This is a genomic window from Sinorhizobium sp. GQ132, from assembly GCF_059758575.1.
In genome coordinates this window covers 112,131-168,050 of the sequence record NZ_JCAXDX010000003.1, presented here as the reverse complement: position 1 = coordinate 168,050, position 55,920 = coordinate 112,131, and the positions used below count along the sequence as shown (strand labels likewise).

54 protein-coding genes (2 of these 54 running past the window's edge) are annotated in these 55,920 nt (G+C 63.4%); 24 read left to right on the top strand and 30 right to left on the bottom strand.

Going from position 1 to position 55,920, the window contains the following annotated elements:
- A protein-coding gene (locus tag AC6CIG_RS09105; protein WP_437408305.1) for a response regulator crosses the window boundary here: on the bottom strand, positions 1–1,255 show its 5' portion. The gene continues 611 nt to the left of window position 1, outside the view; 1,255 of the gene's 1,866 nt are visible here — the first part of the coding sequence; its start codon is at positions 1,253–1,255; the stop codon falls past the left edge of the window.
- A gap of 239 nt (positions 1,256–1,494) precedes the next feature.
- On the opposite strand from AC6CIG_RS09105, the gene mutL reads away from it, so the two are divergent.
- Complete coding sequence (mutL, locus tag AC6CIG_RS09100; protein WP_437408304.1) at positions 1,495–3,306, top strand: DNA mismatch repair endonuclease MutL; 1,812 nt, start codon at positions 1,495–1,497, stop codon at positions 3,304–3,306.
- Positions 3,307–3,399: 93 nt separating this feature from the next.
- Positions 3,400–3,630, top strand: a complete 231-nt coding sequence (locus AC6CIG_RS09095; protein ID WP_018094360.1) for a DUF2093 domain-containing protein — start codon at positions 3,400–3,402, stop codon at positions 3,628–3,630.
- Here AC6CIG_RS09095 and lpxK read toward each other — a convergent pair whose 3' ends face one another.
- The 6 genes from lpxK to AC6CIG_RS09065 all read right to left on the bottom strand — a co-directional run bounded on the left by lpxK (position 3,631) and on the right by AC6CIG_RS09065 (position 9,409).
- Entirely contained in the window at positions 3,631–4,671 is a 1,041-nt protein-coding gene (gene lpxK / locus AC6CIG_RS09090; RefSeq protein WP_437408303.1) for a tetraacyldisaccharide 4'-kinase, read from the bottom strand. It lies immediately after the preceding gene.
- 141 nt (positions 4,672–4,812) lie between these two features.
- A complete protein-coding gene (locus AC6CIG_RS09085) occupies positions 4,813–5,523 on the bottom strand; it encodes an HAD family hydrolase (RefSeq protein ID WP_018094358.1) in 711 nt (236 codons plus the stop codon).
- Between the two features lie 27 nt (positions 5,524–5,550).
- A complete protein-coding gene (gene waaA, locus AC6CIG_RS09080; RefSeq protein ID WP_018094357.1) occupies positions 5,551–6,864 on the bottom strand; it encodes a lipid IV(A) 3-deoxy-D-manno-octulosonic acid transferase in 1,314 nt (437 codons plus the stop codon).
- A 37-nt stretch (positions 6,865–6,901) separates the two neighbouring features.
- Complete coding sequence (locus AC6CIG_RS09075; protein ID WP_275596682.1) at positions 6,902–7,138, bottom strand: DUF4170 domain-containing protein; 237 nt, start codon at positions 7,136–7,138, stop codon at positions 6,902–6,904.
- A 60-nt stretch (positions 7,139–7,198) separates the two neighbouring features.
- On the bottom strand, positions 7,199–8,017 hold the full coding sequence (locus AC6CIG_RS09070; protein ID WP_100669295.1) for a 3'(2'),5'-bisphosphate nucleotidase CysQ: 819 nt from the start codon (positions 8,015–8,017) through the stop codon (positions 7,199–7,201).
- Between the two features lie 45 nt (positions 8,018–8,062).
- Positions 8,063–9,409 carry a TldD/PmbA family protein gene (locus tag AC6CIG_RS09065; protein WP_100669297.1) on the bottom strand — a complete coding sequence of 449 codons (1,347 nt, stop codon included), beginning with the start codon at positions 9,407–9,409 and terminating at the stop codon, positions 8,063–8,065.
- A gap of 151 nt (positions 9,410–9,560) precedes the next feature.
- On the opposite strand from AC6CIG_RS09065, the gene AC6CIG_RS09060 reads away from it, so the two are divergent.
- The 4 genes from AC6CIG_RS09060 (at position 9,561) to AC6CIG_RS09045 (ending at position 12,655) form a co-directional block, all read left to right on the top strand.
- A complete protein-coding gene (locus AC6CIG_RS09060; protein ID WP_018094353.1) occupies positions 9,561–11,387 on the top strand; it encodes a monovalent cation:proton antiporter-2 (CPA2) family protein in 1,827 nt (608 codons plus the stop codon).
- A gap of 189 nt (positions 11,388–11,576) precedes the next feature.
- Positions 11,577–11,831 carry a type II toxin-antitoxin system VapB family antitoxin gene (locus AC6CIG_RS09055; protein ID WP_100669301.1) on the top strand — a complete coding sequence of 85 codons (255 nt, stop codon included), beginning with the start codon at positions 11,577–11,579 and terminating at the stop codon, positions 11,829–11,831.
- Positions 11,831–12,217: a type II toxin-antitoxin system VapC family toxin gene (locus AC6CIG_RS09050; RefSeq protein ID WP_437408302.1), complete on the top strand. Its 387-nt coding sequence runs from the start codon at positions 11,831–11,833 to the stop codon at positions 12,215–12,217. Before AC6CIG_RS09055 ends, AC6CIG_RS09050 begins: the two co-directional genes overlap by 1 nt.
- Before the next feature lie 246 nt (positions 12,218–12,463).
- A complete protein-coding gene (locus AC6CIG_RS09045; protein ID WP_437408301.1) occupies positions 12,464–12,655 on the top strand; it encodes a hypothetical protein in 192 nt (63 codons plus the stop codon).
- A 98-nt stretch (positions 12,656–12,753) separates the two neighbouring features.
- Here the strand turns inward: AC6CIG_RS09045 and AC6CIG_RS09040 are convergent, their stop codons facing one another.
- From AC6CIG_RS09040 to AC6CIG_RS09030, 3 genes are all read right to left on the bottom strand, one after another.
- Positions 12,754–13,653, bottom strand: coding sequence for a patatin-like phospholipase family protein (locus AC6CIG_RS09040; RefSeq protein ID WP_100669305.1), 900 nt, complete (start codon positions 13,651–13,653; stop codon positions 12,754–12,756).
- A 72-nt stretch (positions 13,654–13,725) separates the two neighbouring features.
- Positions 13,726–14,286, bottom strand: coding sequence for a 16S rRNA (guanine(966)-N(2))-methyltransferase RsmD (rsmD, locus tag AC6CIG_RS09035; RefSeq protein WP_018094348.1), 561 nt, complete (start codon positions 14,284–14,286; stop codon positions 13,726–13,728).
- A 6-nt stretch (positions 14,287–14,292) separates the two neighbouring features.
- Entirely contained in the window at positions 14,293–15,987 is a 1,695-nt protein-coding gene (locus AC6CIG_RS09030; protein ID WP_018094347.1) for a pseudouridine synthase, read from the bottom strand.
- Positions 15,988–16,061: 74 nt separating this feature from the next.
- Here AC6CIG_RS09030 and AC6CIG_RS09025 point away from each other — a divergent pair, with 74 nt between their 5' ends.
- Positions 16,062–16,511 (top strand): nucleoside deaminase, encoded by a 450-nt coding sequence (locus tag AC6CIG_RS09025; protein WP_102761386.1) that lies wholly within the window; start codon positions 16,062–16,064, stop codon positions 16,509–16,511.
- A 52-nt stretch (positions 16,512–16,563) separates the two neighbouring features.
- On the opposite strand, the gene AC6CIG_RS09020 is transcribed toward AC6CIG_RS09025, so the two are convergent.
- The 5 genes from AC6CIG_RS09020 to AC6CIG_RS09000 form a co-directional block, all read right to left on the bottom strand.
- The gene (locus AC6CIG_RS09020) at positions 16,564–17,043 is read right to left on the bottom strand and encodes a GNAT family N-acetyltransferase (RefSeq protein WP_018094345.1); all 480 of its coding nucleotides are present in this window, start codon (positions 17,041–17,043) and stop codon (positions 16,564–16,566) included.
- A 62-nt stretch (positions 17,044–17,105) separates the two neighbouring features.
- Entirely contained in the window at positions 17,106–17,726 is a 621-nt protein-coding gene (locus AC6CIG_RS09015; RefSeq protein ID WP_018094344.1) for a hypothetical protein, read from the bottom strand.
- A gap of 132 nt (positions 17,727–17,858) precedes the next feature.
- Positions 17,859–20,768, bottom strand: a complete 2,910-nt coding sequence (gene ileS / locus AC6CIG_RS09010; protein WP_437408298.1) for an isoleucine--tRNA ligase — start codon at positions 20,766–20,768, stop codon at positions 17,859–17,861.
- Positions 20,769–21,050: 282 nt separating this feature from the next.
- Positions 21,051–22,034: a bifunctional riboflavin kinase/FAD synthetase gene (locus AC6CIG_RS09005; RefSeq protein WP_018094342.1), complete on the bottom strand. Its 984-nt coding sequence runs from the start codon at positions 22,032–22,034 to the stop codon at positions 21,051–21,053.
- Between the two features lie 13 nt (positions 22,035–22,047).
- Positions 22,048–22,896, bottom strand: coding sequence for a TIGR01459 family HAD-type hydrolase (locus tag AC6CIG_RS09000; protein ID WP_411921929.1), 849 nt, complete (start codon positions 22,894–22,896; stop codon positions 22,048–22,050).
- Between AC6CIG_RS09000 and AC6CIG_RS08995 the strand changes: the two genes are divergently transcribed.
- From AC6CIG_RS08995 to groL, 3 genes are all read left to right on the top strand, one after another.
- Entirely contained in the window at positions 22,880–23,149 is a 270-nt protein-coding gene (locus AC6CIG_RS08995) for a hypothetical protein (RefSeq protein WP_437408297.1), read from the top strand. The two genes, AC6CIG_RS09000 and AC6CIG_RS08995, sit on opposite strands and share 17 nt — an antisense overlap.
- 196 nt (positions 23,150–23,345) lie before the next feature.
- A complete protein-coding gene (gene groES, locus AC6CIG_RS08990) occupies positions 23,346–23,642 on the top strand; it encodes a co-chaperone GroES (protein ID WP_011970827.1) in 297 nt (98 codons plus the stop codon).
- Between the two features lie 75 nt (positions 23,643–23,717).
- Positions 23,718–25,355, top strand: coding sequence for a chaperonin GroEL (gene groL / locus AC6CIG_RS08985; RefSeq protein WP_010968823.1), 1,638 nt, complete (start codon positions 23,718–23,720; stop codon positions 25,353–25,355).
- 197 nt (positions 25,356–25,552) lie between these two features.
- Here groL and AC6CIG_RS08980 read toward each other — a convergent pair whose 3' ends face one another.
- From AC6CIG_RS08980 to hisS, 5 genes are all read right to left on the bottom strand, one after another.
- Positions 25,553–26,779 (bottom strand): NAD(P)/FAD-dependent oxidoreductase, encoded by a 1,227-nt coding sequence (locus AC6CIG_RS08980; protein WP_437408296.1) that lies wholly within the window; start codon positions 26,777–26,779, stop codon positions 25,553–25,555.
- A 78-nt stretch (positions 26,780–26,857) separates the two neighbouring features.
- Positions 26,858–27,565: a glutathione binding-like protein gene (locus AC6CIG_RS08975; protein WP_324763000.1), complete on the bottom strand. Its 708-nt coding sequence runs from the start codon at positions 27,563–27,565 to the stop codon at positions 26,858–26,860.
- Positions 27,566–27,685: 120 nt separating this feature from the next.
- Complete coding sequence (gene hisG / locus AC6CIG_RS08970; protein ID WP_437408294.1) at positions 27,686–28,381, bottom strand: ATP phosphoribosyltransferase; 696 nt, start codon at positions 28,379–28,381, stop codon at positions 27,686–27,688.
- Positions 28,378–29,517: an ATP phosphoribosyltransferase regulatory subunit gene (locus AC6CIG_RS08965; RefSeq protein ID WP_018094336.1), complete on the bottom strand. Its 1,140-nt coding sequence runs from the start codon at positions 29,515–29,517 to the stop codon at positions 28,378–28,380. The genes hisG and AC6CIG_RS08965 overlap by 4 nt, the downstream gene beginning before the upstream one ends.
- Before the next feature lie 5 nt (positions 29,518–29,522).
- The gene (hisS, locus tag AC6CIG_RS08960; RefSeq protein ID WP_026168541.1) at positions 29,523–31,037 is read right to left on the bottom strand and encodes a histidine--tRNA ligase; all 1,515 of its coding nucleotides are present in this window, start codon (positions 31,035–31,037) and stop codon (positions 29,523–29,525) included.
- Positions 31,038–31,268: 231 nt separating this feature from the next.
- Between hisS and AC6CIG_RS08955 the strand changes: the two genes are divergently transcribed.
- The 3 genes from AC6CIG_RS08955 (at position 31,269) to AC6CIG_RS08945 (ending at position 34,020) form a co-directional block, all read left to right on the top strand.
- A complete protein-coding gene (locus AC6CIG_RS08955; protein ID WP_437408293.1) occupies positions 31,269–31,694 on the top strand; it encodes a hypothetical protein in 426 nt (141 codons plus the stop codon).
- A gap of 75 nt (positions 31,695–31,769) precedes the next feature.
- On the top strand, positions 31,770–32,156 hold the full coding sequence (gene copM, locus AC6CIG_RS08950) for a CopM family metallochaperone (protein WP_018094333.1): 387 nt from the start codon (positions 31,770–31,772) through the stop codon (positions 32,154–32,156).
- A gap of 406 nt (positions 32,157–32,562) precedes the next feature.
- Positions 32,563–34,020, top strand: a complete 1,458-nt coding sequence (locus AC6CIG_RS08945; protein WP_018094332.1) for an NCS1 family nucleobase:cation symporter-1 — start codon at positions 32,563–32,565, stop codon at positions 34,018–34,020.
- A gap of 73 nt (positions 34,021–34,093) precedes the next feature.
- Here AC6CIG_RS08945 and AC6CIG_RS08940 read toward each other — a convergent pair whose 3' ends face one another.
- Positions 34,094–34,729, bottom strand: a complete 636-nt coding sequence (locus AC6CIG_RS08940) for a DNA-3-methyladenine glycosylase I (protein WP_018094331.1) — start codon at positions 34,727–34,729, stop codon at positions 34,094–34,096.
- Between the two features lie 288 nt (positions 34,730–35,017).
- Between AC6CIG_RS08940 and AC6CIG_RS08935 the strand changes: the two genes are divergently transcribed.
- A complete protein-coding gene (locus AC6CIG_RS08935; protein ID WP_018094329.1) occupies positions 35,018–35,758 on the top strand; it encodes a L,D-transpeptidase in 741 nt (246 codons plus the stop codon).
- A gap of 188 nt (positions 35,759–35,946) precedes the next feature.
- On the top strand, positions 35,947–36,642 hold the full coding sequence (locus AC6CIG_RS08930) for a L,D-transpeptidase (protein ID WP_018094328.1): 696 nt from the start codon (positions 35,947–35,949) through the stop codon (positions 36,640–36,642).
- Positions 36,643–36,793: 151 nt separating this feature from the next.
- On the opposite strand, the gene glcF is transcribed toward AC6CIG_RS08930, so the two are convergent.
- The 3 genes from glcF to AC6CIG_RS08915 all read right to left on the bottom strand — a co-directional run bounded on the left by glcF (position 36,794) and on the right by AC6CIG_RS08915 (position 40,873).
- A complete protein-coding gene (gene glcF, locus AC6CIG_RS08925; protein WP_437408291.1) occupies positions 36,794–38,086 on the bottom strand; it encodes a glycolate oxidase subunit GlcF in 1,293 nt (430 codons plus the stop codon).
- Between the two features lie 133 nt (positions 38,087–38,219).
- Positions 38,220–39,437 carry a glycolate oxidase subunit GlcE gene (gene glcE / locus AC6CIG_RS08920; protein ID WP_437408290.1) on the bottom strand — a complete coding sequence of 406 codons (1,218 nt, stop codon included), beginning with the start codon at positions 39,435–39,437 and terminating at the stop codon, positions 38,220–38,222.
- The gene (locus AC6CIG_RS08915; RefSeq protein WP_437408289.1) at positions 39,434–40,873 is read right to left on the bottom strand and encodes an FAD-binding oxidoreductase; all 1,440 of its coding nucleotides are present in this window, start codon (positions 40,871–40,873) and stop codon (positions 39,434–39,436) included. Before AC6CIG_RS08915 ends, glcE begins: the two co-directional genes overlap by 4 nt.
- Positions 40,874–41,072: 199 nt before the next feature.
- On the opposite strand from AC6CIG_RS08915, the gene AC6CIG_RS08910 reads away from it, so the two are divergent.
- The gene (locus AC6CIG_RS08910; protein ID WP_437408288.1) at positions 41,073–41,969 is read left to right on the top strand and encodes a LysR family transcriptional regulator; all 897 of its coding nucleotides are present in this window, start codon (positions 41,073–41,075) and stop codon (positions 41,967–41,969) included.
- A gap of 1 nt (position 41,970) precedes the next feature.
- On the opposite strand, the gene AC6CIG_RS08905 is transcribed toward AC6CIG_RS08910, so the two are convergent.
- Positions 41,971–43,239: a DUF3422 family protein gene (locus tag AC6CIG_RS08905; protein WP_018094324.1), complete on the bottom strand. Its 1,269-nt coding sequence runs from the start codon at positions 43,237–43,239 to the stop codon at positions 41,971–41,973.
- Positions 43,240–43,453: 214 nt separating this feature from the next.
- Here AC6CIG_RS08905 and AC6CIG_RS08900 point away from each other — a divergent pair, with 214 nt between their 5' ends.
- From AC6CIG_RS08900 to AC6CIG_RS08875, 6 genes are all read left to right on the top strand, one after another.
- The gene (locus AC6CIG_RS08900; protein WP_437408287.1) at positions 43,454–44,245 is read left to right on the top strand and encodes a FadR/GntR family transcriptional regulator; all 792 of its coding nucleotides are present in this window, start codon (positions 43,454–43,456) and stop codon (positions 44,243–44,245) included.
- Positions 44,246–44,520: 275 nt separating this feature from the next.
- Positions 44,521–45,000, top strand: coding sequence for an NUDIX hydrolase (locus AC6CIG_RS08895; protein ID WP_437408286.1), 480 nt, complete (start codon positions 44,521–44,523; stop codon positions 44,998–45,000).
- 207 nt (positions 45,001–45,207) lie between these two features.
- Positions 45,208–46,713: an inorganic phosphate transporter gene (locus AC6CIG_RS08890; RefSeq protein WP_018094321.1), complete on the top strand. Its 1,506-nt coding sequence runs from the start codon at positions 45,208–45,210 to the stop codon at positions 46,711–46,713.
- Positions 46,714–46,729: 16 nt separating this feature from the next.
- Positions 46,730–47,467: a 16S rRNA (uracil(1498)-N(3))-methyltransferase gene (locus tag AC6CIG_RS08885; protein WP_437408285.1), complete on the top strand. Its 738-nt coding sequence runs from the start codon at positions 46,730–46,732 to the stop codon at positions 47,465–47,467.
- Between the two features lie 136 nt (positions 47,468–47,603).
- A complete protein-coding gene (locus AC6CIG_RS08880; protein ID WP_379938735.1) occupies positions 47,604–48,977 on the top strand; it encodes a glutamate--cysteine ligase in 1,374 nt (457 codons plus the stop codon).
- Positions 48,978–49,117: 140 nt separating this feature from the next.
- Positions 49,118–49,951, top strand: a complete 834-nt coding sequence (locus tag AC6CIG_RS08875; protein WP_437408284.1) for a DUF937 domain-containing protein — start codon at positions 49,118–49,120, stop codon at positions 49,949–49,951.
- A gap of 330 nt (positions 49,952–50,281) precedes the next feature.
- On the opposite strand, the gene AC6CIG_RS08870 is transcribed toward AC6CIG_RS08875, so the two are convergent.
- Positions 50,282–50,578 carry a DUF1127 domain-containing protein gene (locus tag AC6CIG_RS08870; protein WP_018094318.1) on the bottom strand — a complete coding sequence of 99 codons (297 nt, stop codon included), beginning with the start codon at positions 50,576–50,578 and terminating at the stop codon, positions 50,282–50,284.
- Positions 50,579–50,788: 210 nt separating this feature from the next.
- Here AC6CIG_RS08870 and AC6CIG_RS08865 point away from each other — a divergent pair, with 210 nt between their 5' ends.
- A complete protein-coding gene (locus tag AC6CIG_RS08865) occupies positions 50,789–51,739 on the top strand; it encodes a LysR substrate-binding domain-containing protein (protein WP_018094317.1) in 951 nt (316 codons plus the stop codon).
- Between the two features lie 81 nt (positions 51,740–51,820).
- Here the strand turns inward: AC6CIG_RS08865 and katA are convergent, their stop codons facing one another.
- The gene (gene katA / locus AC6CIG_RS08860; protein ID WP_437408283.1) at positions 51,821–53,305 is read right to left on the bottom strand and encodes a catalase KatA; all 1,485 of its coding nucleotides are present in this window, start codon (positions 53,303–53,305) and stop codon (positions 51,821–51,823) included.
- Between the two features lie 174 nt (positions 53,306–53,479).
- On the opposite strand from katA, the gene oxyR reads away from it, so the two are divergent.
- A complete protein-coding gene (gene oxyR, locus AC6CIG_RS08855) occupies positions 53,480–54,433 on the top strand; it encodes a hydrogen peroxide-inducible genes activator OxyR (protein ID WP_437408282.1) in 954 nt (317 codons plus the stop codon).
- Here oxyR and AC6CIG_RS08850 read toward each other — a convergent pair whose 3' ends face one another.
- The 3 genes from AC6CIG_RS08850 to guaB all read right to left on the bottom strand — a co-directional run.
- Positions 54,434–55,309 (bottom strand): dienelactone hydrolase family protein, encoded by an 876-nt coding sequence (locus AC6CIG_RS08850; protein ID WP_324762985.1) that lies wholly within the window; start codon positions 55,307–55,309, stop codon positions 54,434–54,436.
- A gap of 114 nt (positions 55,310–55,423) precedes the next feature.
- The gene (locus AC6CIG_RS08845; RefSeq protein WP_437408281.1) at positions 55,424–55,840 is read right to left on the bottom strand and encodes an MAPEG family protein; all 417 of its coding nucleotides are present in this window, start codon (positions 55,838–55,840) and stop codon (positions 55,424–55,426) included.
- Between the two features lie 59 nt (positions 55,841–55,899).
- On the bottom strand, positions 55,900–55,920 hold the final stretch of the coding sequence (gene guaB, locus AC6CIG_RS08840) for an IMP dehydrogenase (protein ID WP_018094312.1). Its footprint extends 1,482 nt past the window's final position; 21 of the gene's 1,503 nt are visible here — the last part of the coding sequence; its start codon lies beyond the right edge, outside the window; it ends in the stop codon at positions 55,900–55,902.

Here is a 55,920-nt window from a genome sequence, read left to right as displayed (position 1 = left end):
TGTCGAGCAGAAGAAGGTCGATCTCCAATCCGCGGGCCCCGGCGGTCATCGCGAAGGCGTCGAGTTCCTCGCCATTGCGGACCGCACAGGCGTCGAGCCCGAAGCCGCGCAGCCGCGCCACGAATCGCTCTTCCATGACCCGGTCGGCGGTCGCCAGAAGCACGCGCAATTCCCGCGCCGGCAGCATGTCGATCTTCGATCCGGCGTGGGCGAGTTGCTGCAAGTCGAGCGACCGGAAGGGATCGTAGAAATTCTGCGCAGGCGTGAAGATGCTATAGTCCCGGATCTGCAGACCGGTGTCGCCGCCTTTTTCCGAGCCGTCATACCAGACGGCGATATCGGTGACGTCGGTCATGCAGGTGACGACGAAATGGCGGCCGGGCAGGCCGATACGATATTTGCGCGTCACGACCCAAAGGTCGCTGCCGTCGGCGCGAACGATATGCTCCGCCTCCGAATGCGACATGCCTGTCTCCAGGACGTGGCGGTCCGACCGTTCGAAGTGCTCCGCAAGCTCCGTTTCTACGAGGTCCGAGGCGGAACGTCCGAGCATGGCGTCCGGCGCGAGATCGTGGATGACGCAGAAGGCCTTGTTTACGGCGATGTAGCGGAGGTTGCTGTCCTTGACGCAGATGGGATTGGGCTGAGCGTTGAGGATCTCTTCCGTCAGGGCGATCCGCTGGAGATCGGTCCGGGCCTGCTCGTCGCGCTTCTTCTGTTCGGAGACGTCGCTGACGGCGAGAAGGCCGATACCGCTCGACAGCCGCCGCTGACGCAGAGAGAGCCAGCGCGTACGGCCGGCCCTTTCGACGTTCTCGTAGCGTTCCCGCCAGTGGAGCGCCATCTGCTCGGCGATCCAGTCTTCGCGGTTCGGCCTGTGCCGGCTGGACTCCGGCAAGGTTCCGGGGCGCACGCCGGTATCGTATACCGCCCCCAGAAAATCGCGCAGCCGCGTCCCGGGAACCAGCATGCCGGCGGGCACGGGGAAAAATTGCAGTATCGAGGCGCTCGCGAAGGTGATGGTGTCGTCCCGGCCGAAAACGAGCAAGGCGGCGCCAAGCGTTTCGCCGCTTGCCTCCAGAATGATCCTGCTGATGTCTGCGCCGCCCGACGCCACATCATTCATCGCGCTGCCCTCGTTCCCGCTACAGCGCCAGCCGTCCTTGGACGCATAACGGGTGCTGTAGCACTCTGTCCGCTGAACGGCCTTCCCGGCCCGGCTACGGTCCGGCCAACCGATCAGCAGCGGTTTCATTTCGGGACATGCTGGCCGCCTTTGAGGCATCCTTTTGAAGGGATGCGGGCGGCGTCCAGCAACGCCGCGGTGCTCCAGAGGCAAAAACCCGACGATCATTCAGGTTGCTGTGGAAAATTGCAGCAGAACGTTAAAGCCCGATTAAGTCGCAATACCGCTTTTTGCAGGTCCGGCCGGAAGCCTTGGAGAAGTGTGAGCGCGGGGCTTTCCCTCCCTCTCCGAATCCTGGAAAATAGGGCATGGCCATCAAGCAACTTTCCGAAACGCTCATCAATCAGATCGCCGCCGGCGAAGTCATCGAACGACCGGCGAGCGCCGCGAAGGAATTGATCGAGAACGCGCTCGATGCGGGCGCGACGAGGATCGAGATCGCGACCGCCTGTGGCGGCAAGACGCTCCTCAGGGTCACCGACAACGGCATCGGCATGTCGCCGGCCGATCTCGAACTGGCGATCCGCCGCCATTGCACCTCCAAGCTCGACGACAGCCTCGCCGATATCCGGACGCTCGGTTTCCGCGGCGAAGCCCTGCCCTCGATCGGATCGGTGGCGCGCCTGTCGATCACCACGAGGACGGCGGAGGCCCGGGAAGGCGCGGCGATCACGGTCACCGGCGGCAGGAGCGAGCCCGCCCGGCCGTCGGCCGCTATCGTAGGCACCGTGGTCGAGGTGCGCGACCTCTTCTTCGCGACCCCGGCGCGGCTGAAATTCATGAAGTCGGAAAAGGCCGAGGCGGCGGCGATCTCGGAAGTCGTCCGGCGTATGGCGATCGCCTTTCCGAGAGTGCGTTTCGTGCTTTCCGGCTCCGATCGCACGACGCTCGAATTCCCCGCAACAGGCGACGACCGGCTGGCGCGGATGGCGCAAGTGCTCGGCCGCGATTTCCGCGACAATGCCATCGAGATCGACGCCGAGCGCGAGGATGCGCGGCTGACTGGCTTTGCCGGCGTGCCGACTTTCAACCGCGGCAATTCGCTTCAGCAATATGCCTTCGTCAACGGCCGGCCGGTCCAGGACAAGCTGATCATGTCCGCGATCCGCGCCGCCTATGCCGAGACCATTCCGCAGGGGCGCTACCCGATCGCGGTGCTGTCGATCACGCTCGACCCGGCTCTCGTCGACGTCAATGTCCATCCGGCAAAATCCGACGTGCGCTTCCGCGATCCCGGACTGATCCGCGGCTTGATTATCGGCGCCATCCGCGAGGCGCTGGCGCGTGAGGGAGACCGGGCGGCGACGACCGGGGCGCATGGGCTGATGCGCGCCTTCCGTCCCGAGTTCCACCGGGCAGACAGGCCGCAGGAGCCCTGGACGGCCGCCGCCTCGCCCTATCGGCCGCTGCGCTTCGACGAGACCGCGCGGGGTTTTGCAGAAGCACCCCAGGCGGCCTTCTCCGATTTCGCCCAGCCATCGGCGCGCAGCGCTGCCGCCGCCGTCGAGGCGACGCGGGCCGCCGATGGGCGGGCGGTTTCCTTCCCGCTTGGTGCCGCCCGCGCCCAGCTTCATGAAAACTATATCGTCGCCCAGACCGACGACGGGCTCGTGATCGTCGACCAGCACGCCGCCCATGAGCGTCTCGTCTTCGAGACGATGCGGACGGCGCTCCACGCCCGCCCGGTACCGGCGCAGGCGCTGCTGATCCCCGAGATCGTCGACCTGCCGGAAGACGATTGCGACCGGCTGATTGCGCATGCGCAGGAGTTCACGCGCCTGGGACTGGCCATCGAGCGTTTCGGCCCCGCGGCGATCGCCGTCCGCGAAACGCCGGCGATGCTCGGAGAAATGGACGCCGCCGGACTGGTTCGCCAGCTTGCCGACGAGCTTGCGGAATGGGATACGGCCGGTGGGCTCGCCGGCCGGCTCGAATATCTCGCCGCCACCATGGCCTGCCACGGCTCGGTTCGCTCGGGCCGCCGGTTGCGCACCGAAGAGATGAACGCTCTGCTTCGCCAGATGGAGGCCACGCCCGGCTCCGGGCAATGCAATCACGGCCGGCCGACCTATATCGAGCTGAAGCTGACCGACATCGAGCGGCTTTTCGGGCGGAGCTGAGACCCTGCTGGAACCATCTTCCGAAACCGCTGGTTTTTTGCAGAGCGCCGCGATAGATCAGGACGTCCACGATTAGACGAGGCCCGTTCAGGCATGATGAACCGTTTTGAAGGAAGCTCCTCCCGGGAGGCGAAGATCCGCTATCTCGACGGAGACTTCCAAGTCGTACTTGCCGGCTCGCACGTGATCTGTGCCGTTACGGGCAAGCCCGTTCCGGTCGATGAACTCAGGTACTGGAGCGTCGCGCGCCAGGAGGCTTACGCCGACGCGGATGCCTCGCTCGAAGCGGAACGACGCGCCGGCGGCCTGGCGGGTCAGGCTTGACTAACCCGTCTTGCGCTCGCGCAATCGGCGGGCGCGGGCGGAGGCAAGTGTCGCGTCGATGATTGCACCCGGCGCTGCCGGATCGTCGAAGCGCACCTCGATCTCGATCACGCGGCTTTTCGCCGCCAGTTCCCCTGCCCGCCCGTGTCCGGGCTCCAGGCGAACCATGTCCTTGGCGGTGGTCACCAGCGTATAGCCCCGGCTTGCGGCACGGTCGATCAGATCGGCAATCTCGTCTTCGGAGAAATGGTGGTGATCCGGGAAGGTCCGGGTCTCTTCGATCACCGCGCCGGTCTCGCGAACGGTCTTGAAGAACTTTTCCGGATCCGCGATTCCGGCCCAGGCAAGGACCTTGACGCCGTCGAGCGGCCCTGTATCCGTGCGCACCGTTTCGGCCACATAGACGGGCTTGCCGGCCCGTGCCGCCTGGCGGACGAGAGTATCGGCGGCGGAGCCGTGGCCGAGTTTGAGGAGAGCGTTGGCATGGCGCAGCTGATTGCCGATCGGCGCCCGAACAGGGCCGGAAGGCACGAGATGGCCATTGCCGATACCGCGGCCGGAATCGACCACCAGAAGGGCGAAATCGAAGACGAGCCGGGCACTCTGGAAGCCATCATCCATGATGATGATATCGGCGCCTTCCGCAGCAAGCTTGCGTGCGCCATCCACCCTGCGTCGGCAGATCACGGTGAGGGCCTCGCGGGCAAGCAGCAGCGGCTCGTCGCCGACGTCGCGCGCGCGATGGTGCTCGGGGTCGACCACCGTCGTGACGTCCAGCGACCCGCCATAGCCGCGGCTCAGGAAAGCGGGCTTCAGGCCCCGTGCCCTGGCGGCACGTGCAATCGCGATCGCCGTCGGGGTCTTTCCGGCTCCGCCGACGGTGAAGTTGCCTATGCAGATCAGCGGCACGGCGGAGGTCGCCCGGCGCGCCCGGTCCATGCGCATCCCGGCGATCCGGCCGTAAACCCAGGAAAAGGGCCAAAGAGCATAGGCGCGCCAGTCGGCCTTGGTCCACCAGAACGGGGGCGCTTCTGAAACCATCTTTACCCGTAAATATCCGTGCGGCCGCTCCTGCACCTGGAGGGCAGGAAGGGCAAATCCAGAACTTTCCGCCGCGGGCATCGGCCGTGAGCGGTGTGACCGGCGACAAAGAACGTCAGAACGGAGAAAAAGGCAAGCCGATCAGTTCGTGAGCACCGCTTCCAGCTCGGTAATATCGGCGAGGCAGTGGTCGCAAGACGCGGCAAGCGACTGGCGCGATCCGGTGCCGGTCAAAACGGCAACCGTCATGCCGACGCCCGCACTGCGGCCCATATGCATGTCGTGATTGTTGTCGCCGACTACGGCCACCTCGTCGGGTGCAAGCCCCGTTGCGGCGCAAAACCCGAGCACCATGCCGGGCTCCGGCTTTGTGCCATAGCCGCTATCGTAGCCGGCGACGTAATGGAGGTAGTCCTCGAAACCGAAGCGTTTGGCGGTTTCCCGGATCGATCGCTCGTTGTCGCTGGAGGCGACGCCGAGCCGGTAGCCTTTCGCGTGCAGCCCGGCAAAAAAGGACGCGAGATCGGTCACCGGCACGGCATAATGCGCGGATTGTGCAAAGAGCCCGTCGAACAGCGCCGTCAATTCTTCCACTGTAAACGGCGCGCCGGCGCCGACCATGCCGGTGGCAATCTCCACGGTATTCCCGGCCGCAAGCAGGCTATCGGGAACGACATATCCGGTCTCCGGATCCATCCCGCCCGCCTGGAGGAGGACACGCGCAAGGCTCTCATTGCCCTTGGCGGCGATCCGCGCCAGCTCGTAATTCACCGGCACCCAGCTCTTCACGTAGTCGAGAAGGGTGCCGTCCTTGTCGAACAATATGCCGGCGATCGGTTTCGTTGCGGGCATGGTCCCTTCCAATCGAGACTTCACGTTTCAGGCTTCAGGGCGCGGCTCCAGCCGCGCCTTCACCACCAGCGGGTTGATGTAGGGGTCGAGCCCCTTCATCGTCGCCGTCAGCGCGCCCCGCATCTGTTGCACGGTTTCGAGTCCGGCATCGATCATCGAGCGACGCATGTCGTCGTTGGCGAGCAGGTAGTTGACCCCCTTGGCGAGCATCTCCGTGTCGCGCACGATCTTGGCGCTGCCGTTCTTTGCGAGCATCTGGTAGGTCTCGCGAAAATTCTGCACATTCCCGCCGGAGAGCACCGCGCAGCCGAGCATGGCCGGCTCGAGCGGGTTCTGGCCGCCCTCGGCGAAAAGCGAACGTCCGACGAAAGCGACCTCCGTCAGCCTCAGATAGAGCCCCATTTCGCCGATCGTATCGCCGAGTAGAATGTCGACTTCCGGTGTGACCGGATCGCCGCGCGTGCGGCGCGCGACGGTCAACCCCTTCGCGACCAGGGCAGCCTCGATCGCGTCGCAACGCTCCGGATGGCGAGGAACGATGATCGTCAGCAGGCCGGTTCTCTCCTTCAGCGCCTGGTGAACGGTCCCGGCCGCATTCTCCTCCCCCTCGAAGGTCGAGATCGCAGCCCAGGTCTTTCGTGCACCGATCTGCTGGCGGTATTCGCGCAGGTCCCTGGGATCGTGCGGCGGCGCGTCGTTGTCCACCTTGAGGTTGCCGGAGACCGTAACCGGGAGCGCACCCAGAGTGCGGAAACGCTCCGCATCGACATCGGACTGAGCGATGACGAGCGCAAGATTTTCGAAGAGGGCATCGGCAAGCGACGGCCGGCGCCTCCATCGGGCGAAGGTGCGGTCGGAAAGACGGCCATTGACCAGAACCTGCGGAATATGGCGCCTGCCGAGCTCCATGATCGTCATCGGCCAGATCTCCGATTCGGCGATGATCGCCAGATCAGGCTGCCAATATTCCAGAAAACGGCTCACCGCCGGCTTGAAATCGAGCGGCACATACTGGTGCACGACGGCCGAGCCCAATCGCTCTGCGGCGACCCGCGCCGAGGTCGTCGTACCGGTGGTCAGCACCACGGCGATGCCCCGGCGGCGGATTTCCTTGATCAGCGGAGTGACTGCATTCGTCTCTCCGACACTGGCGGCGTGGAACCAGACGAGAGGGCCCTGCGGCCGCGGCGCACTAGCATAGCCATAGCGTTCGCGCCGGCGTGCCGGGTCCTCCTTGCCCTTCGCCGCGCGGAGCGCAAGATAGGACCAGAAGAAGGGATAGACGGCCGTTCCGAGCCAGCGATAGCCGGAAAGTGCCAGCCTTGCGCGCAGGCTGCTCATGAACGCTTGCCCTCCGCCGCGTCCGACGCCGACGGCATTACTTCGCTTCCGGATCGAGCAGGCGATGCATGTGGACGATGAAATAGCGCATATGCGCATTGTCGACGGTCATCTGAGCCTTGGCTTTCCAGGCGACATGCGCGCTCTCGTAGTCCGGGAAGATGCCGACGATATCCAGATTTTCCAGATCGCGAAACTGCACGTCGGTGAGCGTTGCCAATTCGCCGCCGAAGACGAGGTGCAGCCGTTGTTTTTTCTCGGAGTCGTGAGCCATCGAAATTCCATCTGTGTTCTTATTGGTGTTGGGGTGGTTTGCGGCATTCGCCCCTAAAGGTCAATGGGGCTCAAGCGGCCTGGAGGCGGCGAGCAACGCCGGCAGCGCGGTTCCCGAGGCCGCTCCCAGAACGCCGTGGGTGACAGTCGGGCGGTTGTAGGACAAGGGCTCGCCATCGAGACTGCAAAGCGCGCCCCCGGCGCGCGAAAGGATGAGGTCGGCGGCCGCCAAATCCCAGTCGTGCGAATTCCGCTTGACGATCGTTCCATCGATGCGTCCATCCGCGATCATCGCAAGGCGATAGGCGAGCGACGGCACGTGCGACACACGCATCATCCTGTTGCGATAGGGCAATGCCAGCCTGCCCATGACATCCTCGGCCGCCGCCACCTTCAGCACCGCGCCGGATGCCGCCTCCCGCACGGCAATCGCCTTGCCGTTCTTCCGCGCTTCGCCATCGCGGGTCGCCTGGAATATCTCGTCGAGGGCGGGCGCATAGAGAACGCCGGCCACAGGCTGGCCACGGTGGACGACGGCGACGCTGACGCACCAGAGATCCTTGCCGGCGATGAAGGCCCGGGTGCCGTCGATGGGATCGACGACAAAGACGGTCTCGCGGACGAGACGGCTTTCGTCGTCGTCGGTCTCCTCCGAAAGCCAGCCATAGTCCGGCCGTGCGGCGAGCAGCCGCCCCTTGAGGATGTCGTTGGCGGCGAGGTCGGCCTCGCTTACGGGGGAGCGGCCCTCATTTTTCCAGCGGACGTCCAGCGTCTTGCGGAAATAGCCGAGCGCAGTGTCGCCCGCCGCGACTGCAGCGGTAAGAATGAGTTCGAGGTCCTCGTCCCAGGCCGGGCGGATCGAAAGGGCTGTTTCTGACATGCAAATCCTTACACGCTGCGCTGTAGTGCAACGCACCGCCCACATTCAAGTTCCGGCGATCGTCATGCCTTCGATCGCAAGCGTCGGCGCGGCGATGCCGAACTTCCTGTCGATGTCGTCGGCCGGCGTCAGCGCCATGAACATCTGCTTGAGATTGGAGGCGATCGTCACCTCGGAAACGGGATAGAGGATTTCGCCGTTTTCAATCCAGAAGCCGGAGGCGCCGCGACTATATTCGCCCGTCACCATGTTGACACCCTGGCCGATGAGCTCGGTGACATAGAAGCCGGTGCCGACGCCGCGGATCAGATCGTCGCGCGAGACGGAGCCGGGTTCGAGGGCGAGATTGGTGGAGGCCGGGCTGACCGCCGGACCGCCGCGAACGCCGCGCCCGTTGGTCTCGAGGCCGAGCTCCCTGGCCGCAGACGTGGACAGGAACCAATGGCGCAGCACGCCATCCTCGACCATCGACAATTTCGAGCCGCTGACCCCCTCCCCGTCGAAAGGACGCGAGGAGGCGCCGCGGACGATCAACGGATCGTCGGTAACGGCAATGCCCGATTTCATGATCTGCTTGCCCATCATGTCGCGCAGGAAGCTGGTCTTGCGGGCGACAGACGCTCCGTTGATGGCTCCCGCAAGATGTCCGACGAAGCCGCGTGCGACGCGCGGATCGAAAACGACCGTCACGTTCTTCTGCGTCGCGACGCGGCGGGGGTTGACGCGCGCCGCCGCCCGCTCGCCGGCGACCCGGCCGATATCCTCGGCAGTGCGGAGTTCATCGAAATAGAGGCGGCTGTCGAAGTCGTAATCCCGTTCCATCTTGGTGCCTTCGCCCGCGATGGCGCTGACGGAGCAGCCGAAACGGGTGGCCATATAGGAGCCGGAGAAACCATGAGACGTGACGAGCACGAGCCCGCCCATGCCGGCCGATGCGCCCGCCCCGCTGGAGTTGGTGACGCCTGTGACCGAAAGCGCGGCTCCTTCGGCGGCGAGCGCCGCCTCCGTGAGTGCTTCGGTCGATACGTCCCGGTTGTCGAAAAGTTCGAGATCCGGATAGGACTTCGCCAGGCGATCGGGGTCGGCAAGCGATGCGTAAGGATCCTCCGGCGACGCCTTCGCCATCGCCACCGCACGCTCTGCCAGGACCTTCAAGTCGAAGCCCGGATTGGCGGAAACACTGGCGACGCGCCGCCCGACAAAGACCCTGAGCGAGAAATCGTCGCTCTCGGAAGCTTCCGTCGCCTCCACCTTGCCGAGCCGCACCGAAACCGAACGGGAGCGGCCACGCACCACCACGGCATCCGCGGCATCCGCGCCGGCGCGGCGCGCCTGATCGACAAGCTCGGCGGCACGTTGCTCGAGGACGGCGGAATCGATCGTCTCAGACATGATTTTGGCCTTTCATTCCTGTCCCATTTATTGTGCACTGAAGCATGCATCAAGGGCATCATCGTGATTCCCGCCCCAGCAGCAAAATGATATGCGGCGGAATACGCCCTCTCCCACGGGTCCCCCGGCCGTTATAGCGGAAGCACCGAGCATGGAAACGACAACGATAATCTATTCGCAGGCGCTCATGCTGCTTGCCGGCGCCGTGATCGCAGCGCCGCTGTTCAAGCGTCTCGGGCTCGGCACCATCCTTGGTTACCTCGCCGCCGGCATCCTGATCGGTCCCGTCGCCCAGCAAATCACGGAAGGCGAAGAGATTCTGCATGTCTCGGAACTCGGCGTCGTCTTCCTGCTGTTCATCATCGGCCTCGAGCTGAAACCGTCGCGGCTGTGGCAGATGCGGCGCGACATCTTCGGTCTCGGTACGGCACAGGTCGTGATCACCGGGGCCGTTCTTTCGTTCCTGATCGCGTTCAGCGGTCTTCTCGGAGGCGCCGGCAGCGTCGTCGCCGGCTTCGGCCTGGCGCTATCCTCCACGGCCTTCGCCATGCAGATCCTGGAGGAGAACAACGATACCAACACGCGCTATGGCCAGCGCGCCTTCTCCATTCTCCTGCTCCAGGACCTGGCGATCGTGCCTCTGCTTGCGATCATTCCGCTGATGGCGGCGCAGGCACCGGAGGATACGACCACGCCGATCGAGGACTTCGCGATCGCCATCGCCGCCGTGGCCGCGCTTTTCGCCGCCGGTCGCTATCTTCTCAATCCGCTCTTTCAGGTGATCGCGCGCACCGGCGCGCGCGACGTCATGATCGCAGCCGCGCTTCTCGTCGTCATGGGCGCGGCGACGATGATGCAGCTCGCCGGTCTTTCCATGGCGATGGGCGCGTTCCTTGCAGGGGTGTTGCTGGCGGAATCGTCCTATCGTCATGAGCTGGAGGCCGACATCGAGCCATTCCGCGGCATCCTCCAGGCGCTTTTCTTCATGGCGGTCGGCCTGTCGCTCGAGCTCCATGTGGTGGCAGAGAACCTGCTGAGCATCATCATCGCCGTTCCCGTGCTGATGCTGGTAAAGAGCCTGGTCCTTTACGGACTGTGCCGGGCCGCCGGCTCACGCCACAACGACGCTGTGCGCATCGGCCTGCTTCTGCCGCAGGGCGGCGAATTCGGCTTCGTGCTCTTCACCGCAGCCGCCGCGGCCGGCGTCTTCTCGCAAGCCACGTCCTCCCTGCTCGTCGCCATCGTCACGCTCTCCATGGCGCTGACACCCGTGGCAGCGATGCTCTCCAGGCGGCTGATGCACAAGCAGGACGAACTGGCCGAGGAAATGGAAGAGGATTTCGAGGGCGCCGGCGCCGACGTGCTGATGATCGGTTTTTCCCGCTTCGCCCAGATCGCTTCGCAGATCCTTCTCGCGGGCGGCCGCGATGTGACGATCATCGACCATTCCGCGGCACGCGTGCGTCAGGCCGCCACATTCGGCTTTCGCATCTATTTCGGCGACGGCACACGCCTCGACGTCTTGCGAGCGGCCGGAATAGAGAAGGCGAAGATTGTCGCCGTGTGCACGCAGAAGAAGGAGGTCACGGACAAGATCATCGATCTCGTTCATGCCGAATACCCGAATGCCCGCATCTTCGCGCGGTCCTACGACCGCCTGCACACGCTGGAACTGCGCGCACGGGGTGTCGACTACGAATTGCGCGAGACGTTCGAGTCGGGTCTGCTTTTCGGCCGTAAGACGCTCGAGGCGCTCGGCGTGAACGGCGATGAAGCCATCGGCATCATGGACGATATCCGCCGCCGCGACGAGGCAAGGCTGGTGCTCCAGGAAGCGGAGGGCATCACCGCCGGCCGCGACATGCTGCATTCAAGGCCCGTCCGGCCGGAACCGCTGGTAAAGCCGAAGCGTGAAGTCACTCAGCCTGACGATGCTCTGCCGGATCTTGCCGACGAGACGCTGGAAAAGGCGGAGTGATATCAGGGCGCTCATGGTGTGGGTCGACCCGACTAAAACATCGGGGATCTACGAGAAAGGCCCTTCTGTCAGGGCCGAAATGACCTCCAGGGACTCTGACCGGCCCTACTGCCGCAATATGACGTGCGTTCTGGATATCAATGCGCCATCATGGTAGAATATTGAACGGTAGGAACCAGGAAGCATCTGATGGCGCTGAGCATCAAGGATATCGAAACCGAGCAGCTTGCCCGCACACTTGCCCGGCGGACCGGGGAATCCATCACGCTGGCCACCAAGCGTGCCCTCGAAGAACGATTGCGCCGAACCGACACCGCTGCCCGGCGCGCGGCCCTTCTGGAGGATCTGGAGGCCATTCAACGCCGCTGGAATGCCATGCCCGTCCTCGACGGTCGCAGCTCCGATGACATCATCGGTTATGACGAGGATGGACTCCCCTCATAATGGTAATCGACACATCCGCCATTGCCGCGATTGCCTTCAATGAACAGGAGGCCGGAAGTTTCCGCGAGAAAATCGCGCACGACCCGGTTAGGCTCATCTCCGCGGCAACCGCTCTGGAAGCAGCCACGGTAATCGAAACCCGGTTAGGCGAAGCTGCCGGCGCGGAACTTGACCTTTGGCTTTACAAGGCAAACGTGGAGATTGTTGCGGTAACCGCCGAGCATATGGACCAGGCCCGCCGTGCCTGGCGCCGTTTCGGCAAAGGCCGCCATCCGGCCGGTTTGAATTTCGGTGATTGTTTTTCCTACGCCCTAGCCTTTCTGACAAATGAACCGCTCCTGTTCAAGGGAAGTGATTTCTCGCAAACCGATATCCCGGCGGCGTAAGGCTCGCGCAGTTGGTCCTGCAGGAAGCAGAGGGTCACCGCCGGCCGCGACATGCTGCATTCAAGGCCCGTCCGGCCGCAACCGCTGGTAAAGCCGGAACGTGAAGTCACTCAGCCTGACGATGCTCTGCCGGATCTTTGCAACGAAACGCTGGAAAAGGCGGAGTGATATCAGGGCCTGTTAACACTTGTGCTAAGGCCTGTTGAGACTCATTTTGAGTTTATGACGGCTGCTGGGAGATGGATAATGGCGTTGAAGCTTGTTTCCTTTGATCGTAGCCGATCTGTGCTCGTCACAGGGATCCAGCAGCGCCGCGTCTGCGGCGCGGAAGAGCCTTTCCAGCCCAAGAACTTGGTCTGGCTGGATTCCTGTGACAAGCACAGGAATGAGGAAATCAAACAAGCCGCCGCGGGTGGCCAGAATCTCGACAGGCCTTAGAGCGGGGGAAAAGTGTGTGCGGTTTTCCGCCCGCATCCCGCGTCTCCGACCGGGGATTTTGTTCAAGCCGGTTGAACAGATCATTTGCCCCTGGTCGCCTATATCCCCTTCTTCCACCGATCGATGCGCTCTGCCAGCGCGCGCTTCACCTCGTCCTTGGTCCCGCTGGTGGCGGTCAGCAATTCCTGGGCCCGCAAAAAATCCAGGACGCGGAACCGCCCGACATCGGGACGCAGGAGAATATCCGGTGCGCCGGCCTGCATCTTCATCGTGATGATCGACTGCATCATCAACTGGGTCGCGCCGAACAGGCTGTCGATACGGCTCGGGATCGTCTCCCCGTCGCCATCCGGCCCGCCGACGACATCGACGGCGACGACGATATCTGCCAGTCCGCGCAGGTGATCGAAGGGGATCGGATTATAGATGCCGCCGTCGATCATCACGCGGCCGTCGATCTTCACCGGCATGAATACCGCCGGCAGGGCACAGGAGGCAGCGAGCGCCTTGTAGAGGTCCCCGCTTTCGCAGACCCGCTCCGTCTGCCCGTAATAGTCGGTGACGATGATTTTCAGGGGGATGGCCAGATCGGAGAAGCGGACAGGCACCGCCTCAGGCAGGAAGGCCTTCAGCACACGCTCTATATTGAACTGGCCGACGCGGAAGCCGCTCGCCACAGCCTCGGCAAGACTGGTCGGCCTCAATCGCCATAGGCGGTTGAGAACCTCCCCACGCCGGCCGACGGTCGAAAGCACGTGTTCACGGATTTCCTTCCCGCTCATGCCGGCGGCCACGCCCGCGCCCATGAGAGCGCCGATCGACGAACCGGCGACGACCGCCGGCCGAAGCCCCATCTCATCAAGCGCCTCGATGACATGGATGTGGGCAAGTCCGCGCGCGCCGCCGCCGCCGAGGGCAAGCGCGATGGTCGGCTCCCCCTCGCTACCCGCGGCTTTGCGTATCGTGGACAGGTTCTGCTCCATCGCCACCTCCGTCATCGGCCATCCTGCACGAGGGGCAGGCCGAGATCACGCGGAATCTGAACAGCTCCAACCGACTTTGCGCCGGTCTCAGGCGCCTCGGAAACGCAGAAAATGCATGAGCGTATCGCCGAAGGCGCGTTCGTCGACCGATTCGAAACTTTCGGAGAACTGCGGCCGGACGTCCGCGCGCTCCTCCAGGATTGCAAGGGCACCCGGAACGAGCCAACCGCCGCGGGCGGCCGCGGCCAGAGCGCGTTCGCCGAGACCCCTGCCATAGGGCGGATCTGCGAACACCAGATGAAACGGCTCCATCGTCCCGACCGGTCCGAGATCTGTCGCGTCGCGGCGAAAGATCTTGGCCCGCCCCTGAAGGCCGAGCGCCTCGATATTGATCCGCAGCAGCCCGCGTCCCTCGACCCCCTGCTCCACGAAGAGAGCCTGCCGGCAGCCGCGCGACAGCGCCTCGAGCCCGACGGCCCCCGTGCCCGCGAAAAGATCGAGAACGCGCGTTCCGTCAAGCGCCTCCGGATAGGCGTGGCTCAGGATGTTAAACAGGCTCTCGCGCGTGCGGTCCGTGGTCGGACGGATATCGTCCGACTTCGGCGCGGCCAGCGTGCGGCCGCGAAATTCTCCACCGACGATGCGCACGGCCGCCTACTTCCCCCTGCCCTGCGGCCCCTTGCCCGGCGGCTTACCGCCGCCCGGACGACCGCCGGGCTTGCCTCCGGCGGGTCTGCTGCCGGCGGGTTTTCCGGCACGCGGGCCGGACGAGCGATGGGCGGCCGGCTTTCCCGAAGCCGGCTTTCCAGCAACCGGTTTGCCGCCGGCGTTCGCACGTGGCCGGTCGCCGGCGAAACTCTTCTTGCCGTCGCCACGCGGCGGCCGAGCGTTCTCCTTGCGTCCTTCGGACGAGATGCGGTCGTCGGCCGGGCGGGCCGCTCGCTCGCCGCTGGGCCGGCGCGGCGGACGGTCGCCATGGTCGCGGGATTTCCGCTCCGCGCTTTCGAGCGGTCGACGCCTCTCGAAGCCGCCGGCGCCTGCGGCATCCTTGCGGCCGGCGGCTTTACCCCCCTTGCCCTGGCGTTCCGCATCGAAGCCGCCCGCTGCTTTCGCCGCAGCGTCCTTCGGCCGGTCGCGCCGTTTGTCTTCCGCAGGCGCGCGCCGCGCCGCCTTCGGCGAAAGCTCGTCCTCCGCCTTCGGCTTTTTCTCTACGGTCGGACGCGCACCCGGCGCCATCCAGACGTTGGAAGAGCGGTTGCGCCGGACCGGCGGGCGCGCCGGACGCTCCTCCGGCTTACCGCGGCTGCGGCCGCGTTCATTCGGGCGACCATCGTCGCGTCGGGTATCGAGACGGGCAAGAGCACGCTCCCGCTTGTCCTCGGCCTTTTCGCGCTTGTTGCCCCATTCCGCCTTTGCGTGGTTGGCGGGCTCCGCTTCAGGCTCGGCAGCAGCCGGCTGATCGTTATAGATCGGCGCGTCGAAATTCGCCTTGGCATCGGCGATCAGCCGGGGCCCCAGCTGCTCGCGCAGCGTGCGGCCGCGTATTTCCTGAACCTGACCGATCGGCAGCTCGCCAAGCTGGAACGGACCGTAGGAGATGCGGATCAGCCGGTTGACGTCGAGGCCGAGCGCGCCGAGCACATTCTTGATCTCGCGGTTCTTGCCTTCCCGCAGGCCCATGGTGATCCAGACGTTCGAGCCCTGCACCCGATCCAGCGTCGCCTCGATCGCTCCGTAGAGAACGCCTTCGACCGCGATGCCTTCCTTCAGACGGTCGAGCGCCTCCTGATCGATTTCCCCGTGCGCCCGCACGCGGTAGCGGCGCAGCCAGCCGGTCGACGGCAACTCGAGCACGCGGGCAAGCCCGCCGTCGTTCGTCAGAAGCAGCAGGCCCTCGGTATTGATGTCCAGGCGGCCCACCGACAGAACGCGCGGCAGATCCTCGGGCAGGTTCTCGAAAACCGTCGGACGGCCTTCCGGATCGGCATTGGTCGTCACGAGGCCGCCCGGCTTGTGATAAAGCCAGAGCCGTGTCCGTTCGATGCCGCGGATCGGATGGCCGTCGACCTCGATCCTGTCGGCGAGGGTCGCATTGACGACCGGCGTGTCGAGCACGACGCCATTGAGGCTGACCCGCCCTTCCATGATCATCCGCTCGACGTCGCGACGCGAGGCGACGCCTGCGCGCGACAGTATCTTCGAGATGCGTTGCGGCTCGTCCGCACCGGCGGGCGCTGCCGGACTGTTGCCGGCTGCCCGTGCCGCAGGCTTCTCGCTGCCAGAATGAGGTTTCTTGTCGCGACCCTTGGCCTTGCCGCCGGGCCTCGTGGGCTTGTCTTTGGATGTCATTTGTGTTGCCTGCCTTTTGCGGCTGTCCTATCAGGTCGTAGGCCGTGGGTTAAGAGGAAATTATCGAACGAACGATGGCAGAAACGGCACGCTTCATGCAGGCGGCCCTTCAGGAGGCCCGAAAGGCGGCGGCACGCGGCGAAGTGCCGATCGGCGCCGTCATCGTGCTCGACGGCAAGATGATCGCCGCGGCCGGAAACCGCACCCGCGAACTCAGCGACATCACCGCCCATGCGGAGATCGAGGCGATCCGCCAGGCGGCGGCCGCCGTCGGCGACGAGCGTCTTTCGGGAGCCGATCTCTATGTCACGCTCGAGCCCTGCACCATGTGTGCGGCTGCGATCTCCTTCGCTCGCATCCGCCGCCTCTATTATGGCGCGGAGGATCCCAAAGGCGGCGCGGTCGACAACGGCGTCAGGTTTTATGCTTCCCCCACCTGCCACCATGTGCCGGATGTCTATTCCGGTCTTGCCGAGCGGGAGGCCGCCGACATTCTGCGCGAATTCTTCGCCAGCCGACGTTAAAAATCACCTCGGCGAAAACTGTGTTGCGATTTCCCCGGGACCGCGTGAAGTGTCAGTCCGCTGCGAACGCTTCCAATCCCTTGCCGGCGAGCCGGTAACGCGTCCATTCCGACATGGGCTCCGCCCCGACGGCCTCATAGACGCGGATGGCTGGCTCGTTCCAGTCGAGCACGCTCCATTCGAAGCGGCCGCAGCCTTCCGCGACTGCCGTGCGCGCCAGGTGCTTCAGGAGCGCCTTGCCGGCGCCCGAGCCCCGAAACTCCGGCGAGACGTAAAGATCCTCCAGATATAGTCCCTTGCGCGCCTGCCAGGTGGAATAGCTGTAGAACCAGACGGCAAAGCCTGCGGGCTTGCCGTCGGCCTCGCAGATCACGGCGCGCGCGACGGCATCGGCTCCGAAGAGCGACTCGTGCACGCGCTCGACAGTCGCCTCGACCTCGTGCGGCGCCTTTTCATAAGTCGCGAGTTCCGTGATGAAACGGAGGATCGTCGCAGCGTCACCGGGAAGGGCATCGCGAATGCTGATAGCCATGGCTTTGGACCAATTCTAAAACTTGGATGCGAACGGAGCCGCACGCAGTTTCTCATTCCGCTCTAAAACGGCCAGTACCACTTGCTTCCGGAGTTCTTGATCTGCGCCTCCTTCTTGCGGCGGCGCGCCTTGTCCTTTTCGGGCTCTCCGAGATCGGCTTCAGCCCCCTCCGGCAGTCGACGGTATTCGAGCGGCGGATCGCTCAGGAAACGGCGCTTGTCCGCATAGGCGCCCTGCTCGATCTTGCGCGCCTCGCGATAGGCCTCCTGCTGTTCCTTGGCGGAAAGACGGCGGCCGTTGGCATTCGCTTTTGCCAGCGGCGAGACGTAGTTGGGATCGTTCTTGTTGGCGTCCGCCTCTTCGCGCAGACGCGCGCGCGTCTCCTCGGGAGACTCGACCCAGGCCGGGTTGGCCTCGCGGCTTGCAAGCGACTGCTGCGGCTCGACCAGAGCGGTCTGCTGCTGTTGCGGCGGCAGCACCAAACCGGGGCGCGGCTGATACTTGACCGGATCCTTCTTCGCGGGAGCGAGGCTGACCGCGCTGCCTAGATCGTCGAGCAAATGCTCGCCGGCCGTCTTGTCCGTTCCGTAGGTCGGGCCGCCGATGCAGCCGGAAAGCACCAGACCTCCCGCCAGGATGGCGGCAATGCCGGCGGCCGCTCGCAACTCTCGCGTCATTCCCATGAGATTCCTTCCAGCCGGCCGCGCGTCGCTAAAACGGCCATTCAGCGCCCCATGGCGGAAAAATCCGCCAAATTTCGGGCAGGTTTTACCGGATGAAGAGCCTGAACGCAATTCACCCGGTAAACCGATCGATTACGGCTTGAAGCCGAGCTCCCGCAGAGCGGCCGCGTCCCGCGCGGAGACGTCCGGATAGAGCGGATCGGAGCCGACATCGGTGGTGATTCGCCAGGAGCGGGCGCATTTGCGGCCCTCGGCGAGTTTCGGTACGACGCTGACTTTCGCGACGTCCGGCAGCCTGAACGCATCCTCCGGGCCCTCGCCCCCGTCGATTTCGATCCCCGAGGTGATGCAGATCTCGGCGAAGTCCTGGCCGTTGAGCGCCTGGAGCAGATCCGGATCGGCGACATGGACGGCCGGCGCCGCCTCCAGCGAAGAGCCGATGCGCTTTTCCTTGCGCTCGATCTCGAGCGCGCCGGTCACCACCTTGCGCACTTCGCGGATCTTCCGCCACTTCTCGGCGAGCGCGTCGTTACGCCATTCCGCCGGAACCGTAGGGAACTGTTCGAGATGCACGGAAACGGCTTGCGGGTTGCGCGAAAGCCAGGCCTCCTCGGCAGTGAAGGGCAGCATGGGTGCAAGCCAGGTCACCAGGCAATCGAAAAGGGTGCGGATGACCTGCAGGGCCGCGCGGCGGCGCAGCGACGACGGCGCGTCACAATAGAGCGCATCCTTGCGGATATCGAAATAGAAAGCCGAGAGTTCGACATTCGAGAAATCGATGAGCGCGCGGGCGATCCTCTTGAAGTCGAAGGCGTCGTAGCCTTCGCGCACCAGCCGATCGAGTTCGGCAAGACGATGCAGCATCAGCCTTTCGAGTTCCGGCATGTCGGCAAGCGCTACAGCCTCGCCCTTGTCGTGGGCGAGCGTGCCGAGCATCCAGCGGATCGTGTTGCGCAGCTTGCGGTATGCATCGATATTCGTCTGGATGATGGTCTTGCCGAGGCGCTGGTCTTCCCAATAGTCCGTCGTCATGACCCAGAGGCGCAGGATGTCGGCGCCGGCATCCTTCATCACCTCCTGGGGCGTGACGGTATTGCCCTTCGACTTCGACATCTTCTCGCCCTTCTCATCCATGGTGAAGCCATGGGTGATGACGGCGTTGTAGGGCGCGCGGCCGCGCGTCGCGCAGCTTTCGAGCAGCGAGGAATGGAACCACCCGCGGTGCTGGTCGGAGCCTTCGAGATAGACGTCGGCCGGCCATTTCAGGTCCGGACGGTCCTCCAGCGTGAAGGTGTGGGTCGATCCGGAATCGAACCATACGTCCAGGATGTCCGTGACCTGGTGCCAGCGGGCATGGTCGTGGTCGTTGCCGAGGAAGCGCTCTTTCGCGCCTTCGGCGAACCACGCGTCCGCTCCTTCCTTCTCGAAAGCGTCGAGGATGCGGGCATTGACCTCGTCGTCAACGAGGATTTCGCCCTCATCGTCGGCGAAGATCGCGATCGGCACACCCCAGGCGCGCTGGCGCGAAAGCACCCAGTCGGGGCGCTGCTCGATCATCGCCCGGAGACGGTTCTGGCCGGCGCCTGGTACGAAACGGGTTTCGTCGATCGCGTTCAACGCGCGCGAGCGCAGCGTCGTGCCGTCGCCGAAATCCTTGTCCATGGTGACGAACCATTGCGGCGTGTTGCGGAAGATGACCGGCTTCTTCGACCGCCAGGAATGCGGATAGGAATGCTTCAAACGGCCGCGCGCGAAGAGCGCGTGACGGCCGATCAGAGCCTTGATGACGCGGTCGTTGGCGTCGCCCTTCTTGCCCTTGTCGTCTATGACGCGGCCGGCGCCGCCTTCCGCATCCGGACCGAAGCCGGGGGCGTCGGCGGTGAAATAGCCGGCATCGTCGACCGGGAACGGGATCGTGGACGAGATGCCGCGTTCCTCGAGGACGCGCACATTGTCCATCCAGGCCTCGAAGTCCTCGCGGCCATGGCTGGGTGCAGTATGGACAAAGCCGGTACCGGCATCGTCGGTGACGTGCTCGCCGTCGAGAAGCGGGACGTTGAACGCATAACCGCCACCCAGGCCGTGCAGCGGATGGGCGCAGGTAATCGCGGCCAGATCGGCGGCCTCCACATCGCGCACGAAGTTGAAGGTGACCTTCGCCTTGGCCGCCGACTCTTCCGCCAGGCGCTTGGCGAAGATCAGCTTCTCGCCCGGCTGCGGGCCGTAGTCGTTCTCGGCGGTCGCGACTTCATAGAGCCCATAGGCATAGCGCGACGAATAGGCGATCGCGCGGTTGCCCGGGATCGTCCAGGGGGTCGTCGTCCAGATGACGACGAAGGCGCCGGCAAGCGCATCTGGGCCTTCGGTCACCGGGAACTTCACCCAGATCATATCGCTTTCGACGTCGGCATATTCCACCTCGGCCTCGGCCAGTGCGGTACGCTCGACGACCGACCACATGACCGGCTTGGAGCCGCGATAGAGCTGACCGGACTTGGCGATCTTCATCAGCTCGCCGGCGATGCGTGCTTCCGCGTGGAAGTTCATCGTGGTGTAGGGGTTTTCGAAGTCGCCCTCGATGCCGAGGCGCTTGAACTCCTCGGTCTGAATCCCGATCCAGCCGCTTGCGAATTCACGGCATTCCTTACGGAACTCGTTGACCGGCACCTCGTCCTTGTTCTTGCCTTTCTCGCGGTACTTCTCCTCGATCTTCCATTCGATCGGCAAACCGTGGCAGTCCCAGCCCGGCACGTAATTGGCATCGAAGCCGCGCATCTGGAAAGAGCGGTTGATCACATCCTTGAGGATCTTGTTCAGGGCGTGGCCGATATGGATGTTGCCGTTGGCGTAGGGAGGGCCGTCGTGCAGGACGAACTTCTCGCGGCCGGCAGCGGACGCGCGGAGCTTTTTGTAAAGCTCCATCTTCTGCCAGCGGGCGACGGTCTCCGGCTCCTTCTGCGGCAGGCCGGCCCGCATCGGAAAGTCCGTCTGCGGCAGGTAAAGAGTGGAAGAATAGTCGATCTTTTCAGCGGTCTCGGTCATGGTTTTCGCATTCGTGTTTTCCGCGCGGGGCAGTCACGCAGGCGGAAGGGTTCGGTAATCTCGAAGATGATGGGGGCGTTGAAACGCCGAAATCCCGGACCTTCCGGCGCAGACTAGAGCGCGCGGAAAGCCGGGCCAATAATTCGCTGATCGACGATCACTCGATGGAACCGGGTCATTATGGCCGGTTCTTTAAGGCGTTTTCCGCCTTTTGAAAAGGTCCGCCGGCCGCGCATGCCCGAAATCTTTGACGCATCGGATGGCATAGGGCCCTGCCGCCGCTCAGGCGAAATTGAGCCTGCGGTCGATCTCGCTCAGGGGCTGAACGCCCGCAAGCAGCGCGCGGGCCTCGCTCTCGTCCTTGCGCATCTGGACCATCAATGGCTCCAGACCGTCGAACTTGAGTTCGTCGCGCAACCGGCCGAAGAAGGATACGGCGCAGATCTCGCCGTAGAGATCCGCGGAGAAATCGAAAACGAAGGTCTCCAGCAAGGCTTCGCCGTCGCTGTCGACCGTCGGGCGACGGCCGAAGCTTGCGACACCGTCATGAAGCGACCCGTCCGCCCTCCGGAAACGCACCGCATAGATGCCGCTCTTCAGCTCCGCCTCGGGCGGCAGGCGCATGTTCGCGGTCGGATAGCCGAGCGTGCGGCCGAGCTTCTTGCCGTCGATGACTTCGGCTTCGACCGTATAGCGATAGCCAAGCAGCCCGGCCGCGTGCGAAACGTCGCCCTCGGCCAGCAGGGAGCGGATGAAACTCGAGGATATCACGGCGGCGTTTTCGTCGCGGAATGCATCCACAAGCGTCACGCCGAATCCCTCGCGCTCCCCGGACGCCATCAGGAAGGCCGGCCCGCCTTCCCGCCCCTTGCCGAAATGGAAATCGAAACCGGTGACGACATGGGAGGCGTGCAGCCATTCGCGCAGGATGCTATGAATGAAGTCGGAGGCCGAAAGCTCCGAAAAGCTCCGGTCGAAAGGATATTCGATGACGGCACCGAATCCCATTCCCTCGAGTATGCGGGCTTTCAGCGGCGCCGGGGTGAGGCGGAACACCGGCGCGTCGGGCCGGAACACGGTACGCGGATGCGGCTCGAAGGTGAGCACGAGCGCCGGAACGGCACGCTTCACCGCCTCCTCCAGCGCGCGGTTCAGCACCGACTGATGGCCGCGATGCACGCCGTCGAAATTGCCGATCGCGACCACACCGCCGCGAAGATGTTCGGGCAGCGGATCGCGGGTCTCGTTGCGGTGAAAAACGGTCATGCCGATCGTCCCGTCATGCCAGCCGCGGCATCCACCATTTCGGCTGCGCCCCATTCTGCCTCAGGAAGGCCATGAGCCTCGCTTCGTCGGTGCGGCTTTCGTGCATGTATTCCTGCGCATGGATGCCCGCGCTGATGTAGAGCAGGTCGAAGCCGGCATCCTGCGCGCCCTTGACGTCGGTCGGCATCCCGTCACCGATGGCGATGACGCGCGAAAGATCGAAATTGCCCCTGGCGGACTTGGCCTGCGCGAGAGCGGCCTGATAGATCGCGATATAGGGCTTGCCGGCAATGCGCGCCTCGCCGCCGAGCTCTTCATAGAGTTTGGCGATGGCACCGGCACAGGGGATGAGCCTATGCCCGCGCTCCACGACAAGATCGGGGTTGGCGCAGATGAACGGTATTTTCCGCTTGGCGAGCCCCGTCAGCGTCGCGCGGTAGTGCTCGGGCGTCTCGGTCTCGTCGTCGTAGAAGCCGGCACAGACGATCGTCTCGGCCTCGTCGGCGGATACGATCTCGGTGCCGAGCCCTTCGAGCAGCGGCAGATCCCGGTCGGCTCCGATGAAGAAGATGCGTTTGTCGGCCGCCGCAATCAGCGCCTGCGTCACGTCGCCGGAGGTCACGATACGGTCATAGGCTTCGTCGGGGACGCCGAGGCCGCGGATTTGCACCGTGACGCCCGGATGCGGCCGGGGTGAATTGGTGATGAGAACGACGGTCAGCCCCTGGGCGCGCGCCTCGGCCAGCGCTTCGCAGGCGGATGCAAAGGCTTGAATGCCGTTGTGAAGCACGCCCCAGACGTCGCAAAGGACGACGTCGTAACGACCGGCGATTTCCCGAAAACTGTTGATCCTGACGGCCATGCTGGCTTCCTGCAAACTCGGCTTTCCGGCTGACATCGCAAGGAAGGGGCCAGAATACAAGCCTCACGCCGAGAAAAACGCGGCACTTCCCAAGGATTTTAAAGCAATTCCAGGAAGCGCCGCGTTGAAGCTCGGGTCGGTTTTGTCGGCGCGCATGGCGATGCGCTTGAATTCCTCGCGTGGCGACTGCGCGGTCTACGGCATGTTCCTTTGGCAGGAACGGATCCTGCAGTCTCGCCTCTTCCAGGGATGAGATAATCAAACAAGCCGCGGCGGGGCCCGGCTCTGTCAACGATCTCGGGCGGCAAAAAATCTCGGAGCCGATCCTTGACTCATTTCACGGCCACCCTTATCTCGGCTGGCGCTAGCACTCACTTGAGAAGAGTGCTAACACCCATCCGGCGGGTCCATTCGCGACCCGCAGTGTCATTTGATCGAGGGATTAGACAATGGCAAGCACCAATTTCCGTCCGCTGCACGACCGCGTTGTCGTCCGCCGCGTCGAGTCTGAAGAAAAGACCAAGGGCGGCATCATCATTCCGGACACCGCTAAGGAAAAGCCGCAGGAAGGCGAGATCGTGGCTGTCGGTTCGGGTGCCCGCGACGAAAGCGGCAAGGTTGTTCCGCTCGACGTCAAGGCCGGCGACCGCATTCTGTTCGGCAAGTGGTCCGGCACCGAAGTCAAGATCGACGGCGAAGACCTTCTGATCATGAAGGAAGCCGACATCATGGGCGTCATCGGCTGATCGGCCGGCACCCCTTCAAATTCCGTAATTTGAAACCGGACCAGTTCCGGAGTTTCGAAACTAGGAGCTTTCAAAATGGCAGCTAAAGAAGTCAAGTTCGGCCGCAGCGCGCGCGAAAAGATGCTGCGCGGCGTCGACATCCTCGCCGACGCAGTCAAGGTGACGCTCGGCCCGAAGGGCCGCAATGTCGTTATCGACAAGTCGTTCGGCGCGCCGCGCATCACCAAGGACGGCGTTTCGGTCGCCAAGGAGATCGAACTCGAAGACAAGTTCGAGAACATGGGCGCCCAGATGGTCCGCGAAGTCGCTTCGAAGACCAACGACATCGCCGGTGACGGCACGACGACTGCAACCGTTCTCGCCCAGGCGATCGTTCGCGAAGGCGCGAAGGCCGTTGCCGCCGGCATGAACCCGATGGACCTGAAGCGCGGTATCGACCTGGCTGTCGCCGAAGTCGTCAAGGACCTGCTCGCCAAGGCCAAGAAGATCAACACCTCGGACGAAGTCGCCCAGGTCGGCACGATCTCGGCAAACGGCGAAAAGCAGATCGGTCTCGACATCGCCGAAGCGATGCAGAAGGTCGGCAACGAAGGCGTCATCACGGTTGAAGAAGCCAAGACCGCCGAAACCGAGCTCGAAGTCGTCGAAGGCATGCAGTTCGACCGCGGCTACCTGTCGCCCTACTTCGTCACCAACCCGGAAAAGATGGTCGCCGACCTGGAAGACGCTTTCATTCTCCTGCACGAGAAGAAGCTCTCCAACCTGCAGGCGATGCTCCCGGTTCTCGAAGCCGTCGTTCAGACCGGCAAGCCGCTCCTCATCATCGCTGAAGACGTCGAAGGCGAAGCACTCGCAACGCTCGTCGTCAACAAGCTGCGTGGCGGCCTGAAGATCGCTGCCGTCAAGGCCCCGGGCTTCGGCGACCGCCGCAAGGCCATGCTCGAAGACATCGCCATCCTGACGGGCGGCACGGTGATCTCGGAAGACCTCGGCATCAAGCTCGAAAGCGTCACGCTCGACATGCTCGGCCGCGCGAAGAAGGTTTCGATCACCAAGGAAAACACGACGATCGTCGACGGTGCCGGCCAGAAGTCCGACATCGAAGGCCGCGTCGCTCAGATCAAGGCCCAGATCGAAGAAACCACCTCCGACTACGACCGTGAAAAGCTGCAGGAGCGCCTTGCCAAGCTCGCCGGCGGCGTCGCCGTCATCCGCGTCGGCGGTGCGACGGAAGTCGAAGTGAAGGAAAAGAAGGACCGCATCGACGACGCCCTCAACGCGACGCGCGCTGCAGTTCAGGAAGGCATCGTACCGGGCGGCGGTGTTGCCCTGCTGCGTTCTTCCGTCAAGATCACCGTCAAGGGTGAAAACGACGATCAGGACGCCGGCGTCAACATCGTTCGCCGCGCTCTGCAGTCTCCGGCCCGTCAGATCGTTGAAAACGCTGGCGACGAAGCATCCATCGTTGTCGGCAAGATCCTCGAGAAGAACACCGACGACTTCGGCTACAACGCCCAGACCGGCGAATATGGCGACATGATCGCCATGGGCATCATCGACCCGGTCAAGGTCGTTCGCACCGCGCTTCAGGACGCAGCCTCGGTCGCTTCGCTGCTCATCACCACCGAAGCCATGATCGCCGAACTGCCCAAGAAGGACGCTCCGGCAATGCCGGGCGGCATGGGCGGAATGGGCGGAATGGACATGATGTGATAAGGCGACAGCCTTAGCACGATCCATCCGGATCCGAAGGGCGGCTCTCGAGCCGCCCTTTTTGTTTTATGATGCCGGAGCGCATGCGGCCGCACTGGAGCATTTCAATGCTTCATGGAAACACTGAAATGCTCTGACCCCTTTGGTCCAACGCATTTCCGGACGTAGAACCGTTACACACTTCTCCTGGAAGTGCTCTACGGCAGCAATGCCTTCAGATCGACCTGCGGATTGGCGAGCAGCACACGGTCCGGCGTGGCGCCCGCCTCGAGAAGCTTCTTTCCCGTCACATAGGCCTTGGCGTCGTTGATCGCATCGACGGCGACCAGTTTGCCCTGGCGGAAATACCAGACCGAGACGCTGCCCTCGCGCTGGCCCTGGCGGACGAGCGTTTCGTCGTGGCCGAGGCCGAAGCCGGCAATCTGCAGCTTGACGTCGTACTGGTCGGACCAGAACCAGGGCTTCGGGTCGTAGGGATCGGTACTGCCGGCGAGAACCGCGGCAACCGCCTCCGCCTGGTCGACGGCATTCTGCACGGATTCGAGGCGGATGCGCATGCCGTCCCACGGCAGGACGGCGCAGTCGCCCATGGCGAAGATCGTTGGATCTGAGGTCCGGCCATGGCTGTCGACGACAATGCCGTTTGCGGTTTCGATGCCGGCATCGTGCGCCAGCGAATCATTCGCCGCCACGCCAATGCCGACGATCACGATATCGACGGGAATGACGGAGCCGTCGGAGAGTTCCGCCGCCGTAACGCGGCCGTTGTCGCCGATCAGACGATGGAGCCCCGTGCGTTCACGTATATCGACGCCGTGCGAGCGGTGAATTTCGCGGACGATCGCCGAGGTGGCGCCGGAGGCGACACGCTGAAGGATCCGATCGGCCATTTCGATGACCGTGACCTCGAGCCCCGTGGTCCGGGCAACCGCCGCGGCCTCGAGGCCGATGTAACCGCCACCGACGACCAGCACCCGCCGGCCGGGCTGCATCTCCTCTGCCAGCCGGTCGGCATCCCGGAAATCGCGCACGACGAAAACGCCCGCGAGATCGCCGCCCGCCGCAGCCGGCAGCCGACGGGGCGTGGCGCCGGTCGCGAGGGCAAGCGTCTCATAGGCAAGTTTGGAGCCATCGCTGAGCGTCACGCGTTTGGCGGCGCGATCGATCGCCGTCGCGGCGGTCGAAAGACGTATGTCGATCTCGTGCTCCGCATACCAGGGCTCCGGCCGGTAAAGCAGGCGATCGAGGGTCATTTCGCGCAGCAGATATTTCTTGGAGAGCGGCGGCCGCTGGTAGGGCAGGCTCGCTTCGGCGGCAAGGACGGTGATCGGACGCATGTCCTTGAGGGCGCGAAGCTTGGCGACCAAAGCGAATGCGGCTTGACCGCCACCGACAACAACAAGTCTTCCCGACACCTGCTCCATCCGTCTCAATCGTCTCTGCCCATCGCTATCCTCCCGGCCGGCACCCGGTCAATCTCCGGCGGAGGCCCCCGCCCGAAACTACTCCTTGCGCGGGATCTCCATGCCCTTTTGGGCGGCGGGGCGTGCCAGGCCGCGATCCACCCAGTCCATGACGTTCGGGAAGCTCTTATAGTCGAGCACCTCGGCGCCGCCATAGAATTTGCGGGCCCCTTCCACCCAAGGATAGGTCGCGATGTCGGCGATGGTGTATTCGTCCCCCATCAGCCATTGACGGCCCTCGAGCCGCGCTTCGAGGACGCCGAGAAGACGCTTCGCTTCGTCGCGATAGCGCTGAACCGGATAGGGGTTGTTGGCGACCTTGTCGGCGGCAAATTTGAAAAAATGGCCGAACTGCCCGAACATCGGTCCGATGCCGCCCATCTGGAACATCACCCAGCACAGCGTCTCGTAACGGCGGGCCGCATCCGCCGGGAGAAGCTTGCCGGTCTTTTCTGCAAGATAGATCAGAATCGCGCCGGATTCGAAGAGACCGATCGGCTTTCCGTCCGGTCCGTTCGGATCGATGATCGCCGGAATGCGGCCGTTCGGATTGAGCGACAGGAATTCGGGCGACTTCTGCTCGTTGGTATCGAAGGAAATGCGGTGTGCCTCATAGGCCAGGCCCAGTTCTTCGAGCGCGATCGAGACCTTAACGCCGTTCGGCGTCGGGAGCGAATAGAGCTGGATGATATCGGGACTTTTCGCCGGCCAGCGAGCCGTGATCGGAAACGAAGAAAGATCAGCCATGACGGATGCCTCTAGGTGGGAAATCGAAAGGGTGTCTGCCGCCCCAACATAGGGAGCGCCGGTTGCATTTGTCAGGGTCGAAGGCAAATTTGCCGGCCTTCACCTTCGCCGTCCTCGCGCTCAGAGCACGGCCCGCACGGCAGCAACGATCCGGTCGATCACCGGATTGCCCTCGTGGGTGGCCTTGCGCGCCCGCACGAGGCAGGCCTCGGAGCGCAGGATCACGCCGTCAGAAAGGATCTTCAGATGGTTGGCCTTGAGCGTCGAGCCCGTCGAGGTGATGTCGACGATGATGTCGGCGGAGCCGGACGCGGGCGCGCCTTCGGTCGCTCCCAGGCTCTCGACGATGCGGTAGAGCTGGATGCCGTGGCTACCCGAGAAGAAATGCTGCGTCAGACGCCAGTATTTGGTGGCGATCGCAAGCCGGCGGCCATGGCGGGCGCGGAAGTCCGCCGCGACATCGCCGAGGTCGGCCATGGTGTCGACGTCGTACCAGATCTCGGGTACCGCGACGACCACATCGGCATGACCGAAGCTGAGCCGGGCGGCGAAGTCGACACGGGCATCGGCGTCCGCCAGGCCTTCGCGCACGAGGTCCTCGCCCGTGACGCCGAAATCGACCGCGCCGCTGCCGATCTCACGGGCGATTTCCGAGGCGGACAAATAGGCGATCTCGACGTCGTCCCACCCTTCAACGCGGCCGCGATAGGACCGGTCGCTGCCGACTGCCGCAATCTTCATTCCGGCGCGTTCGAAGATCGCCGAGGCCTCATCCTTCATTCGCCCCTTGGAGGGCAGCGCAATGGTGACGGTCATTCCACCCTCCCCGCAGCGATCGCCTGTTCTATCCGGTCGAGCCAGAGGGAAAAGCCGACGGCCGGAATATGCTCGCGGGCACCGAGCAAAGTCAGAAGGCGGTCGAACCGGCCGCCGCCGGCGAGCACCGCCGGCGTGCCTTCGACCCCGATTTCGAAGACGAGCCCGGTGTAGTAATCAAGCGGCCGGCCGAAGGCGGCGCGGTAGCGCATCAGACCGGGATCGGCGCCGGTCCTTGCAAGCGCGGCCACGCGCGCGTCGAAAAGCGCCAGCGCATCATCGATCTTCAGGCGCGCCTTGCCGGCGAAGCGGTGGAGCGCCGCCGGAGCATCGGCGAGGGGCAGATCGAAAGCCAAGAACGCGCGCATGACGCCGAGCGCCTCCTTGTCCAGCCGGGTGGCGGCGAGTTCGACTTTTTCCTTCAGGCGCCGCGCTATATCGCGGGGCGAGCGGCTCGCATTGGTCGAATAGCCGGTCGCCTTCATCGTCTCGCCGATATGGGCGACGAGCCGCTCCTCGTCCTCGAGCATGCCGAGCGCCGCGACGCGCTCGACGTCGTGACCGAAGACGCCGGGCGACTTCGGATCGGCGAGCGCCGCCAGAAGCCGTTCCAACTGCTTTTGATCGCCGAAGGCATGGATGAGGCGCTTCTGCCAGCCCCCGGGCAGGCCGCATGCGGCAATCACCGCTTCGAACACCGACTGGTCGCCGAGCGTCACGTTCAGCCGCTCGCCCGGCAGCCGGTTGGCGAGCACGAACATAGCGTCGCCGACCACGCGGGCGTCGGCAGCGGCCGTATCCGGATCGCCGAGGTCTTCGATGCCCGCCTGATAGAATTCACTCGATCCTTCGCGGCGCTGCCGGAACACCTCGCCCAGATAGGCGTAACGCTGCGGCGTGCCGGTTGCGGTCTCGATATGGCGGAGGCAGACGGGAATGGTGAACTCGGGGCGCAGGCAAAGGCTCTCGCCGGTCTCGCTCTCGGTCATGAAAATGCGCCGGCGCAGATCTTCGCCGGCCATGTCGAGGAAAGGCTCCGCCGGCTGGATGACCGGCGTATCGACGCGCAGCGTGTTCCGGCGCTCGAAATCTGCGAGAAGGTCGCCGGCAAAGGCGGGAAGATTGATCAGAGGCATTGCGGTCAACCCGCCCTTTTCCGGTCCTCGGCCTGTTCCGCCAGAATTTCGCGCACCTTCGCGACGAGTTCGCCTTCCGGGACGGAAACCTGCGCGACACGCGCCTCGCGCCAGGCGACATTATCCTCGATTTCACCCGAAAGCCGCTTGCCTTCGATCAGGTCCTTGATCTGCACAACGCCGGAGGCGCGCTCGTCGCCCCCCTGGATCACGGCGATCGGCGATCCGCGACGGTCGGCATATTTGAGCTGGTCGCCGAAGTTCTTCTTGTTGCCCTGGTACATTTCGGCGCGGATGCCGGCATGCCGCAGATCCTGCACGAAGCGCTGGTAACGCCCCATGCTTTCGACATCGCGATCCATGACGCAAACGACAACCGGAGCGGTGACCTGTTCGGCGCCCAGCTTGCCCAGATTCTTGAGTGCCGTCATCAGCCGCGACACGCCGATGGAGAAGCCGGTCGCCGGCACCGGCTGACCCATGAAGCGCGACACGAGGCCGTCGTAGCGGCCGCCCCCGCCGACGGAGCCGAAGACGACCTTCTCGCCCTTTTCATTGGTGACGGCGAACTGCAACTCCGCTTCGAAGACCGGACCGGTATAATATTCCAGGCCGCGCACGACGGAGGGGTCGATCTTGATGCGGTCCGCCTCGTAACCGGCACTGAGTACAAGGCTGCGGATCGTGTTCAACTCGGTGACGCCCTCGGCGCCGCGAGCCGTTCCGGCGACGAGCGCCGCCAGATCGTCCGCGCTGCTCGCATAGTCCGTGATCCCAACGAAGAAAAGGATCTTGCCGATCTGCTCCTCGTTCAGCCCGGCGCCCTTGGTGAAGTCGCCGCTCTCGTCCTTGCGCCCTTCACCCAGCAACAGCCGCACGCCTTGCGGACCGAACTTGTCGAGCTTGTCGATGGCGCGCAGCACCGTCAGCCGCGTATTCGTCTGCTCGACTCCGCCGAGACCGATCGCCTCCAGAACGCCGTCGAGTACCTTGCGGTTGTTGACGCGGATCACGTAATCGCCGCGGGCAATGCCGAGCGCCTCCATCGTGTCGGCCATCATCATGCACATTTCGGCATCGGCCTGTACGCCGGCGGCACCGACCGTATCGGCATCGAACTGCATGAACTGGCGGAAGCGGCCCGGGCCCGGCTTCTCGTTGCGGAAAACGTAACCGGCGCGATAGGTACGATAGGGAAGCTGGATTTCGTTGAAATTCTCGGCCACGTGACGTGCGAGAGGCGCGGTCAGATCGTAGCGCAGGCTCAGCCACTGGTCGTCGTCGTCGGTCAGCGAAAAGACACCTTCATTCGGCCGGTCGCTGTCGGGCAGGAACTTGCCGAGCGCGTCGGTATATTCGAAAAGCGGCGTCTCCACCGGATCGAAGCCGTAACGTTCGTAGACTTCGCGGATTTTCGCGATCATCTCGTCGACGGCGCGAATGTCCGCGGCCGACCGGTCGACGAAGCCGCGCGGCAGGCGTGCCCTGAGCTTCTGCGTTTTCTTCTGTTTTTCATTCATTGAAAGCATTCCGGACTTCAAGCTTGGTCGGTGCCTTCCCTACCGGATCATGGCAGGGGCGGCAAGGGCAGCGACAAGCCGCAAGACCGCGCGCGTCAGGCTTGCGGAACATTGCGGTGTTGCATGCGTTCCTGCGCGAAAGGCCCGATCACAATGCCGTGATTGTATATCGCGCCATTTACGCGTATAGGTTACGCAGCAGATCGAGGCCGACTTTGGGGACTGAGCGATATGCTGAACTTCATGACACCGGGATCCGGATCCATAAAACCTTTGAGTCCGGAGACGCACAGAGCCTGGACCCGCCGCGTCTCGCAGGCGGGTTGCCTGGTGGAGCCATGGCGCTGCGACCTTTCCAGCGGCGCTTTCATGATAGGTTCCAAAACCGCTGCCCTCCTCGGTCTGCGGCGCAATCCCTGCGGCATCGTCGACCTTGTCAGGGCCTATGACAGAGGCGACCGGTCCACGATCCTGAACATTCTGGAACAGGCGACGGAAAGCTCCTCGTCCTTCTGCTTCTCGACCACCGTCCGCGGCATAGCGGGACATCCTTCGCCACTCTATTGCATCGGCAATTCGACGCTTACGGACGAGGGCGCTGAGGGTTCGCTCGAAGGCGTGTTCGCCCTTCCGGGTAGCGACAATCCGGACGCCTGACGGCGCGTGCCAATTTCCATCATCTTCGCATTCTGTCCGCCCCTGTGAGCGGCGGACTCGACGAAAGGAAACGAAATGGTCCTCAAACGATCCCTGTCTGCCCTGTTTCTCGCCGCCACGCTCGCTGCTGTTCCCGTGCTGGCGCAGGAAACCGACCACGGCAGCATGCATCACGGTTCGGCAGAGAGCGGCGCGGCGGGGGACGCGTCCCCGTCGAGCAAGGCCTTCGCCGAGGCGAACGCCAAGATGCACAAGGACATGGACATCACCTTCAGCGGCAATGCCGATCTCGATTTCGTACGCGCCATGATCGCTCACCACCAGGGAGCGATCGACATGGCGAAGGTCGAGCTCGAACACGGCAAGGACGAAGCGATCCGCAAACTCGCGGATGACATCATCAAGGCCCAGGAAGCGGAGATCAGGATGATGAAGGAATGGCTGGCCCGCAATGGCGGCTAGATCACGGTGCTTTTAGGTCAGGTCGACCTAAAAGCATGAACGTGATCGATTCCAAGAAGAGCCCATGTGGGCGGCGCACACTTTTCCTCATTCCGCTCTAAGGGCCACCCGCCGCCGCCTGTTTGATCTCCTCATTCCTGTGCTCGTCACAGGAATCCAGCCAGACCAAGTCCTTGGGCTGAAAAAACGCTTCCCGCGCCGCAGACGCGGCGCTGCTGAATCCCTGTGACAAGCACAGGGATGAGGGTGGAGAGGATGCAGTCCTCCGATACGTTTCCTACAGCGCCGCGCGTCTTATGAGGCGCGCAAAGGTCGCTGTAGCACTTTGAGCCCGCAGCGATATTGACAGTGGGCGGCAAGCGCCTCTTCCATAGGCACAGGTGCCATGACGTCAAGAGGGGAAACGATGACGATACCACCCGGTGCATCTCCACAATTGTATAACGAAGACCTCGCGCCCGCCAAAGAACGCAACTGGGGCGCATTCTCCATTTTCAACGTCTGGACATCGGACGTGCACAGCCTGTGGGGCTACTATCTTGCCGCCAGCCTGTTTCTCTTCTGCGGCAGCTTTATGAACTTCCTCCTGGCCATCGGCATCGGCTCGCTCATCATCTTCTTCCTGATGCAGCTTGTCGGCGTTGCCGGCGTGCGCACCGGCGTGCCCTTCCCGGTCCTGGCCCGGGCGTCCTTCGGTATCTGGGGTGCGAACTTCCCGGCAATCGTCCGCGCCATCGTCGCGTGCTTTTGGTACGGCGCGCAGACGGCGGCAGCCTCGGGCGCCATCGTCGCGCTGCTTGTCCGCAATGAAAGCCTGCTTCAGTTCCACCAGTCGAGCCACATGCTCGGTCATTCCACCCTCGAACTCGTCTGCTACGTCGTCGTTTGGGGTCTTCAACTGCTGATCATCCAGAACGGCATGGAGACGGTTCGAAAGTTTCAGGACTGGGCCGGTCCAGCGGTCTGGGTGATGATGCTGCTGCTTGCGATCTATCTCGTCGTCAAGGCGGGCGGCTTCTCGTTCAGCCACACGATCCCGATGGACGTGTTGCTTGAAAAGACCAAGAATGCCGGCGTGCCGGGCCTACCGGGGTCGTTCGCCGCGCTTGGCGCAGTGGCCGCGATCTGGGTGACCTATTTCTCCGCGCTCTATCTCAATTTCTGCGACTTCTCGCGCTACTGCCCGAGCGAACGGTCGCTGAAGGTCGGCAACCTCTGGGGCCTGCCCGTCAACCTCATCCTGTTCTCGCTGGTCGCCGGCGTTACAACCATCGCCGCCTTCAATGTCTATGGCGAGGTGCTGCTGCACCCCGACCAGATCTCGGCCAAGTTCGACAGCTGGTTCCTGGCGCTGCTCGCCGCACTGACCTTCGCGGTGGCGACTCTCGGCATCAACGTCGTCGCCAACTTCGTCTCGCCCGCCTTCGACTTCGCCAACGTCTTTCCCAAGCACATCGACTTCAAGAAGGGTGGCTATATCGCAGCGCTGATCGCCCTCGCGCTCTATCCCTTCGCGCCTTGGGAAGGCGGGGCGGCGCACTTCGTCAACATGATCGGCAACACGATGGGCCCGATCTTCGGCGTCATGATGGTCGACTACTACCTCATCCGGAAGGGCCGCGTGGATGTGGAGGCGCTCTACCGCGAACACGGCGAGTTCCGCTTCGAGAACGGCTGGCACGTCAACGCGCTGATCGCCGCCGGCATCGGGATCGTCTTCTCCTCGATCCTGCCGGGGCTTACATCCGTCATGCCGGCATGGTGGGGTGTCTACGGCTGGTTCTTCGGCGTCGCCATAGCGGGTGCGATATACTACGCGCTCCGCTCCTTCAAATCGGCCAGGCCATACCCGGCCCAACCCTGATAGTCTTACTGCTATCAGAGTACATCGCCCTCCCGTCGAATGGGGAGGGCGATGCTCTTGCCGGATGCGGCAATCAGGCCGCCGGACGTGCAAAGCGCCGGCGCAGGTCCTCTATCGGCGCACGGCAGAAGCAGCCCTCGATATGGTCGTTGACGAGGCCCATCGCCTGCATGAAGGCATAGACGGTGGTCGGGCCGACAAAGGTCCAGCCACGCTTCTTCAGATCCTTCGAAATCCGCACTGAGGCCGGCGTCGTCGGATTGGCGATGAGGGTCTCGAAATCGACGATCTTCGGACGCTCGCTTCCATCGGGCTCATGCGACCAGAAATAGGCCGCCAGTGAACCGAATTCCGCGCGCAGCTCCTTCGCCCGGCGGGCATTGTTGATGGTCGAGACGATCTTGCCGCGATGCCGGACGATGCCGGCATCGGCGAGGCAACGCTCGACGTCCTCCTCGCCGAACTCGGCGACCTTGTCGAAATCGAAGCCCGCAAATGCGGCGCGAAACGCATCGCGCTTTCTCAGGATCGTCAGCCAGGAGAGGCCCGATTGAAAGCCTTCGAGGCAGATCTTTTCGAACAATCTGTGATCGTCGGCGACCGGCCGGCCCCATTCTTCGTCGTGATAGCGGCGGTAATCCTCCAGATTGCCGTGCCAGGCACAGCGATCAAGGCCGTCTTCCCCCGTAATCAAGCCCCTGGCTGCCATTTCGCCTCTCTCCATCGTTTCTCTTTTGTTCCGTTTACCATTTGCAAACCACATCGATAAAGAGGCGAATAACCCTACCCAAAGCTTTATTGCCGAGGCCGCCCTTGAGCGCCGCACCGTTTACGGTTCGGTTGCGGACAGATGAGAGCATCGCGCCATTGCCGGAGCGCTGGAACGCGCATGCGATTTCCCCAGAGCTCCGCCCCATTGAATTGAACGCAAGGGCCTTGGCGAGGCAACTCACCCGGGCTCCTCCAGATTGTTCCGGCCAAGTAGCGAGTCCGTCCGATGCTGAAGAAATCCCTTTGTTTTGCCGCATGCTTTCTTTCGATCCTTTCCGGGGTTGCAGCCGCACAGGACCGTTATCAAAACCGTCCGCCTGTCATCGTCAGCCCGGATCTGACCGCCCCCTGGGTGATGCAGCTGACGGGCAAGCGCGTGGTCTATCGCCAGCAGGTTCCCACGACCACCCGAAAGCGGGTCGAGCGGCGCGAGCTCAGCCGCCGCCCCGCCAACGCAGCCGTTCAGCCAGCCTCGATCGCGCGCAGACAGAAGCCGGCAAAGTCGAGAATCGATCCGCAGTTCCTCCCGCAAATGGTCGCTTACGAGACGAAGGAGAAGCCCGGGACCATCGTCATCGACACCAACAACCGCTTTCTCTATCTCGTCACCGGCAACGGCGATGCACGACGCTACGGCGTCGGAGTCGGCAAGCCGGGCTTCGAATGGGCGGGAGAGCACAGGATCACGCGCAAGGCCGAGTGGCCCAACTGGACGCCGCCGCAGGAAATGATCGCGCGTGAGGCAGCCCGGGGCCACTATCTGCCGGCCCGCATGGACGGCGGACCGGAGAATCCGCTCGGCGCTCGCGCCATGTATCTGGGCTCGACGCTCTATCGCATCCACGGCACCAATGCACCGTGGACGATCGGCTACGGCGTTTCCTCCGGCTGTATCCGCATGCGCAACGAGGATGTGGTCGATCTTTACGAAAGGGTAAAGGTCGGCACAAAGGTCGTCGTGCTATAGCGGCTAGGGATGCACAATACTTCTTCCGCGTTTCTCTCTTCATCTCGCGAAACCGTGGTTTTGAAGCAACAGATGTTCCCTCAGATACAAGTCTCGCCGAAATCGTTGCACTATAGAATGTATCGCGGGCGGCCACTTGCGGTTAAATCGCGTGGCTTGCTTGCAATGAGGGTTCAGAGGGAATCGTAATGAGACGTCATGTCACGGGGATGGCCGCGCTTGCAGTTGCGGCCGCTGCTCTTCTTATTTCCGGAAACGCTTCGGCATTCAGCCCAGCCGATATTGTCGGCGCGGGCGTAAAAAGTTCCGACATCATTCAAGTCGCCAAGCAGAAGAAGCCGCCTCAGAGATATTGGCGCACCAAGGTGCGCTTCCGCACGGACGAGGCTCCCGGCACCATCATCGTCGATACCAACAGCAAGTATCTTTATTACATCGACGGCCCGAACCGGGCGACGCGCTATGGCATCGGCGTCGGCCGCGACGGCTTCGGCTGGTCCGGTGTCGTCAAGGTTGGCCGAAAGGCCGAATGGCCGAGCTGGACGCCGCCGGCCGAGATGCGCGCGCGAGAGAGAGCGAATGGCCGCATCCTGCCGATCACGCAGCCCGGCGGCATCGACAATCCGCTCGGCGCCCGCGCGCTCTATCTCTACAAGGGTGGCCGCGACACGATCTTCCGCATCCACGGGACGAACCAGCCCTGGACCATCGGTCAGAACATGTCCTCGGGCTGCATCCGGATGATGAACGAGGATGTCGAACACCTCTATGAGCGCGCCGGGATCGGCACGAAAGTCGTCGTCATCGGCCCCGGCAGCAAGCCCGGCGACACCTATTTCGACGATCGCGGCGTCGACATTTTCCGCACGATTTTCGGCGGCTGACGGCCGCACCGGACCTCTCCTCACCCGAGGACCAGCCCTCTTCCCGCACGCGGGGAGAGGGGACAGGGACCTCTCCGCGAGTCCCATCTTCCACTCAAAACGGGAGAAGGTGCCGGCAGGCGGATGAGAGGCCCCGCTCACCCCCTGACTGTCACAACCCCGCCGGCTTCGGACCGCCATAGGCCCAGTCGAGCAGCTCCACCGTGTGCAGGATCGGTATCTCCGTGCCGCTGGCGATCTGGGTGATGCAGCCGATATTCCCGGTGGCGATCACTTCAGGCTTGGTCGCCTCTATATTTCTGACCTTCCGCGCCTTCAGCTTCGCCGAGATCTCCGGCTGCAGAATGTTGTAGGTGCCGGCCGAACCGCAACAGAGATGACCCTCCGCCGGCTCGCGCACCGAAAAGCCCGCCCGTTTAAGGAGCTGCTTCGGTGCCGCGGTGATTTTTTGTCCATGCTGCATCGAGCATGCGGAGTGGTAGGCAACGGTGAGATTCCGTGCTCCCTGCTCCGGCAGGTCGAGGGTCGCGAGATATTCGGTGACGTCCTTTGCCAGCGCGGAAACCCTCGCAGCCTTCTCAGCATAGGCCGGGTCGAGCCGCAGCATATGGCCGTAATCCTTGATCGTCGTCCCGCAGCCGGATGCGGTGATGATGATGGCGTCGAGCCCATCCTCCTCCGCCGCCTTCAGCCAGACATCGATGTTGTGCCGGGCAGCCTTCAGCCCCGCCTCATCCCGTCCCATGTGGTGTACGAGTGCCCCGCAACAGCCCTCTCCCGCCGAAACGACGACCTCGACTCCTTGGCCCGTGAGCAGACGGATGGTCGCATCGTTGATTTCCGGCCGCAGCACCGGCTGCGCGCAGCCGGTCAGAAGCGCGACGCGGGCGCGTGGCGTGCCCTTTGCCGCGTAGACCGCCGGCTTTGCCCCCCGCGATGCCGGCAGCGCGCTCGGCGCCAGATCGAGCATGACGCCGAAGGTCCTGAGGAAGGGAACCCTCTTCAGCAATCCGGCGAGCGGGCGCGCAAGACCGGCAGCCCCGAGCGCCAGCCGGAACCGTGACGGATAAGGAAGAGTGGCGGCAATGACGGCGCGGGCGAGCCGGTCCTTGAACGGCCGCTTGTAGGTCTTCTCGATATGGGCGCGGGCGTGGTCGACAAGATGCATGTAGTCGACACCCGAGGGACAGGTGGTCAGGCAGGAAAGACACGAGAGACAGCGGTCGATATGGGTGACCGTCTCGCTGTCTGCCGCACGGCCGTTTTCGAGCATGTCCTTGATCAGATAGATCCGCCCGCGCGGACTGTCGAGTTCGTCGCCGAGAACCACGTAGGTCGGACAAGTGGCCGTGCAGAAACCGCAATGCACGCATTTGCGCAGGATCGTTTCGGATTCGGCGACATGCGGGTCGGCGAGCTGCTCAGGGGAGAAGTTGGTCTGCAACCGAGTACTCCATGTGGCGCCTTGCGCCTTGGATCACTTTGATCTCCGTCGGGCTGGCCGGAAATCGCCATGATCGATTCTCTTCGTCTTAGGCCGATCTTTTAGACCGCACGATGGCGAAAGGTCCCTTCGCCTAGTTCTGGAGCAACGCGGCCGCGCGCCCTGGATTGAATATGCCCGACGGGTCGAATTGGGCGCGGATACGTTCCGATAATTGTGCCACGGCCGGGGACTGCGGTTCGAAGGCCGGAATGCGGCCGCGCGCCTCCTCGTCGGCACGCAGAAGCGCCGCATGTCCGCCGCCGACCGCGCCGATATAACGGCGGAGCAGTTCCGCCTCCGGGTCTGCCTCCATGCGCAGCCAGACCAGACCACCCTGCCAGTCGTAGAAGGCATCGACGCCGGTCTGCAGGCGCAATGCGGCGACGAGCTGATGGCCCGCGGAAGGGGCGACCGATACGCGCCACAAAGGCCGTCTGGTGCCATCGGCATAAGGCTTCACGTCGCGGATTTCCGTCCAGAGGGTTCCTGTCTGCGCCTCGTCGAGTTGCGAAATCCGCCCGAAGCGCGACAGTTTTTCGCCGAGCTTCTCCGCCCGAATGGCAACGGATGCCGCAAGGCCTTCGAGCCGGAGCACCGTTGCGGCGCCATCCGGCAATACGCCGTCGAGAAAGCGGCTGCGCACGCTTTCCGGCAGGTGCGACGCACCCGAAACCTCCACCGGCTGCGCCATGGCCTCCGCCATCACCGCAGCGGCTTCCGCATCGTTCAGCCCGGAGACGACGACGGTCGCCGCCGCCGGCGGGAGTGGCTGCACCTTGAAGGTGACTTCGGTCAGAATGCCGAGCGTGCCGTAGGACCCCGCCATGAGCTTGACGAGATCGAGCCCGGTCACGTTCTTCATCACCCGGCCGCCGGCCTTGATGAGTTCTCCCCGGCCATTGACGAAACGCACCCCGAGCAAGCTGTCGCGAGCGGCACCGGCGACGTAGCGGCGAGGCCCGGAGACATTGGCGGCGAAGACCCCGCCTATCGTGGGTTCGCCCGTCGTTGCGAAAATCGGCCGGTGGTCCATCGGTTCGAAGGAGAGCATCTGGCCCTTGGCGTGCAGTGCCGCCTCGACTTCGGCGAGCGGCGTTCCGGCAAGCGCACTCATGGTCATCTCGGCCGGGTCATAGGTGACGATGCCGGAAAGACGCCTGCTCGAGAGCGTTCTGTCAGCACGCGTGGGATTGCCTAGACCTGCGCGCGTGCCGCCGCCGACTACGGCGAGCGTGACGCGCTCGGCCGCCGCGGACCGCACGACGGACGCGATCCCCTCCTCGCTTGCCGGCTCGAAATGGACGATCATGCCGCGGGCCGCCCTTCGAGCGGAAAAACCTTCGACGGGTTCATAAGCCATTGCGGATCGAAGGCGGCGCGCGCCGCCATCTGCTGGCCGAGATCGGCCCTGCTGTACTGGTGCAGCATCAGATCGCGTTTCTCGATGCCGACGCCGTGTTCCCCGGTCAGGCAGCCGCCCGCCTCGACACAGAGCTTCAGTATGTCGTTGCCGGCAGCTTCCGCGCGGGCAGCTTCCTCCGGATCATTGATGTTGTAGAGGATCAGCGGATGCATGTTGCCGTCGCCGGCATGGAAAACATTCGCAACGCGCAGGCCGTAGCCGGCGACGATCTCGCCGGTCCGCCTCAACACATGGGAGAGCTGGCTCAGCGGCACCGTTCCGTCCATGCAGATATAATCGGCAATCCGGCCGGTTGCGCCGAAAGCCGACTTACGCCCCTTCCAGATCAGTGCCGCTTCCAGAGCCGATTGCGATTCCTTGATCGTCATCACGCCGTGGCGGCGGGCGATCTCGATAATGCCGGCGAGCATTGCGTCCATTTCGGCCTCGGAGCCTTCCACTTCGACGATCAGCAATGCTTCGACGTCGAGGGGATAGCCGGCCTGGGCGAAAGCCTCGCAGATATCGATCGCCGGCTTGTCCATGAATTCGATTGCGACGGGGATGATGCCCGATCCGATGATATCGGCGACGCAGCTGCCGGCGGACTCGGAGGAGGCAAACCCGAAGAGGACGGGCCGCGCTCCCTCGGGCTTCGCAATCAGCCGCACCGTCGCTTCCGTGACGATGCCGAGCTGCCCCTCCGAACCGCAGACGAGCCCAAGCAGGTCGTATCCCGGCGCGTCGAGCGCCTTGCCGCCGAGTTCGATCACGGTGCCATCGAAAAGCACCATCTTGACACCCAGAAGGTTGTTGGTCGTAACCCCGTACTTCAGACAGTGCGCGCCGCCGGAATTCATCCCGATGTTCCCGCCTATTGTGCAGGCGAGCTGCGAACTCGGATCCGGCGCATAGAAGAAGCCGTCGGCCGAAACTGCATCGGAAATATTGAGATTGGTCACGCCCGCCTGAACCGTCGCCGTGCGGTTGAACAGGTCGATATCCAGGATGTGCGACATCTTCGAAAGACCGACGACGATCGCGTCCTCCTGAGGAATGGCGCCGCCGGAGAGAGAGGTGCCGGCGCCCCGCGGCACGATCGGAATGCCGTAGCGGCTGCAATATTTGAGCACCGCGGCCACCTGCTCCGTCGTCTGAGGAAGGACGACCGCGAGCGGCATCCGCCGATAGGCGATAAACGCATCCGTCTCGAAGGGCTTGAGGCCGCGCTCGTCGCTGATGAGGCCGCCTTCCGGCAACAGATCGGCAAGATCGGCGACGATTTCCCGCCGACGGTCGAGGACGGCCTGCCTTGGCTTCAGAAAGCCGATCGTCTCCGGCATGAGCGCCTCCCATTCACAGCAAAGTGGTATTTTTTGCTTACCACTAATGCATGTCGCCCAAAAGTGCGCGGCGGACTTGAGACGAGGACATACACAAGCAATGACCTCAGCGCATCCCGCTCTAACCTTTTACAGGGCTGGACGGACACCCGGCAAATGTTAATGATCTTTTCGCCTTTGGAAACAATGATCAGGATTGATGACGAATCTAGGCGATCTCGAGATTTTCGCGCGGGTGGTGTCGACCGGCAGCATGTCGGCGGCGGGACGCGCGCTCGGTTTTTCCGCAGCCGTGATTTCCAAACGTATCAAGCGGCTCGAAGACAGGCTGGGCACGCGGCTCCTGCAGCGCACGACTCGGCAGATTTCGCTGACGGAGGCCGGCCAGGGTTTCTATGACCGCGTTCTCGGCATTCTCGCCGGTCTGGAGGAAGCGGAGGCCTATGCTTCGGGCCGCTCGTCCCAGGTCCAGGGGACTCTGCGCATTTCCGCGCCGACCTCCTTCGGCCGCATGCACCTCGCACCGCATCTGACCGGTTTCATGAAGGACCATCCCGACCTGAAGCTGCACATCGTGCTGACCGACGATTTCACCGACATCGTCGCAGAAGGTTTCGACCTCGCCATTCGAATAGGCGAACTCAGCGATTCGAGCCTCGTCGCCCGTAAGCTCGCGCCGGTGCGCCGGCTTCTCTGCGCGGCACCGAGCTATGTCGCCCGTCATGGAGCGCCGACGGAGATCGGCGAACTCGCGCATCACATCTGTCTGCCGGCGCACAACAACGACAACTGGAAGCTGGAGGGGCCCGACGGCAGCCTCTCCTACCGGCCGGAGGGACCGCTCGTCACCAACTCGTCGGAAATCATCCGCGAAGCGGTGATTGCCGGTGCCGGCATCGCCCTGCGGTCCACCTGGGACATCGGCAGGGAACTTCGGGAGGGTCGCCTGGTTCAGGTGCTGCCGCAATGGGAAGGATCGCACAAGCTGACGCTTTCGGCGGTCTATCCGAGCCGGCAATTCCTACCGGCCAAGGTCAGGCAGTTCATCGACTATCTCGCCGCACTCTACGGCCCGGTGCCCTACTGGGAGCAATAGACTATCCGTGCTCGTCGTGATGCCGGCGAATGCGCCGGACCACCAGCCAGACCCCGGCGACCGCGAAGGGAACGGCGAGGCCCGTCAGGAGACCGGGATCAACGGGTATTTCATGACTGACGGCCTTGGCGAGGTAGCCGAAGAGCCCGACGACATAATAGGAAATCGCCGCCACCGACAATCCTTCGACGGTCTGCTGCAGGCGCAATTGCAGCTTGGCGCGGCGATCCATCGAATTCAACAGGGCGCTGTTCTGCCGTTCCAGTTCGACGTCGATCCAGCTTCTCAGGAGAGCCGTAGCGCGGGCGAGCTTGCGCGAAAGGTTCGCCTGCCGCTCCTCGACCGACTGACAGGTGCGCATTGCCGGCGCCAGCCTGCGCTCGAGGAAGGTGCCGATGGTCTCGTAACCGGGCACCGGCGTCTCGGAAAGCGTGCGGATGCGTTCCTGGACAATGCCGTAATAGGCGCGGCTGGCGCCGAAGCGATAGAGGCTGAGGGCGGCACCCGCTTCGAGATCGGCGGCAAGGCGGGTGATCTCCGCCAGCATCTCGTCAGCCTCCTCGCGGACGTTTTCCTTCATGCGCTGCGTTACCGCCGTCAGGCCGTCCTCGGTGCGGCGGATCTCCGGCGACAGCGACTGTGCAAGCGGCAGGCCGAGAATGGCAAGCGTGCGGTAGGTCTCGATGTCGAGCAGGCGCTGCACCAGGGCGCCCGTTCCCGCCTCCGTCATGCCGCGATCGATGACCAGCACCTGGGTCAGCCCGTCGCCGTTCTGGCGAAAGTCGGTCAGGAGCACCGCCTGGCCATTCTTGGTTTCGCTGTAACAGAGGCTCGTGGGATCGAAAGCCGCGATCGCCTCGCGGGTCTCCGGCGTATCGGGACGGATTTCCAGACGAACTCCGGAAATCAGCGAGCCCGGGGGCGAAAAACCGTCGCCGAACGGATGGATCGGCACCTCGCCGCCGAAGCTTTCCGGCGCGGGCGCGTCCCAGAAATAGGTGGAGAATTCCGTGTGCCGCTCCCAGCGCAGCGTTCCCTGTCCCCAGGGGATCGCGTGGTGATTGGCGTCGCGACCGGGCGGGGCGATGCCGCGCGAGCGCGACAACTCGGACATCACGGCGTGATCGACGATCGACCCGCCCTCCGTCATGAAGGCGAGTTGAAAGATGACGCGCGGAGTCGTCACCAGTGCATAGGGCCGTGAATGGACCTCGCCGAGCGCCTGGGCGCGCATGGGCGCCACCGGAAATGCAAAACTGCCCTTTGGCATGAAGCGCTTCTTCCCCCTCACGCATTCATCATCACCTTCTTATCAACGGATAAGGTAAAAAGAACAGGGCGCTTTGACGCAGTTCGATCTTTGTCAACACCGGCAGAGTGGACAATCAATTTGACCACTTGATGGGTCCTGTTAGATTGCCGAATGGAAGCGGAGGCCGGCGACACCTGTGCACAATCCCCTTGGCGCTCCGGGAGACGTGGCTGTGACCGAAGACCAGGACGACCTTTATGCCCGTATCAGCCATAGCCGGACGGCCGACGAGGTGGTGCAGCAGATCGAGCTTCTGATCCTCGAGGGGGTGTTACGCGACGGCGATCGCCTGCCGGGCGAGCGAGAACTCTCCAGGCGCTTCGACGTGTCGCGGCCGATCCTGCGTGAGGCGCTCAAGGAGTTGGAGGCGCGCGGTCTCGTCGACAGCCGGCATGGCGGCGGCACGTTCGTCGCCGATGTGGTCGGTCAGATCTTTTCCAAGCCCCTGATCGAGCTCATCGGACGCCACCACAAGGCGACCCAGGACTATCTCGAATACCGGCGCGAACTCGAAGGCTTGACGGCGGAACTGGCGGCGTCCCGCGCAACCGACTTCGACCGCGACATTCTTACCCGCGTCATCAAGCGCATGCGCGCCGCACACGAGAGCGGCAACTTCGCCGAAGAACTCGAAGCCGATATCGAACTGCACAATGCCATCGGCGAAAGCGCTCATAATATCATCCTGCTTCACACCCTCAGGGCCTGTTACAGGCTGCTGACCCAAGGCATCTTCTTCCACCGCAATTCCGTCTTCGACGCGCCCGGCGCGCGCGACCAGCTTCTCGCGCAGCACGAGGCGATCTATGCGGCGATCATGGTCGGCGATCCGCAAACCGCAAAGGCGGCCGCGCAGAGCCACATCGATTTCGTCGCCACGGCGGCGCGCGAGGCCGAGCGCAGCGGAGAGTGGGTGCGCATTGCCCGTCTGCGCCTGCAGCAGCGTGATCGCGCGGGTTCCTGACCGGTCGCGGGCCCGACAAGCGCAAAAGTACGGATGGCGAGTGCCCCTTGGTAAAATTCCAGCCGATTTCCTACATATGGTCGTATGGGACAGTGGTTCTGTCGGAACCGCGACTCCGCGCTTTGCGTTAGTTGGGTGATGTATAGTCCCGAAAAGGAAGAGCGTGAATCCGAATGAATGCGGCGCGTTTGACGAACGCATTTACAGCGGCATGCGACGGTTCATACTCGGGTTGCGCGCGGCAACCACTGATTCGTTGAGGAGTATGGGGAATTTTGAACTTTCTGCACCGGCTCGCTTCTGATGTGCAACTTATGCTGCGTCGCCCGGCGCGAATGCAGTATGCGGCGCTGTGCTATCGCCTTGCCAGGAAGACGAATGCGCTGGAAATCCTGGTAATCACCAGCCGCGACACAGGCCGGTGGGTCATCCCCAAGGGGTGGCCGATGCAAGGCAAGCAGGCACACGAGGTTGCGGAGCGCGAGGCCTACGAGGAAGCCGGGGTGAAGGGCAAGGTGCAAAGGGCCGCCATCGGCGCCTACGTCTATCAGAAGCGGATGGACCACGGCCTGGAGATCTCCTGCAAGGTGCAGGTGCATGCGCTCGAAGTCGAGGACTTCTGCAAGAACTTCCCGGAGAAAGGCAGCAGGCGGCTGGAATGGGTCGACTATCGTGAGGCGGCAAAGCGCGTCGCAGAGCCTTCGCTGAAAGAGCTTATCCTCGATTTCGGCAAACGCCTCGACCCAGACCCGTAGCAGCGGCCGAAAGCCTCCAGCAACTGACGGCGAGGCGGAAGTCCACGGCATCCGCCCCGACGACTGGTCGAACACGCAAGCTCGCCGCAGGCTGCGACATGCCGGCTCGGGTAACGCCCCGGCCGAAGCCCCTCGCCCCTCGTCAATTCCTCTTGAATACGCCCGTTTGTGCCGCTACTGGCGAATGTTACAGTTGGAGAACAGCCATTGGCCAAGCCGCGACCGCGCCTCGAAAAGCTGACGCTGGACAAGGATCTCGACAAGTTCAGCCTTGCCGAGGAAGCGTCGCATCACGTCATGCGCAGATTGGCTGCTCCCGGACTTGCCGCTCTCTTCCTGGTCCTCAGCATGGGTTTCGCGGCGAGCTATTTCACGGGCGCCTCCGGTGCGGCCGTGGTGGTGGCAGCAGCGGCGGTCGCGGGCTACATGGCGATGAACATCGGCGCCAACGACGTCACCAACAACGTCGGAGCGGCGGTCGGCGCAAAGGCGATATCGATGCCGGTGGCGCTGGGGATTGCGGCGGTGTTCGAGATCGCCGGAGCGCTGATCGCCGGCCGTAAGGTCACGCTGACCGTAGAGGCCGGGATCATCGACGGCACGCAAGTGGTCGGCGCCGAAGGGCTGGTCTGGGTGATGCTCTCGGCGCTTATCTCATCGGCGATCTGGATCAATATCGCGACCTACTCGCGTGCGCCCGTTTCGACGACGCATTCGCTCATCGGCGGCATTATCGGCGCAGGCGTCGCCGCCGCCGGGCTTTCCAGCGTCAAGTGGTGGGCGATCGCCGGCATCACAGCGAGCTGGACGATTTCGCCCGTGCTCGGCGGGATCATTGCCGCACTCTTCCTCGCCTTCCTGAAGGAGTTCGTCATCTATCGCGATGACAAGATCTCGGCCGCCCGGCGCTGGATGCCTGTCGTCCTCGGCGTCACCGCCGGTTCGTTCACCGCCTATGTCGCGGTCTTTGCAATCGACCATCTGGCTTCTGTTCCGCTTCCGACCGGCCTGGCGATCGGCGGACTGGCCGGGATCGTTTGCTACATCGTGTCGAAGCCGTGGATCCACCGCCAGTCGGAAGGCCTCGAAAACCGCAATCAGTCGCTTCGCAAGCTGTTCCGCCTGCCGCTCATCTTCTCGGCCGCCCTGCTCTCCTTCGCCCATGGCGCAAACGACGTATCGAACGCGATCGGCCCGCTGTCGGCGATCGTCTCGGCTGTCGACGGCGTGATCTCGACCGCGGATTCGGAGGCGCCCTTCTGGGTACTCCTCATCGGCGCACTCGGCATTTCGGTGGGTCTTCTGCTCTACGGTCCGCTGCTGATCCGCGTCGTCGGCGAGGAAATCACGCGTCTCAACCCGATGCGCGCCTTCTGCGTGGCGCTTGCGACCGCCGTGACGGTTCTGCTTGCCTCGGCTCTCGGCCTGCCGATCAGTTCCACCCACACGGCGGTCGGCGCCGTGTTCGGCGTCGGCTTCTTTCGCGAGTGGTACACGCGTCACTCGCAACGGCGGCTCGAATATGTCCGGCGCAAGACGGGCCAGACCGAATTCATGGAAAAGGGCGAGGCGAACTTTGCGGAAGTGCGCCGCCGGCGCCTGGTGCGGCGCTCCCACTTCCTGACCATCGTCGCCGCCTGGGTCATCACGGTTCCCGTGTCGGCGCTGCTCTCGGCCTTTCTCTATCTCGTCCTCTCCGGTCTGTTTCTCTAGAAGGTACCCGATACCGATGCGCGCCAATTTCCGCATGCAGCGACTGTTCATCGAGAACCCGCTCCACGCCGGAGCGAAACACGAAGCCACCAGGGAGCAGTTCAACTATCTCATCAACGTCCTGCGCCTGGGTGAAGGCGCATCGCTCCTGGTCTTCAACGGCCGGGACGGCGAATGGCGGGCGGAGATAGCCATGCCTTCGCGCAAGCAGGCGGTTCTCGTCGCGGTCGAGCAGACGCGCCCTCAACCCGCCCCTTGCGATCTCGTCTACCTGTTTGCGCCTCTCAAGGTAGGGCGGCTCGATTATCTCGTGCAGAAGGCGGTGGAGATGGGCGCCGGCGTGCTGCAGCCGGTCATGACCCAACATGTCCAGGGAAAGATCGGCAGCCTCGAACGCGTTCGCGCCAACGTCATCGAAGCGGCGGAGCAATGCGGCGTGCTCGGCATCCCGGCAGTCGAGGAACCCCGCAAGCTCGGGGACCTTCTCATGGACTGGCCGCGCGACCGGCGCATCGTCTTCTGCGACGAGGGAAACGACAGCCAGAATCCACTGCCCATCCTCGAGGCAATTGCCGAACGCCGGCTGGCGCTCCTGATCGGGCCGGAGGGCGGCTTTTCGGAGGCGGAGCGGGATCTGCTGCGGAGCCGTGACTTCGTGACGGCGATCCCTCTCGGGCCGCGCATCCTGCGCGCCGACACCGCGGCAGTGGCTGCGATGGCCGTCATTCAGGCGACGCTCGGCGACTGGCGATGATGCGTCCATCCGCTTGCTCCTAGTTTTTTTGAGGGCATCTTGAAAGAAATTGACTTGCGCCGCACTTGATTACGGTTCAAGCACTCCATCCGATCCTGCTGACCCCGCAGGAGCCGCCCAGGCAAAGAAGACGAATATGGCCCGAGACACTACCGACCAGACGCCGGTTACCTCTGTCGCTGAACTGACCGCCTATCTGGCATCCGGATCGAAGCCGAAGGAAAAGTTCCGGATCGGCACCGAACATGAGAAGTTCGCCTTCTTCAAGGCGGACAACAGCCCGGTGCCCTATTTCGGCGAGGCCAGCATCCAGGCGCTCCTGAACGGTATGGCCGAAAGGAACGGCTGGGAGCCGATCGTCGACGAGGGGAATGTCATCGGCCTTGCCGAGCCCTCGGGCAATGGAGCGATTTCGCTCGAGCCGGGCGGGCAATTCGAGCTTTCCGGCGCGCCGCTCGAGAACCTCCATCAGACCTGCAAGGAATCCAACCAGCACCTTGCCGTGCTTCGGGAAATCGCCGAACCGCTCGGCATCCGTTTCCTCGGCATCGGCGGCAGTCCGAAATGGAGCTTCGCCGAGACGCCGCGCATGCCGAAGTCGCGCTACGCCATCATGACGCGCTACATGCCCAAGGTGGGCAGCAAGGGCCTCGACATGATGTATCGCACCTGTACGATCCAGGTTAACCTCGACTTCTCCTCGGAAGAGGACATGCGGCGGAAGATGCAGGTCTCCCTGAAGCTGCAGCCGCTCGCCACCGCCCTCTTTGCGAGCTCCCCCTTCACCGAAGGCAAGCCGAACGGGCTGCTTTCCTGGCGGGGAGACATCTGGCGCGATACCGACAACCGGCGCTCAGGCCTGTTGCCGACGGCCTTCAAGCCGGACTTCGGCTTCAGCGACTATGTGGAATGGGCGCTCGACGTCCCCATGTATTTCGTCGTCCGCGACGGTCATTACCATGACTGCACCCACGTCACCTTCCGTCAGTTCATGAACGGGGCGCTGAAGGGCGAAATCGCCGAGTGGCAGCCGACGATGGGCGACTGGACCAATCATCTGTCGACTCTCTTTCCCGACGTCCGTCTGAAGCGTTTTCTCGAAATGCGCGGGGCAGACGGCGGCCCCTGGCGGCGGATCTGCGCCCTGCCGGCGTTCTGGGTCGGCCTGCTCTACGATGACGAGGCCCTGTCGGCAGCCGAGGAATTGACCCGCGATTGGGGTTACGAAGAGGTCCTGGCACTCAGAGATGCCGTGCCCGCAAAGGCGCTCGCGGCCGAATTCCGGTCGAGGTCGCTTTTCGATGTCGCGCGCGAGGTTCTCGCCATTTCGCGCAACGGCCTCAAGCGCCGCAACCGGCTAAACGGCGACGGCATCGACGAAAGCCAGTTCCTGGCACCGCTTGACGAAGTGCTGGCGAAGAAGGCGACGCTCGCGGAAGACATGCTCTCGCTCTATCACGGCCGCTGGAACGAATCGGTGGAACCGGTTTTCGCCGACTACCAATACTGAGCGGACCCTCTACCCGGACGGAGCGCAGCCGACATGCTCCTTCCGCCCCCCGTCCGGCGCTTCAGAAAAAGCGGTTTCCAGCCCTCCAATTCCCGTTATAGTGCAAGGACATGCGTCGCTCGTCCCGGGAAGGAACGCCAATGGCACCGCTTTTTGACATGTTCGCGCAGGCGCAGAACGGCCACGCCATCGAACTGATGGCTAAACAATTCGGGCTCGCGCAGGAGCAAATGGCGAAAGCCACGGCAGCGCTGATGCCCGCATTTTCCACCGGCTTCAAGTACAATACGACGAACCCCTACGACTTCGGCGCGCTGCTGACGGCGCTCTCGACCGGCAATTACGCCCGGTATTTCGAAGACATGAGCCAGGCGTTCACACCCCAGGGTGTCGCGGATGGCAACGGCATTCTCGGCCAGCTTTTCGGCTCGAAGGAAATGTCGCGCGCGATCGCGGCGCAGGCGGCACAGATGACGGGGATCGGTCAGGAGATCTACAAGCAGATGCTGCCGGTGATGGCGAGCACGCTGATGGGCGGGCTCTTCAAACAGACCACGGGGCAGATGAGCGGTGCGCTCGCCGACAATCCGATGATGACGCTGATGCAGCAATGGATGGAGGCGACAGGCCTCGCCAAGAAGCCCGAACCGCAGTCCAACCCCTTCGACAATCCTTTCACCCAGGCGATGCAGGGCTTCTTCGGCATGGGCAAGCCGGGAGAAACGGGCAAGGCCGGCGATAAGCCGAAAGCAGCCGATCTTTTCGCCGACAATCCGTTCTTCAAGGCCTATGCGGAGATGATGCGGGGCGCCGACACGGCGCAGAAAGCGCCGGCCGACAACCCGGCCTTCGCCCAGTTTTCGCAGGCGATGAACAGTCTCTTCGACAGCGGGCTGGAAATGCAAAAGGAATATCAGAAGAGCATCGACGCGCTGTTCGAGAGCTACAAGGGCGGCTCGGGCGGCAAGGCGTAGCCGCCGGGATTGCCCCTCTCCGCAGGACGGGCACGCGCTCGACTGGCCTCCGCCATGATTTATTCCCAAACTGGAAACATGCCGATAAATCGGTGAGGAAAGCTGCGTCCGAGCACCGCGCCGCTCCTTATCGGAAGCGCAAAAAAGCCCGGTACACGTCTTGGCATGTACCGGGCAAGCAGCAGGGTCTATTGGCTCATACCCTGCGGGGAACTTTCACGACGTGCCATCGGCACGATCCGAAATTCGCGGCATGATCCGCGCGAGGCGAAGATTTCGCAGATCATGCCGCACTGGCGCATCCGAGGCGGCGGGACGCACCATGAGGGGTCAATCGTGGCGCACTCCCCTGTAGAAGAGGTTCGCCCGATTGCGTGAGGCGCGCGTCAGGTAGCTGCCAGGGTTTTCGAAGAAGGCCGAGGTCAGCGCCTCGTGCAGGTCTTCGCGTTTCAAACCCATGTCCAGCAACTGGCGATCGTCGAGATCCTGCAGGCGGGCAATCTGGCAGCGGTTTCGATAAAGGCGCCAGACGGCCGTCAGCACGCCGATGATGCCTGTTGTGCGGGCTGCAGGCGACTGCCTGCTCGCAACGAGGCCGAAACCGGAGGCGTGGTGGGTCGTGCGCATGACGGAACTCCTTTTCGCGGGCACGAAGAAACCCGTCCCCTGCGGGGAGGTTTTTCGCAGGGGCAGGCGGAAATACTTTTGGCGAACCGGCGACTATTTTGGCCGGAAAGATTGACGTGGTTTGCGGATTATCATTCGCAAATCCTTATTGATCAGTCCAACGAATGTTTTTAATGATATTCATCAAACAATCTTATAGGTATTCCGGCCATGTCCGCACCGCTCGATATCGACCAGCTGCAAACCTTCGTAGCAATCGCAGACACGGGCAGCTTCACCAAGGCGGCCGACCGTGTCTTCAAGACTCAATCCGCCGTGTCGATGCAGATGCGACGCCTGGAAGAGCGGATCGGCAAGCCGCTTTTCATGAAGGATGGCCGGGGCAACCGGCTGACCGTCGAGGGCGACAGGCTCCTCAATTTTGCCCGCCGGATGATCCGCCTCAACAATGAGGCAATCGCCTCCTTCGACGACAACCGCCTCGAGGGCACGCTGCGGATCGGCACACCGGACGACTACGCGGACCGCTACATGCCCGAAATCATCGTCCGCTTCGCCAAGACGCATCCGAACGTCGAGCTCTACATCGTTTGCGAGCCTTCGGTGGACCTCGCGGAAAAAATGGCGAAGGGCGATCTCGACATCGCGCTCGTCACCCACAATCCGCGTGCGCGGGCTTCCGACGTCGTACGAACCGAACCGCTCTGCTGGGTCAGCTCCATCAATCATCCGCTGCCCGAGAATGCCCCAATCCCGCTTGCGGTCGGCCGGCGCGACTGTCAGTGGCGGCAGGCTGCCTGCGCGGCGCTCGATGCGACCGGCAAGGAATATCAGATCTTGTTCACGAGCTGGTCCTCGACCGTCGTTGCCGCGGCGGTGCTCGCCGGCATGGCGGTCTCCGTCCTTCCGGAGTCGGCACTGCGACCGGGCATGAAGGTGCTGACGCTGGCCGACGGCTTCCCGTCGCTGGCGCCGGTGCAGATCGGCATCATGAAGCGCCCCGGCCTTTCGCCGTCGCTGTCGAACGCGATCACCAATCACATTACCGCCTGCCTGGACAACATCACGCCGATCACCGTCAACGACGATCTCGAAGGCGATCTCAAGGGCTATCCCCGTTATCCGCGCCTCAGACAGAGCCATATGCTGCCGGGCTGGTGAGCCGCTTACATATCTCCTCCAATGACGAAGGCCACGCCTTGCTGAGGCGTGGCCTTCGCGCTTGCCGGAACGGGCGCCGGACTACTCGGCGGCCGTGCTGATCGTGTCCGCCTCGTAGCCGTGGGCGGTCTTCAGCGCCTGGCGGACGCCCGCCTCGTATTCCGGGTGAACGCGGGCGAAATGAATGAGCTGCCGCTCGATGATCTCGCCCGGGACGCCGCCCATGGCGGCCGCGATGTTGGAGAAAAGGCGCGACTTCTGCCCCTCGTCGAAGAGGTCGAACAGCGCCCGCACCTGAATGTAGTCGTCATTGCCGACGCGGTGATCGTAGCGGGACATGTCGCCGTCTATTCTGAGCGGCGGTTCCTTGGCCAACGGCTGTTCGGCCGGTCCATTGAAGGAGTTCGGCTCGTAATAGGCGTCCGGATTACCGGTGCGGATGCCGCCATAGGTGTTCATCTGACCGTCGCGATGGTAGTGGTGAACCGGGCAGCGCGGCTGGTTGACCGGGATGTGTTCGTAATGCGTGCCGAGGCGGTAGCGGTGGGCATCCGCGTAGGAGAATATGCGGGCCTGCAGCACCTTGTCCGGCGAGAAGCCTATGCCGGGAACGATATTGGAGGGCGAGAAGGCTGCGTTCTCGATCTCGGCAAAATAGTTCTCCGGGTTGCGGTTGAGCTCCAGCACGCCGATCTCGATCGGCGGGTAGTCGGCATGCGGCCACACCTTGGTCAGGTCGAACGGGTTGTAGGGCGTCTTCTCCACGTCGAGCTCCGGCATGACCTGCACCTGAACCGTCCAGCGCGGGAAAGCCCCGTTCTCGATCGCGTAGAACAGTGCCTCCTGATAGCCCTCGCGGGTCTTGCCGATGACCGTCTCGCCTTCCTCGTTCGTGAAGAATTTGTGGCCCTGCTGGGTCTTGAAGTGGAACTTGACCCAGTAGCGTTCGCCCGCGTCGTTCCAGAAGGAATAGGTGTGCGAGCCGTAGCCGTTCATATGCATCGGCGTCTGCGGGAGGCCGCGGTCGGACATCAGGATCGTCACCTGATGCAGGCTTTCCGGCGACAGGGACCAGTAGTCCCACATGGCAGTGGCGGAACGCAGATTGGTCTTCGGATGACGCTTCTGCGTGTGGATGAAGTCGGGGAACTTGTAGGGATCGCGAATGAAGAAGACCGGCGTATTGTTGCCGACGAGGTCCCAGTTGCCTTCCCCGGTGTAGAATTTAAGCGCGAAACCGCGGACGTCGCGCTCGTGGTCGGCGGCGCCCTGTTCGCCGGCAACGGTCGAGAAGCGGGCCAGCATCGGCGTTTCGGCGCCGGGCTGGAGACATTTCGCTCTCGTATATTGCGAGATGTCGCCGGTGATTTTCAGCGTGCCGAAAGCACCCCAGCCCTTGGCATGGACGACGCGTTCCGGAATGCGCTCGCGGTTCTGATGCGCCAGCTTCTCGATGAGCTGATAGTCCTGCAGCATGATGCCGCCACGCGGCCCTGCCGTCAGTGAATTCTGGTTGTCCGGCACCGGCGCCCCGGCGGTGGTGGTGATCGTCGGACGATCTGTCATCACGTCCCTCCTGTTTCGACGTTTCGGCTTCCGAAGCTCCTGAGGAGCGTGACGGCTGAACGACAGCAGCCACGATCGGCACAGCGCATGGAATGCCTTGGCACTGGTTTCTCCCATCCCGCGACGATAATCTCCAATTGTATTTCCTGCTGATTGCGATAAGATTTTCCTATCATGCTGACACTCAGGCAGATGCGTTACTTCGATGCCCTCGCGGCCACTCGCCACTTCGGCAAGGCGGCCGAACTCACCCATGTCAGCCAGCCGGCGCTCTCTGCGCAGATCATGGAGATGGAAGAACATCTGGGTGTGAAGCTGGTGGAACGGAGCCGCGCCGGCGTTTTCCTGACCGTCAAGGGCGAGGAAGTGCTGGCGCAGGTGCGCTCCATCCTCGCGGATGTCGGCAGATTGGAGGAGAGCGCCCGGACAAACACGGGCACTCTCGAGGGGCGGGTCCGCCTCGGGGTAATCCCGACGCTCGCGCCCTATCTGGTACCGAGGCTCATTCCCTACCTGCGCGAACGGTATCCGGCGATCGAAATCGAGCTCAAGGAGTCGCTTACCGACCGGCTCATCGCCGATCTCGGCGACGGCCGGCTCGATGCGGTCGTGGCGGCGCTGCCGGTCGAGGCGGACGGCATCGTCACCCGGGCGCTGTTTTCCGACCGCTTCTATATGGCCGTGGCGGAGAACGACCGGCATGTGCTCATGTCGCCGATGACGGAAGAGCAGGTGGATATATCGCAGCTGCTGTTGCTCGAAGAAGGCCATTGCCTGCGTGATCAGGCGCTGGCCGTCTGCAATACGGCCGGCAAACGGCAGCTCCTGAGTTTCGGCGCCACGTCGATGGCAACGCTTTTGCAGATGGTGGCAAACGGCATGGGAATGACACTCATCCCCGAGATCGCAATACCGAGCGAAGCCGCACGCAACGCGATCCGGATCCTGCCCTTCGCCGCCCCGGAGCCCTCTCGCGAAATCGGGCTCATCTGGCGGCGCAGCAACCCGCGGCCGCGCGACATGGACGCGCTTGCAGACGCCATATCGGCCTGCGCCCGGGAGATCTCACGGGACGCTGCCGCGGCCGGACGGGGCGCGGCGAAAGCTGCGCCTCGTCCAGCCGCATGATCAAGCCAGCTTCGTCTTCAGGAATTCGACGGTCCGCTGCCAGGCGAGGTCGGCCGCCTCCTTGTTGTACCGCGCCGCCGAGGTGTCGTTGTTGAAGGCGTGGTTCACACCTTCATAGACGTGGATCGTCACGTCCTTGCCGTTTTCCGTCAGCGCTTTGCGGTAGGCCTCTATGCCGGCATTGATGCGCTCGTCGAGCCCGGCATAATGCAGCAGCAGCGCCGCCTTGATCTTCGGCACGTCCTCGGCCTTCGCCTGGGCGCCGTAATAGGCCACGCCGGCCTTGAGATCGGGTGCGTTCACGGCAAGCCTGTTGACGAGACCGCCGCCCCAGCAAAAGCCGATCGCGCCGACATTGCCGGTGCTTTCCGCATGGCCTTTCAGAAAGCTCACGGTGGCGACGGCATTCTCATTCGTCTCGGTTGCGTCGAGTGCGCTGATCATCTCCCGCGCCTTGTCCTCGTCGGCCGGTGTCCCACCGTCGGGCGACAGGAAATCGGGCGCAAGCGCCACGAAGCCTTCGAGCGCCATGCGACGCGCAACGTCTCTTATGTGTGGGTTCAGGCCACGATTCTCGTGAATGACGATGACGGCGGGAAGCTTGCCGGACGCATCGGCGGGTCTGACGAGATATCCCTTCATTTCGCCGTCGGCGCCGGGATAGGTGATGTCCTCTCCCTTGATGCGCTCGTCCGTCTCGGCAATCATTTCGGCTTTGGCACTATCGGCAGCCAGCATCGGCGCGATTGCGGCGGCGGCCGCAGCCGTACCCGCGAGCGCCGTCAATCTCTCCATGAAACGGCGGCGATCCAAAGTGAGATGCGTATATTCGTCATAGGCATCGATCATCGCCTGGGTGATGACAGGCTTGTTCATGACGCTCTCCCTGGGGCTATGGCAGATCAAATGTCGCTGTAGCAGGCGGCAGCAGACCACCCGGCGACAGGATAGGTCAGCGGCGCGGTCACGGACTTACAAAACTGCGTTACCTCAGCTCATCGCCATCCAGACGGAAAGCCATGTCCACATCGCGAAGAGCACGATGAAACCTGCCATGAACAGCGGCTGGCGAAAGCGAAGCCGATTGCTCGTGACGTGGATGAAGGCGTGAGCATAACGGAGCGCCACGAAAAGCCAGGCGAGACCAAGCGAGAGGAGATTGTCCGCCTCGGTGATGTAGAGCAGCACGCAGCAGAGATGGAAGAGAACCGGCAGCTCGAACTGGTTCGCGATGCTGTTTCGCACGATAAGGCTCTCGCCCGGCTCGCCGCGGTTTTCCCGGAACAGGGAAGCGTCGATCTCGCCCGACCTGATAAGCGTTGCCCGACGCGTGGAGAGGAGCGCATAAAGCGCAAAGACAAGCGCGGCATGGGCCACCATCGGCCAGAATATTTCGAAGCCTGTCATCGATGCTCTCAGCGTCAGCAATGGACATGGCGGACGCCGGACGGCGCCCGCCGATGATATCAGGCGCCGCCCGGATAGTT

Coding starts and splice junctions, on each gene's coding strand:
- mutL (WP_437408304.1), top strand. CDS start 1,495: ATGGCCATCAAGCAACTTTCCGAAACGCTCATCAATCAGATCGCCGCC.
- AC6CIG_RS09095 (WP_018094360.1), top strand. CDS start 3,400: ATGATGAACCGTTTTGAAGGAAGCTCCTCCCGGGAGGCGAAGATCCGC.
- lpxK (WP_437408303.1), bottom strand. CDS start 4,671: ATGGTTTCAGAAGCGCCCCCGTTCTGGTGGACCAAGGCCGACTGGCGC.
- AC6CIG_RS09085 (WP_018094358.1), bottom strand. CDS start 5,523: ATGCCCGCAACGAAACCGATCGCCGGCATATTGTTCGACAAGGACGGC.
- waaA (WP_018094357.1), bottom strand. CDS start 6,864: ATGAGCAGCCTGCGCGCAAGGCTGGCACTTTCCGGCTATCGCTGGCTC.
- AC6CIG_RS09075 (WP_275596682.1), bottom strand. CDS start 7,138: ATGGCTCACGACTCCGAGAAAAAACAACGGCTGCACCTCGTCTTCGGC.
- AC6CIG_RS09070 (WP_100669295.1), bottom strand. CDS start 8,017: ATGTCAGAAACAGCCCTTTCGATCCGCCCGGCCTGGGACGAGGACCTC.
- AC6CIG_RS09065 (WP_100669297.1), bottom strand. CDS start 9,409: ATGTCTGAGACGATCGATTCCGCCGTCCTCGAGCAACGTGCCGCCGAG.
- AC6CIG_RS09060 (WP_018094353.1), top strand. CDS start 9,561: ATGGAAACGACAACGATAATCTATTCGCAGGCGCTCATGCTGCTTGCC.
- AC6CIG_RS09055 (WP_100669301.1), top strand. CDS start 11,577: ATGGCGCTGAGCATCAAGGATATCGAAACCGAGCAGCTTGCCCGCACA.
- AC6CIG_RS09050 (WP_437408302.1), top strand. CDS start 11,831: ATGGTAATCGACACATCCGCCATTGCCGCGATTGCCTTCAATGAACAG.
- AC6CIG_RS09045 (WP_437408301.1), top strand. CDS start 12,464: ATGGCGTTGAAGCTTGTTTCCTTTGATCGTAGCCGATCTGTGCTCGTC.
- AC6CIG_RS09040 (WP_100669305.1), bottom strand. CDS start 13,653: ATGACGGAGGTGGCGATGGAGCAGAACCTGTCCACGATACGCAAAGCC.
- AC6CIG_RS09030 (WP_018094347.1), bottom strand. CDS start 15,987: ATGACATCCAAAGACAAGCCCACGAGGCCCGGCGGCAAGGCCAAGGGT.
- AC6CIG_RS09025 (WP_102761386.1), top strand. CDS start 16,062: ATGGCAGAAACGGCACGCTTCATGCAGGCGGCCCTTCAGGAGGCCCGA.
- AC6CIG_RS09020 (WP_018094345.1), bottom strand. CDS start 17,043: ATGGCTATCAGCATTCGCGATGCCCTTCCCGGTGACGCTGCGACGATC.
- AC6CIG_RS09015 (WP_018094344.1), bottom strand. CDS start 17,726: ATGGGAATGACGCGAGAGTTGCGAGCGGCCGCCGGCATTGCCGCCATC.
- ileS (WP_437408298.1), bottom strand. CDS start 20,768: ATGACCGAGACCGCTGAAAAGATCGACTATTCTTCCACTCTTTACCTG.
- AC6CIG_RS09005 (WP_018094342.1), bottom strand. CDS start 22,034: ATGACCGTTTTTCACCGCAACGAGACCCGCGATCCGCTGCCCGAACAT.
- AC6CIG_RS09000 (WP_411921929.1), bottom strand. CDS start 22,896: ATGGCCGTCAGGATCAACAGTTTTCGGGAAATCGCCGGTCGTTACGAC.
- groES (WP_011970827.1), top strand. CDS start 23,346: ATGGCAAGCACCAATTTCCGTCCGCTGCACGACCGCGTTGTCGTCCGC.
- groL (WP_010968823.1), top strand. CDS start 23,718: ATGGCAGCTAAAGAAGTCAAGTTCGGCCGCAGCGCGCGCGAAAAGATG.
- AC6CIG_RS08980 (WP_437408296.1), bottom strand. CDS start 26,779: ATGGAGCAGGTGTCGGGAAGACTTGTTGTTGTCGGTGGCGGTCAAGCC.
- AC6CIG_RS08975 (WP_324763000.1), bottom strand. CDS start 27,565: ATGGCTGATCTTTCTTCGTTTCCGATCACGGCTCGCTGGCCGGCGAAA.
- hisG (WP_437408294.1), bottom strand. CDS start 28,381: ATGACCGTCACCATTGCGCTGCCCTCCAAGGGGCGAATGAAGGATGAG.
- AC6CIG_RS08965 (WP_018094336.1), bottom strand. CDS start 29,517: ATGCCTCTGATCAATCTTCCCGCCTTTGCCGGCGACCTTCTCGCAGAT.
- hisS (WP_026168541.1), bottom strand. CDS start 31,037: ATGAATGAAAAACAGAAGAAAACGCAGAAGCTCAGGGCACGCCTGCCG.
- AC6CIG_RS08955 (WP_437408293.1), top strand. CDS start 31,269: ATGCTGAACTTCATGACACCGGGATCCGGATCCATAAAACCTTTGAGT.
- copM (WP_018094333.1), top strand. CDS start 31,770: ATGGTCCTCAAACGATCCCTGTCTGCCCTGTTTCTCGCCGCCACGCTC.
- AC6CIG_RS08945 (WP_018094332.1), top strand. CDS start 32,563: ATGACGATACCACCCGGTGCATCTCCACAATTGTATAACGAAGACCTC.
- AC6CIG_RS08940 (WP_018094331.1), bottom strand. CDS start 34,729: ATGGCAGCCAGGGGCTTGATTACGGGGGAAGACGGCCTTGATCGCTGT.
- AC6CIG_RS08935 (WP_018094329.1), top strand. CDS start 35,018: ATGCTGAAGAAATCCCTTTGTTTTGCCGCATGCTTTCTTTCGATCCTT.
- AC6CIG_RS08930 (WP_018094328.1), top strand. CDS start 35,947: ATGAGACGTCATGTCACGGGGATGGCCGCGCTTGCAGTTGCGGCCGCT.
- glcE (WP_437408290.1), bottom strand. CDS start 39,437: ATGATCGTCCATTTCGAGCCGGCAAGCGAGGAGGGGATCGCGTCCGTC.
- AC6CIG_RS08915 (WP_437408289.1), bottom strand. CDS start 40,873: ATGCCGGAGACGATCGGCTTTCTGAAGCCAAGGCAGGCCGTCCTCGAC.
- AC6CIG_RS08910 (WP_437408288.1), top strand. CDS start 41,073: ATGACGAATCTAGGCGATCTCGAGATTTTCGCGCGGGTGGTGTCGACC.
- AC6CIG_RS08905 (WP_018094324.1), bottom strand. CDS start 43,239: ATGCCAAAGGGCAGTTTTGCATTTCCGGTGGCGCCCATGCGCGCCCAG.
- AC6CIG_RS08885 (WP_437408285.1), top strand. CDS start 46,730: ATGCGCGCCAATTTCCGCATGCAGCGACTGTTCATCGAGAACCCGCTC.
- AC6CIG_RS08880 (WP_379938735.1), top strand. CDS start 47,604: ATGGCCCGAGACACTACCGACCAGACGCCGGTTACCTCTGTCGCTGAA.
- AC6CIG_RS08875 (WP_437408284.1), top strand. CDS start 49,118: ATGGCACCGCTTTTTGACATGTTCGCGCAGGCGCAGAACGGCCACGCC.
- AC6CIG_RS08870 (WP_018094318.1), bottom strand. CDS start 50,578: ATGCGCACGACCCACCACGCCTCCGGTTTCGGCCTCGTTGCGAGCAGG.
- AC6CIG_RS08865 (WP_018094317.1), top strand. CDS start 50,789: ATGTCCGCACCGCTCGATATCGACCAGCTGCAAACCTTCGTAGCAATC.
- katA (WP_437408283.1), bottom strand. CDS start 53,305: ATGACAGATCGTCCGACGATCACCACCACCGCCGGGGCGCCGGTGCCG.
- oxyR (WP_437408282.1), top strand. CDS start 53,480: ATGCTGACACTCAGGCAGATGCGTTACTTCGATGCCCTCGCGGCCACT.
- AC6CIG_RS08850 (WP_324762985.1), bottom strand. CDS start 55,309: ATGAACAAGCCTGTCATCACCCAGGCGATGATCGATGCCTATGACGAA.
- AC6CIG_RS08845 (WP_437408281.1), bottom strand. CDS start 55,840: ATGACAGGCTTCGAAATATTCTGGCCGATGGTGGCCCATGCCGCGCTT.